Source organism: Pseudomonas sp. NPDC087697 (assembly GCF_044743155.1).
Taxonomy (GTDB): Bacteria; Pseudomonadota; Gammaproteobacteria; order Pseudomonadales; family Pseudomonadaceae; genus Aquipseudomonas.
In genome coordinates, this window is the sequence record NZ_JBIUVW010000039.1 from 1 (window position 1) to 55,788 (window position 55,788).

The following is a 55,788-nucleotide window of genomic DNA, read 5'->3' on the forward strand; positions in this document are numbered from 1 at the left end:
CTAAGGAGCTGCGCGGCTTCCAGGTCCCTCCCTCGATGATCAGTCGAGAACTATCGCTCCTGACGGAGCGATAGTCGAGATACAAGGAGCTGCCGTAGGCGGCGATCTTTTAAGGCCTCAATCCAGCCCTAACTTTTTCAGCCTGTAACGCATCGACCGAAACGACAGATTCAACCGCTGGGCCGCCGCTGTGCGGTTCCAGCGCGTTTCTTCGAGGGCCTGGAGAATCAGTTTGCGCTCGACGTTCTCTAGATACTGCTCAAGATTGTCGATTTTTGTCAGGTCCGGCAATCCGGTTTCGGCACTGCAATTACCGTCTGTCAGGCGCAGGTCGCTGGCTTCGATCTGCTTGTTTTCACAAAGGGTGTACGCGCGTTCGAGCATGTTTTCCAGCTCGCGGACGTTGCCCGGAAAACGGTAGTGTTTGAGTGCATCGAGGGCTTGCGGATGGAGATGTGCGGCCGGCAAGCCGCTGCCTGCCGCGAGACGCTTGAGCACATGACTGGCCAGCAACTCGATGTCGTCACGGCGCTCGCGCAACGGCGGGACGCGTAGTTCAATCACATTCAACCGATAGTACAAATCCTGCCGAAAGCGTCCGGCGGCTACTTCGGCGTCCAGGTCCCTGTGGGTGGCGCAGAGTATTCGCACATCGATGATGGCTTCCTGCTGTCCGCCGATGCTGCGTACAGCCTTCTCCTGAATCACGCGCAGCAGTTTGACCTGCATCGCCAGCGGCAAGTCGGCCACTTCATCGAGAAACAGGGTGCCGCCGTTGGCCGCCTGGAACAACCCGGGTTTGTCTTCGATAGCGCCGCTGAAACTGCCTTTGCGATGACCGAAAAACTCGCTCTCCATCAATTCGGACGGAATCGCCCCACAATTCACCGGCACAAATGGCTGGCTGCTGCGTGGACCTTGTTCATGAATCAGCCGGGCGACCAATTCCTTGCCACTGCCGGACTCGCCACTGATGTACACCGGCGCCTGACTGCGCGCCAGTTTGTCGATCTGTTTGCGCAGGCTGCGCATGGGCAATGAGTCGCCGAGCAGGCGGCGCTCGATGGCGCTGGTAGCGCCGCCGGCGACCGGCAGGCGCAGGGCGCTGACCACCAGCTCCCGCAGCCGGGTCAGGTCCACTGGTTTGGTCAGGAAATCGAAGGCCCCGGCTTTCAGCGCGTTGATGGCGGTATCGAGGCTGCCATAAGCGGTGATCATCGCCACCGGCACGTGTGGATGGGTCAGCTGAATGTGCTGCACCAACTCCAGGCCGGTGCCGTCGGGCAGGCGCATGTCGGTCAGGCATAGGTCGAACCGTTCCTTGTCCAGCAACGTTCGGGCTTCGCCGACAGTGCGTGCGCTCAGCGTGTCGAGCTTCATTCGGCCGAGGGTGATTTCCAGAAGTTCGCGAATATCCGGTTCGTCATCGACGATCAGGACTTTTTGTCGTGGGCTGATGTTCAACTTTGTTTCCGTCCGTGAGCAAAGGTGATGCGAAAGCAGCCGCCGCCTTGGCGTGGTTTGAAGTCTAGGCGGGCCTGGTTGCTTTCGCACAGCTCACGGGACAGATAGAGACCCAGGCCAGTGCCCTGGCTACTGGTGGTGAAGAACGGTTCGAACAGATGCGCTTGTTGCTCCGCTGAAACGCCGGGGCCGTTGTCCAGCACATCCAGGGTGGGCAGCTGGCTGTCGGGGTCGAGACAAAGCGTGAGCCAGACCTCGGCCTGCTCGTGCGCAAGGGCGCTGTGGCGCCAGGCATTGCGCAGCAGGTTATCGAGCACCTGAGTCAGTTGGTCAGGGTCCATCAATGTGGTGAAGGTTCCTGAACCTGTGCTCAGATGAATCTTCTGGCGATCCGTGGCACCTTCGCGCACCGTGCGCACGAACTGTTCCAGCCACAGCTTCAAGTCGAGCCGTTGGGGTACGGTTTGCTGGCGGCGTGAAAGCTGCAGGACGTTTTCTATCACTCGGTTCATGCGTTGAGAGTGGTCTTGAATAATCTGCGTCAGACGCCGATCCGCGCCCATCATTTCCTCAGACTCGTTCAGCAACTGCGCCGCATGGCTGATGGCGCCCAATGGATTGCGGATTTCATGGGCAATCCCGGCGGTTAGTCGGCCCAGTGCTGCGAGCTTGAGTTGTTGGGCTTGTTGCGCGACCTGCGCAAGGTCTTCGAGAAACACCAGAGTCTGACGTTGTTCGTTCAGGCCCAGCGCAATGAAGCTCGGTTGCAGCTCCAGGCCTGTACGGGCGACTTTCAGGCTCTGTGGGCGCAAGGTCGGGTTGTTGAACCAGAGTTGCAGGCGCTCGACCAGGGCTGTCGAGTAATCGTCGATGAGCTGGCCGTCGAGGCGTTCCTGACCAAACAGGCTCAAGGCGCTGTGATTGGCCAACTGAACCCGGCGCTCGCTATCGAGTACCAGGATGCCGGTGCGCATGCGTTGCAGGATCAGCGCATTAAGCGCCTCCAGGCCAACCACTTCGCTGGCGCGTTGCTCGGCCAGGTTCTCGCTGATCTCCACTCGTCGGGTCAAACCCTGCACCAGTAACGCTGCGGCAAAGCACAGGGCGCCGAGGGTGCCGGCTTGCAGGTAGTAATTGGCACCGGTCGAGTGGCTGCCGCTCAGGTAAAAACTCAGGGAAATGATGCTGATGGTGGCGACCGCCGCGAGCAACAGTCCGATGCGTCCGCGCAGCAAGGTGTTGCTGATCGCTACCGAGACAATCAGCAGGTTGCCGATGGCGCTGGGTGCGCCGCCTGCGGCATAGAACAACACTGACAGCAGCAGGATGTCGGCCAGCGCGAGGCTGAAGATCTGCGCGGGTTGCCTGGGGTTTCCCAGAAACACCACCAGCAGGATATTCAGAATCAAATACAACCAGCTGCCAGTGCGCAACAGGTCGCTGTTGGCGAACTCCAGCAACTGGTTGTCCATGTTGCTGGAGATCAACAGCACCAGAAGGATGCCGATACTTAAACGGTAGAAATGATAGAGGCGCAGCAGTCGCTGGGCCTGTTTGCCGCCGGGACTTGAGGTCTCAGCGATCACGTGAGCTCGGGCCTTGCTCGAGGTGAGCCTGGCTGCAATACCACTGTTGTTGAAGGCTCAGCGCGCGGTCGCGTGGCAGGTGAACACCGCAATGGGCGCAACGAACCATGGGCGGCGCATCGAGTTCGCTGGGCGTATGGGAGGTTTCGGCGGAGCGCTTGAACTTGCGCCAGAACCATACTGCAGCAGCAATCAGGGCAATCCAGAACAGTAGACGAAGCATGGTGAGGCCGCTTTGCGATGAATAATCCGGCAGTTTAGCCAAGGACAGGAGAAGCGCACAGCGCAATGAAACGCGGGAATAAAAAAGGGAGACTCGAAAGTCTCCCTTTTTGGTACCTCACGGGTGTCAGTCGAACACACCGAAGGTCATGTAGCTGAACCACGAACGGTCGCTGTTGTTGCCTTCCGCTTCGTGCTGCTGCTCTTGAACCGCATCGCCTTCCTTAGGCTTGAGGTCGGAAGGAATCGCGTCCTTGGCATCCTGGAACTGCTTCATCACATCCTGGTTGGCGCGGGTTTCGCCCGGCGGCAGCGGTGGACGGGATTCGATCAGGCCCAGGGTGGCCTTGCTCAGCCACGAACGGTTGTCGGCTTCGGCTACCCGTGGCACGAACTGGCCGTCGACCAGGGTCGGGTGCTTCGGGTAGTTCAGCTTCAGGGTTTCGAGGCTGCTGTTGGCCAGCTCGTCCAGGTGCAGGCGCTGGTAGGACTCGACCATCACTGCCAGGCCGTCACCGACCGAAGGGGTTTCCTGGAAGTTTTCCACCACATAACGCCCACGGTTGGCGGCTGCGACGTACGCCTGACGGGTCAGGTAGTAGTCGGCTACGTGAATTTCGTAGGACGCCAGCAGGTTACGCAGATAAATCATGCGTTGCTTGGCGTCTGGCGCGTAGCGGCTGTTCGGGTAACGGCTGGTGAGTTGGGCGAACTCGTTGTAGGAGTCACGTGCGGCGCCCGGGTCACGCTTGGTCATGTCCAGCGGCAGGAAGCGCGCCAGCAGGCCGACGTCCTGGTCAAAGGAGGTCAGGCCCTTGAGGTAGTACGCGTAATCGACGTTCGGGTGCTGCGGGTGCAGACGGATAAAACGCTCGGCGGCAGACTTGGCAGCCTCAGGCTCGGCGTTCTTGTAGTTCGCATAAATCAGCTCGAGTTGAGCCTGATCGGCGTAGCGACCGAACGGATAACGCGATTCCAGGGCCTTCAGCTTGGCCGTGGCGCTGGTATAGCTATTGTTGTTCAGGTCGGTCTGAGCCTGCTGGTACAGCTCGACCTCGCTGAGGTTTTCGTCGACGACTTCCTTCGATGAGCAAGCAGCGGTCAATGCGAGGATGGCGATCAGCAGCAGGTGTTTCACTTGCATGGCGGCTTGCGTCCCTATGACGGCCGCTGTCTTGGGCGGGGCCGTCCTGTTATGATGAGTACCCCGTTGAAAGCCTCGGGGCAAAAGACGCCGTATTTAACCACAAGCGCGCAGCCGAAACCAAAGGCTGTAGCCGACGCCTAGTCTGAGCATGTCCGATAAAATTGAACTTCGCGCAGAGGTGCCGTCCGAACTGGGCGGCCAACGCCTCGATCAAGTCGCCGCACAATTATTCGCTGAGCACTCGCGCTCGCGCCTTTCCGCCTGGATCAAAGACGGCCGCCTGACTGTGGATGGAGCGGTTATCCGCCCGCGAGACATCGTCCACGGCGGCGCCATCCTTGAGCTGACTGCCGAGCAGGAAGCTCAAGGAGAATGGATTGCTCAGGACATCGCCCTGGACATCGTCTATGAAGATGACGACATCCTGGTGATCAACAAGCCTGCGGGCCTGGTGGTGCATCCTGCTGCCGGTCACGCCGACGGCACCTTGCTCAACGCCTTGCTGCACCACGTGCCGGACATCATCAATGTGCCGCGCGCCGGTATCGTGCACCGTCTGGACAAGGACACCACCGGTCTGATGGTGGTGGCCAAGACCATTCAGGCACAGACGCAACTGGTAACGCAATTGCAGAGCCGCAGCGTCAGCCGGATCTATGAATGCATCGTGATCGGTGTGGTCACTGCCGGCGGCAAGATCAACGCGCCGATCGGTCGTCACGGCCAGCAGCGTCAGCGCATGGCGGTGATGGAAGGCGGCAAGCAGGCGGTCAGTCACTACCGCGTGCTCGAACGCTTCCGCTCCCACACACACGTGCGGGTCAAGCTGGAAACCGGTCGTACGCACCAGATTCGCGTGCACATGGCCCACATCAACTTCCCGTTGGTCGGAGATCCTGCCTACGGCGGTCGCTTCCGTATTCCACCGGCAGCCAGTGTGACCATGGTCGAATCCCTGAAACATTTCCCGCGTCAGGCGCTGCATGCGCGTTTCCTGGAACTGGATCATCCGACCACCGGTAAGCGCATGAGCTGGGAATCGCCACTGCCGGACGATTTCGTCTGGTTGCTGTCGCTGCTCAAGCAAGACCGTGAGGCGTTCATCGGATGATTGACTGGCTGATTCCTGACTGGCCCGCGCCGGCCAGGGTGAAAGCCTGCGTCACCACCCGAACGGGCGGCGTCAGCCTGGCGCCGTTCGACAGCCTCAACCTGGGCGATCATGTCGAGGACAGCCCTGCGGCTGTCGCCGAGAATCGCCGACGCCTGACAGATCGCTTTTCTATTCAGCCAGCCTGGTTGCAACAGGTTCACGGCATTGCCGTGGCCCATGCTGACCCGGCTACGGTGGCGACGGCTGATGCCAGCTGGACTGCCACGCCGGGCATTGCCTGTGCGGCAATGACGGCCGACTGTTTGCCTGCATTGTTCTGTGATCGCGCCGGTACTCGCGTCGCCGCCGCTCACGCCGGCTGGCGCGGTCTGGCGGCGGGTGTGCTTGAGGCAACTGTCGAAAGCCTGGCCGTAGACCCTGCGGAGGTGCTCGTCTGGCTCGGCCCGGCCATCGGTCCGAAAGCCTTCGAAGTCGGCCCGGAAGTCCGCGAGGTCTTTGTCCAGCAACTTCCTGACGCCGCTCAGGCTTTTGTCCCGAGCCACAATGCCGGCAAGTTCATGGCCGACATCTATCTGCTGGCACGCCTGCGTCTGGCGCAATGCGGCGTCACCGCCGTGTACGGTGGCGGCTTCTGCACCGTGACCGATCTTCGCTTCTATTCTTACCGCCGCAGTCCTCGCACCGGTCGGTTTGCCTCCCTGGTCTGGCTGGAACGCTAGACTTATCTGATCTGCGTCAATCCTGCTGCGCTTGAATCTTCCAGAATCGACCGCATCTAGTGGGGTATCTGGCAGGTTTCTCTATTTAGGTGTGTCCATCGCTCCGGCCTGCTCAAAAGGAAGGTGACCAATGCGTATAGACCGTTTAACCAGCAAATTGCAGTTAGCCTTATCCGATGCTCAATCCCTGGCTGTCGGCCTCGATCATCCGGGCATTGAACCTGCGCACCTGATGCAAGCGCTGCTTGAGCAGCAGGGCGGCTCGATCAAGCCGTTGCTGATGCAAGTGGGTTTTGACATCAACAGCCTGCGCAAAGAGTTGAGCAAAGAGCTCGACCATCTGCCAAAAATCCAGAATCCCACCGGCGATGTGAACATGTCGCAGGACCTGGCGCGTCTGCTCAACCAGGCCGATCGCCTGGCCCAGCAGAAGGGTGACCAGTTCATCTCCAGCGAGCTGGTGCTACTCGCCGCCATGGACGAGAACAGCAAACTCGGCAAATTGCTGCTCGGTCAGGGCGTCAGCAAGAAAGCCCTGGAAAACGCGATCAATAACCTGCGCGGTGGTGAGGCGGTGAATGACGCCAATCACGAAGAGTCGCGTCAGGCGCTGGATAAATACACCATTGACCTGACCAAGCGCGCTGAAGAAGGCAAGCTCGACCCGGTGATCGGCCGTGACGATGAAATTCGTCGGACCATCCAGGTCCTGCAACGCCGCACCAAAAACAACCCGGTGCTGATCGGTGAGCCTGGCGTGGGTAAAACCGCGATCGCCGAAGGCCTGGCCCAGCGCATCATCAATGGCGAAGTGCCGGATGGCCTGAAGGGCAAACGCCTGCTGTCGCTGGATATGGGCGCGCTGATTGCCGGTGCCAAGTACCGTGGCGAGTTTGAAGAGCGCCTGAAATCGCTGCTCAACGAGCTGTCGAAGCAGGAAGGTCAGATCATCCTGTTCATCGACGAACTGCACACCATGGTCGGCGCCGGTAAAGGCGAAGGCTCGATGGACGCCGGCAACATGCTCAAACCGGCTCTGGCCCGTGGCGAGTTGCATTGCGTCGGCGCGACCACGCTCAACGAGTATCGCCAATATATAGAGAAGGACGCGGCCCTTGAGCGGCGCTTCCAGAAAGTGTTGGTGGACGAGCCGAGCGAAGAAGACACCATCGCGATCCTGCGTGGCCTGAAAGAGCGCTACGAGGTTCACCACAAGGTGGCGATCACCGACGGCGCGATCATTGCGGCGGCCAAGTTGAGCCATCGCTATATCACTGACCGTCAGTTGCCGGACAAAGCCATCGACCTGATCGATGAAGCGGCCAGCCGCATTCGCATGGAAATCGACTCCAAGCCGGAAGTGCTGGATCGTCTGGAGCGGCGCTTGATTCAACTGAAGGTTGAATCCCAGGCGCTGAAGAAAGAAGACGACGAAGCAGCGAAAAAGCGCCTGGAAAAGCTCCAGGAAGAAATCGTTCGTCACGAGCGTGAGTACTCGGACCTCGAAGAAATCTGGAATTCGGAAAAAGCCGAAGTGCAGGGTTCTGCTCAGATCCAGCAGAAAATCGAACAGTCCCGTCAGGAGCTGGAAGCCGCCCGCCGCAAAGGCGACCTTAACCGCATGGCCGAATTGCAGTACGGGGTGATCCCGGACCTGGAGCGCAGCCTGCAAATGGTCGATCAGCACGGCAAGAGCGAAAACCAGTTGCTGCGCAGCAAGGTGACTGAAGAAGAAATCGCCGAAGTCGTGTCGAAATGGACCGGCATTCCGGTCTCGAAAATGCTCGAAGGCGAGCGCGACAAGCTGCTGAAGATGGAAAGCCTGTTGCACCAACGCGTGATCGGCCAGAACGAAGCCGTGGTGGCGGTGGCCAACGCAGTACGCCGTTCGCGTGCCGGGTTGTCCGACCCGAATCGCCCGAGCGGTTCGTTCATGTTCCTCGGCCCGACCGGTGTTGGTAAAACCGAGTTGTGCAAAGCCTTGGCCGAGTTCCTCTTTGATACCGAAGAGGCGATGGTGCGCATTGATATGTCCGAGTTCATGGAGAAACATTCCGTGGCACGGCTGATCGGGGCGCCACCAGGCTACGTGGGCTACGAGGAGGGCGGTTACCTGACCGAGGCGGTGCGTCGCAAGCCGTATTCGGTGATCCTCCTGGACGAGGTCGAGAAGGCCCACCCGGACGTGTTCAATGTGTTGCTGCAAGTGCTGGAAGATGGCCGTCTGACCGACAGTCACGGGCGTACCGTGGATTTCCGTAATACGGTGATCGTCATGACGTCCAACCTTGGGTCGGTGCAGATCCAGGAACTGGTCGGTGATCGTGAAGCGCAACGTGCGGCGGTGATGGATGCGGTGTCGACGCACTTCCGTCCGGAGTTCATCAACCGGATCGACGAGGTGGTGATCTTCGAACCGTTGGCACGTGATCAGATTGCCGGCATCACCGAGATCCAGTTGGGTCGCCTGCGCAGCCGTCTGGCCGAGCGTGAGCTGAAACTGAATCTGAGCAGCGAAGCGCTGGATAAGTTGATTGCGGTGGGTTACGACCCGGTCTATGGCGCACGGCCGCTCAAACGAGCAATCCAGCGCTGGATCGAAAACCCGCTGGCACAGCTGATTCTGTCCGGCAGTTTCCTGCCAGGCGCCACCGTTACGGCCACCGTTGCGAACGACGAAATCGTTTTCAACTGAGCGTTCGCTGCACGGTAATGGAGGAGGCCCCGCATCGCGGGGCCTTTTTTTTCTTAGGGTGTTGAACTGTAAGGAAAAGGCTTGTAAAGTGCGCCCCGCAGTAAGTCGCCCCAGCGGTTTCTTCTCCCCAAGGAGAAATCTGAAATAAGTTGCAAATCATTGTCTTGAAAGCAATTTAGGGGGTTGACAGAGGTGCTTAAGATTGTAGAATAGCGCGCCTCAGACACACGAACGCAGCGATGCGAACGGGTCGAAGAGGTGAAGCAAGCTTCACAGTTGTAATTGAAATATGTAGTTCCGTGATAGCTCAGTCGGTAGAGCAAATGACTGTTAATCATTGGGTCCCAGGTTCGAGTCCTGGTCACGGAGCCAATTTCAAACCGGGGTATAGCGCAGTCCGGTAGCGCGCCTGCTTTGGGAGCAGGATGTCAGGAGTTCGAATCCCCTTACCCCGACCATATTAAAAATCCTCGTATCGAAAGATACGGGGATTTTTTTTGCCTGTTGAAAAATCCCCGTCGCCTTCAAGTCATCGTACAACCTGCCGATAACGAGCTGACGGGGGACTGCCGCAGTAACGCCCCTTTACTCAAGCCACGACAAGAAAAAGGGCGCTCGTTATGTTGCTTCGTCAGTTGAATATCGCTCCTCGCGCAGCGTTGGGATTTGCTCTTATTGCGGTGCTGGTCGCCTTGCTCGGTGTGTTCGCGCTGGGACAGATGTCGAGCATTCGCGACAGTGAGGTCGCGGTAGAGAACCAATGGCTGCCAAGCATTCGTGGCGGCGACGAGATTCGCGAAATCATGTTGCGCATCCGTACCATTTCCCTGCGCATGGCCCTGGATCCAGATTTGAAGAACATTGCGCAGTACCGCAGCCAGATGGACACCCGCGACAAGGAGCTGAGCGACAAGATCGCGGCCTACGACAAACTGGTCACCACCGCCGAAGGCAAAGAGTTGTATGACCAGTTCAAAAAAACCTTCGCGGCCTATCGTGCGGGCATCGCCCAGTCCTTCGTCCTGGCCGAGCAAGGTCGGCGTGACGAGCTGACCAAGCTGCTGCTGGTCGACATGAAAACCGTGGTCGACGGTTCCGGCAAGCAGCTTAATGACCTGGCAGAGCTGTTCGCCAAACAGGTCGCCACTGAAAGCCAGAACTCTGCAGCGCATTACCAAACCTCGCGCCTGATTGTCAGCCTGTTCATCGGTCTGGCCGCTCTGGCCACCGTCGGACTCGCCATGTTGCTGACTCGCAGCATTGTGCGCCCTCTGACCGAAGCCCTGAATGCAGCCGAAAACGTGGCGCGGGGCGACCTGACCCAACCTATCGAAACTCATGGCAACGACGAAGTCAGCCGTTTGCTCAAGGCGCTGGCGACCATGCAGCAGAACCTGCGCGAAACCCTGCAAGGCATTAGTGGTTCGGCCACCCAATTGGCCGCGGCGGCGGATGAGTTGAACGCGGTGACCCTCGGCAGTACCCAGAACCTGCAGCAGCAGAACAACGAGATCGAACAAGCCGCCACCGCCGTCACCGAAATGACCACCGCCGTGGAAGAAGTCGCGCGCAATGCGGTGTCGACTTCCGATGCAACCCGCCAGTCCAGTGAGTCGGCGCATCTGGGTCAGGAGCGGGTCAGTGAAACCACCAGTGCCATTAGCGCCCTGGCCGGCGAGGTGCAGCACACCGGTGAACTGGTGCAGTCGCTGGCCAACCAATCCCAGGACATCGGCAAGGTGCTGGATGTGATTCGCGCCATCGCCGAGCAAACCAACCTGTTGGCGCTAAATGCCGCGATTGAAGCCGCACGCGCGGGGGAGAGCGGGCGAGGTTTTGCGGTGGTGGCCGATGAAGTGCGGGCGTTGGCGCATCGCACGCAGCAGTCGACCCAGGAAATCGAGCAGATGGTGCAGGGCATGCGCAACGGGTCGAGCCTGGCACTCGAGTCCATGCAGGCCAGTGCCTCCCGTGCCGCCAGTACGCGGGTACTGGCCGAGCGGGCGGGCGAAGCCCTGCAAACCATCACCGCGTCGGTGCATGAAATTCACGAGCGTAATCTGGTGATCGCCAGTGCCGCCGAAGAACAGGCGCAAGTGGCGCGGGAAGTGGACCGCAATCTGGTGAACATCCGTGATTTGTCGGTGCGTTCTGCGGCGGGTGCGGATCAGACCAGCGCTTCCAGCCACGAACTGTCGAAACTGGCCAATGCGTTGCAGGGCATGGTACGGCGCTTTCAGGTGTAATCGGGGGGAGAGGTACAGAGAGACACGGATCGTCGGGGCAATAAATATCAACTGTGGGAGCGAGCTTGCTCGCGACGAGGCCATAACATTCAACATCAATGTTGGCTGTTACATCGCCTTCGCGAGCAAGCCCGCTCCCACACTGAACCGGGTTTTAGTGCAGCTTCAGACGCGGCTCAGTGCCACGGCCAATCTTGCTGCCCAACATCAGCATCGCCGTGCGGAACGGGCCGTACAGCGCGACCTGGTGCATGCGGTACAGCGACACGTAAAACATCCGCGCCAGCCAACCTTCGAGCATCACGCTGCCAGTCAGGTTGCCCATCAAGTTACCCACAGCCGAAAAACGCGACAGCGAGATCAGGGAGCCGTAATCGGTGTACTTGTACGCAGGCAGCGGCTTGCCTTCGATGCGCAGTTTCAAGGATTTGGCCAGCAGCGAGGCTTGTTGGTGCGCGGCTTGCGCACGTGGCGGCACGTTGCGATCAGTGCCCGGCTGCGGGCAGGCCGCGCAGTCACCAAAGGCGAAAATGTTTTCGTCGCGAGTGGTTTGCAGGGTCGGCAGCACTTGCAGCTGGTTGATCCGGTTGGTTTCCAGACCGTCGATGTCCTTGAGGAAACCTGGCGCACGAATCCCGGCCGCCCAGACTTTCAGGCTGGCCTTGATCTCCTGGCCGCTGGCAGTGATCAGCGCATCGGCGGTGACTTCACTGACTGCCGCGTTGGTCAGAACCTTGACCCCGAGTTTTTCCAGGGTTTTATGCACGGGGCCGCCGATCCGCTCCGGCAGGGCAGGCAACACCCGTGGGCCGGCTTCGATCAGGGTGATATGCATGTTTTCCGGAAGGATGCGGTCCAGGCCGTATGCCGCCAGTTCGTGGGCCGCGTTGTGCAGTTCCGCCGCCAGTTCGACGCCAGTGGCACCCGCGCCGACGATGGCCACGCTGATCTGTTGCACTGCATCGGATTGCCCGGCGTGGGCGCGCAGGTAGTGGTTGAGCAATTGCTGGTGGAAGCGCTCGGCCTGTTTACGGGTGTCGAGGAACAGGCAGTGCTGCGCCGCGCCCTGAGTGCCGAAATCGTTGGTGGTGCTGCCGACTGAAATCACCAGCGAGTCGTATGCAACCTCGCGTGCTGGCACCAGTTCCAGGCCGTTTTCGTCGTAGGTGGCGGCCAGCTGGATTTTCTTCTGCGCGCGATCGAGCCCGCTCATGCGCCCCAGCTGGAACTCGAAGTGGTTCCATTTTGCCTGGGCGACATAATTGAGTTCGTCTTCGGAAGAGTTCAAGGAACCTGCCGCCACTTCATGCAACAGCGGTTTCCAGATGTGCGTCAGGTTCGCGTCGACCAGCATCACACTGGCCGTGCCACGCTTGCCCAGAGTCTTACCCAGACGGGTAGCCAACTCCAGACCGCCGGCGCCGCCGCCAACGATGACAATACGATGAGTCATGGGGATATCTCGCAAGGCTAAAAGAAATCGGTGCAGTTACCCGAGCGAGCGCGATGCTGCTCATAGCGTCAGGTACCTCACAAGTCGGCTCAGCAGGCCCAGGCCAATCGTCACTGCCAATACCACCACGAGGAGCATCCACGGCCGGAAAGGCCGGCGCTCGACTCGGTGCTGGGACAGTTGCAGGTACTCTTCGACACGCTGTTGGTCGTCGGGTTTCAGGCGGCTGGTCATATCGGGCCTCGTCAGGGGTAGACGTTGCTGAATGTGTAGAAGCTACAGGGAATTTATCCCCCTGTGAACGGAGCATAGCCGCTGGCAGGGAAGGGCTCGACGCTCACAGGCTGATCCCGACGTCGAAGAGGATGCTGCGTCCCAGGTTGCCGCGCAGAAAGTCCGGCGCCTCGGGGTGGGCGAACAGCACGCGGGCGAAGGTCGGGCCCACCAGTGACAGCGAGCGCCAGCCCTGGCGCAGGTATTCGGTGGGCGGTGGAAAATGACTGTTGAGGTCGAGCACTTCGCGCTTGAGGCTGGCGAAGGCGATGATGTCCAGTTCGCCCAGGTCCATCCCGCGTTCTTTGTAGTTGTGCGCTTTTTTGCGCAACGTCGGCGCCAGTCTCAGCAAGAATTCGTTGGCTGGAATGCGCCTGGGTTTGGCTTCGCGGCGCACCAGTTGGCTCAGGGAAAAAGCACTGCGCCGGCGTTGCAGTTCGTCGCGCCACTCGTCGTTCAGCCGTCGGCCTTCGTCGAGCACGAAGAACACCTCGAAATTCGCCTCGCGAAACAGTACGTCTGGCGGCTCCCCGGCAGGGCTGAATTCGTCAACGCGGTAGGGAATGTTCAAGCCTTGCAGCAGGCGTTGGCAGACCCAACGCTCACGCTCCCATTTGCGGGCATTGGACAAGAACGCATTGGCTTGCTCGGCCGCGATGGTCAGCAGGCGCAAATAATCTGAGTCATCCATAGGCCAAGCTTAGCGCCCAAATGTGATACAAAAAAATAAAGTCTGTCGCAGAAGAATAAAGTCTGTCGCGTTTGGGGGCGTTTTTGGCGAGTTGACGACCTGGAAATCAACGGATTCGATGCATTCCTGGTTTTCGGAACACAAGAGGGCAAAACGTTATCCTGGATCGTGATGATCCAGGAGGATGAAGATTGCACTCTATGCGACGAATTGCGACTTTGGTAGGCCGCAGAGGTCGCTGAAGTCCCTGCGAGCGGACTCGACGACAATGGGGGCGCCGCAGGCGTAGATGTGGCAATTGCGCATATCCGGAAAGTCAGCCATGACCGCCTGATGCACGTTTCCGCTACGCCCGGTCCACCGGTCCTGCGGCTCCGGAGCACTCAGCACAGGAATGAACGACAGGCCGGGCATCGCCTTCATGACCTGCTCCACCCACGTCCTCAGGTAGAGATCGGCACCACAGCGACCGCCCCAGTAGAGGTATATCGGATGTTGCGAACCGGATTCAAGCAGGGCCTCCATGATCGCCTTGATTGAACTGAACCCGGTCCCCGAGGCCATCAGAATGATCGCCGAGCCAGGTACTTCGGGTGCACCACGGTAGTAGAGTTCCCCAAAAGGGCCGGCAATGGCCAGGCAGCCAGGCTTGCCTCGGGTTTCCAGCACATTGGCGATGAACTGACTGCTCGTGACTTCCCGGACATGCACGTCGATAGTTTTTGACGTGCAGGTGCCGCTGGCAATGGAAAAACTTCGCCGTGCCCCATCGGCCAGGACCAGGTCAATGTACTGGCCTGGACGATAGGAAAAGCTGTCGGTATCCAGTGCCAGCGTGATGCCGAGGATGTCGGTGGCCAGTCGGTTGACGTCCTGAATCTGGCACGCAATGAGTCCGTTCAAGTGAGGCTCCGCTCTATGGGTTCCAGTTGGTTTATTGGCTGAGGTTTATTCGTCCAGCGCCGGATAGATAACGATCCCATGGCCTGAAGCGGCTGAACCCTGCAACGCAGACAGCACCTCCTGTACCTGGCCCGTTGTGATGCTGTGGGTGGTGATGATGATGTCAGTCAGATCGCCCTCGCCTTCGTCCTGGAATATGGCGCTGACCGAAACGTCGGCGCTGGCAAATATTGAACTGACCTCGGCCAGCACACCCACTTTGTCTTCTACCTTCATCCTGAAGTAGAAGCGGCTCTGCCTGGCGTCGGCAGCAAGGTACGGCCTGGCCTTGATCGCGTTTCGTTTGAAGCCCATGTTCGGCAGGCCCACGTAGTGGTCACCCCGTGAGCCTTGAGCAAGATCGATCAAGTCGGCAAGCACCGCACTCGCGGTCTGTACGCCACCGGCACCGGACCCGTAGAGGAAGGCTGAACCGAACAGGTCACCAGTCAGCGCGATGCCGTTCATGGAACCGTTGACATGTGCCAGCATGGACGCGTTCGGCACCAGCGTCGGGGCCACCGACACCCACACTTCATCGCCTTGCAGTTGGGTCTGGGCAATGAGTTTGAGCTGATAACCGAGTCGGGCCGCCGCCGCTATGTCGACCGCTTCAACCTCGGTGACGCCTTTGAAGTCCACCGCCGCAAAATTGACCGGCACACCAAAAGCCAGCGAACTGAGCAAGGTGATTTTGTGCGCTGCGTCTTCGCCATTCACATCGAGGGTCGGATCCGCTTCGGCGTAACCTTTCTGCTGAGCCTGGGCCAGCGCCTCGTCGAACGACGCGCCATGCTGGCTCATTTGCGACAGGATGTAGTTCGAGGTGCCGTTGAGGATGCCGATGAGCGAGGTGACCCGGTTGGCGGCCACCGACTCCTTCAGCGTTTTGATGATCGGGATAGAGACTGCCACGGCGCCTTCGAACAGTACGCACACTCCCATTCGATCGGCGAGCTCGAAGATGGCTTCACCATGATGGGCCAGCAGGGCCTTGTTGGCCGTGATGATGTGCTTCTTGTTGGCAATCGCACGCATCACCAGATCTTTGGCGATACCCGTGCCACCAATGAGCTCTATGACGACATCGATGGCGGGATCGTCGACCACCGCCCAGCAGTCCGTGACGATCTCGCAGCCTTCGGGTACATGCCCTTCGGCGCGCGCCGCGGTGCGGGTGGCGACCTTGACGATCTCCAGTTGCGCGTCGGTCTTGGACGCGATCAAGTCCCGATTCGACATGAACTTCTGTACCGTCGCCGAGGCGACGTTGCCGAATCCCAATACACCTATTTTCATGACTGACTCACTCTGTTCGAAGACTTTTTTGTTCTGCTACTCAACCACAACATCCGGGTGTTGTTGAGCAATGGATTCATTGCACGGCGTTAAGCCGCTCACGCATTTCGCCGGTCAGGGGAATATCCAGGTCGAACCCCATGCCTGGAAGCTGCCCGGTAAACCAAGTGGCGTAGGTGGTTTCAAATGCACGCTCAGCCATGAGCCGCTCCAGCTCGACGTCAACCTCAGCCTGGAACGTCGCGTCGCCCAGGCGAATCATGAAGCCGTAGGGTTCACCACCGATGCGATGTGGCAGCAATTGCACATCGGCAATCGCCGCGTTGAGCGTCAGGGCCTTGAGGATGACCTCATCAGCCACCATGGCATCGACCTGCTCATCCTGGCAAAAGCGTTCGAAAGCCGATGCGATGTTTGCACTGCCGCAGAATCGATAGTCGACATCGGCGCCAGGCCACTCCATCAGCGCTGCGTGGCTGGTCGATCCTTGTATGCCGACGACCGTCATCGGCCCCTTGGGTTTGCCGGCGCTGCTCAGCACGGCGTTCTTGACCAGAATCCGGTGCGCCGTGAAGAAGATCGGTCGGCTGAAGCGGTTACTGTTTTTCCGTTCTGGTGTGATCGTGGTGGAGCCACATTCGACGTCGATGGTGCCGTCTTCCAGCAGTGCCAGACGTGTTGAGGACGTCACTTCAACCGCACGAATTTCACAGCTGTCGATGCCATGTCGGCGGCCAATGCCGGCCATGACCTGGCGGAACAGGTCAACCGAATAGCCCAGCGGCGCGAACGAGGTTTGGGTGCAATACGAAAACGGCGGTGTGTGCCGCTGAATACCGACGCGGATCACGCCTTCTTTGCGGATTTTCTCAAGAACAGAGAGTGTCGGCATAACGCTTCCCGGTAGCGACTGAGGGTCGCTTGTTGCCTGTTTCAATACTGGGATGTCGCGCTGCAACACGCTCGCCACACGTTCTACCCACCGAATAGGGACCTACACCCGTCATACGCGCGACAGACTTTATTCTTCAATATCAAATGCGACACGCTGAAAGAGCTTTGCATTGAGTGGAGCAATGTTGGCGTCGGTGTAGACTCCTGGGCAAGGGGCTGCAATCAAGGAGTCTGCGGTGCAATTAAAGGATTTACCCTCATGATCGGCGCCGGGTTGCTGTCGCCGGAAACCCTGACCGTCGGCTGGCTGATTTACCTGCCGGTGTTGATCTGGGCGATTGCGCGTGCGCCGTGGGTGGAGCTGTTTACCGACAGTCGACGTCAGCATTTGCTGTTTGGCACCGTGTTCGCGCTGTTCATGCTCTGGCTGGTGCGACGGGACTTCGATACCGGCGTCTCCTACCACATTATCGGCATGACAGCGGTGACGTTGCTTCTGGACTGGCCGCTGGCGATTGTCGGCGGGCTGGTTGCGCAGGTGGGGCTGGTGCTGCTCGGGCGTCAGGACTTGGTCGCGATGGGGGTCAATGGCACGTTGCTGATTCTGTTACCGGTGCTGGTCACCGAATGCTGCGCGATCCTGGTGGAGCGAGCGCAACCGCGTAATCCCTTTGTGTATATTTTTTGCTCGGGCTTTTTTGCCGCCGGGCTCTCGGCGTTGCTCTGCCTGCTGGTGGGGCTGGGGTTGCTGTGGTTCGACGAGCGTTTTGCGATGCCGGAGTGGCTGGAGGATTTTGTCGGTTACCTGTGGCTGATCATTTTTCCCGAGGCGTTTATCAACGGTATGGTGATCAGCGCGTTGGTGGTGTTCTGCCCGGATTGGCTGGAAACGTTCAATCGGACCCGTTATTTGTCGGCGCCGTGGAAGGACGACGATAAGCCTTGATCCATATCAAATGCTCAAATCGCCTGCGATCCCATGCTCTGAAAAATCTTCGGGAGCAGCGGCATGAGCATTTACGAATGGGCAAGGCAGGAGTTGCGCAACAGTCTGGAATCGGCGCAGGAAGCTGGGTTTGAACCGGGTTTGACCCTGCGCGCCTTGCTCAGTGCGGTGGTGCAGCAGAGCAAGGACGTACGCAGTGTCGAGGATCTGGCCGATGAGTTGCAGTTTCTGGCGGAGAATCTCGATGACGGCCAGGACTACGGGTTCATGCGGCCCTGATGGTGGGGATCAGTGACGCGGGTCGAAGTCTTCTGAAAACAGATCATCTTCAGCGTCCGGGCTGACCGGAATCTTGTGTTCTTCCGACGCCCAGGCGCCCAGATCGATCAGTTTGCAACGGTCCGAGCAAAATGGCCGGAAGGTGCTGGCCTCGCTCCATTCAACTGGGGCGCCGCAGGTTGGACATTCGACGACAGGGGGTTGGCTCATGACTGGCCTCCACGCAAAGTAAGGTAAAAGTGATGCAGGCGTTCGACTTCGCTGTGCAGCCAGGCGAGGTCGCGGTCGTTGACCACCACATCGTCGGCATGGCTGATGCGGTCCTGACGGCTGGATTGGGCCTTGAGGATCGCCTGAACCTGCTGTTCGCTGGTCTGGTCGCGCTGCAAGGTTCGTTCAATCTGTAAGTGTTCTGGCGCATCGATCACCAGCACTCGTTGGGTCATGGCGTACTGCCCGGACTCGATCAACAGCGGCGACACCAGAATTGCATAAGGTGATTGTGCGCGTGCCAGGTGAGCGGCGATTTCCTGAGCGATCAACGGATGCAGCAACGCTTCGAGCCAGCGGCGTTCCTCGGGTACTTCAAAGATCAGTTTACGCAGTGCAGCGCGATCCAATTGGCCGTCGGCTTGCAGTACGTCGGCACCGAAGTGCTCGGCAATCTGTGCCAGCGCCGGGCGACCGGGTTCGACCACCCAGCGCGCGGCATGATCGGCATCCACCGCATGCACACCCAGATCGATGAAATGCCGGGCAGCCGCGCTTTTGCCGCTGCCGATGCCACCGGTCAGGCCGAGAATCCAGGGTTTTTCCACAGGGGTATTCATTTGAAACCGACAAACTGCCAATAGAAGTCGGTTATTTGACCACCCCAGAGCAAGGCAATCCAGCCGGCAATTGCCAGATACGGTCCGAAGGGGATCGGCGTCGAGGTTTTGGCCTCTTTCAGGCGCAGCAAAATCACTCCCCCCACGGCGCCCACCAGCGATGAAAGCAGGACCGTCAGCGGCAGAATCTGCCAACCGCCCCAGGCACCGAGCAGCGCCAGGAGCTTGAAGTCACCGTGACCGATACCTTCCTTGCCGGTCATCAGTTTGAACAGCCAATACACCGACCACAGCAGCAGGTAGCCGGCCACCGCGCCCCACATCGCCTCATGCAAGGATACGAAGAGCTCGAAGCTGTTGACGATCAACCCCAGCCACAACAACGGCAACACCAGCACATCCGGCAGCAATTGGTGGTCGGTGTCGATCAGACACATCGCCAGCAACCCCCAACTCAAGACCAGCACCCACGCCGCCTGCCAGCCGAAGCCGAAGTGCCAGGCGACAAACGCCGACAGCACGCCGCAGGCCAGTTCGGTCAAAGGGTAGCGGACGCTGATCGGCGCTTTGCAACTTGAGCATCGGCCGCGCAGTGCCAGATAACTGAACAGCGGAATATTTTCCCAGGCGCGGATTCGATGAGCACAATGCGGGCACTGCGAGTGCGGCAGTATCAGGTTGTAGGTCGGGCCCGGTGCTTCGCTCGGCAAACCCAATATGTCCTGGGCTTGTTGCTGCCAGTCGCGCTCAAGCATTTTCGGCAGGCGCCAGACCACCACGTTGAGAAAACTGCCGATCACCAGCCCGAGCACTAGCGCGGTGATAACAAACGCCAGTGGGTAACCGGCCATAAATTCACTCAAGGGCATGTTCAGATCGCTGTGCCGAGTTGGAAAATGGGCAGGTACATGGCAACCACCAGCCCGCCGACAATGACACCGAGCACCACCATGATGAACGGTTCCAACAGGCTGGTGAGGTTGTCGACCATATTGTCGACTTCAGCTTCATAGTAGGTCGCAACCTTGTCTAACATGTCGTCCAGTGTGCCGGATTCCTCGCCGATGGCGGTCATTTGAATCGCCATGTTGGGGAATACCCCGCTGGTGCGCATCGAGAAGTTCAACTGCATGCCGGTGGAGACATCTTGCTTGATGCGCAAGACCGCCCGTTTGAACACGATATTGCCCGTGGCGCCCGCTACCGAATCCAGGGCTTCGACCAAGGGCACGCCAGCGGCGAAGGTGGTCGACAGCGTGCGGGCATAACGGGCCACCGCCGATTTGTAGAGCAGTGTGCCGACTATCGGCAGTTTCAGCAGTTGAGTGTCCAGCCAGTCGCGAAAGCGTTGTGAGCGTTTGAGGGCGTGGCGAAAGCCCAGATACCCGACGATCAGGCCGCCCAGCAACAGCCACCACCATGCCTGCATGAACTCGGACAGACCTATCACCATCAGCGTGAAGGCCGGGAGTTCTGCACCAAATCCGGAAAACACCGACTGAAATTGCGGGACCACTTTGACCAGCAGAATGCCGGTGACGATGAGCGCGACAAAGACCACGGCCAGCGGATACGTCATGGCTTTTTTGATCTTGGCCTTGAGGCTTTCGCTTTTTTCCTTGTAGGTCGCAATCCGCTCCAGCAGTGTGTCGAGAGCGCCGGCCTGCTCGCCCGCGTCGACCAGATTGCAATAGAGCTCATCGAAGTACTGCGGCTTTTTACGCAGCGCGGTGGCGAAGCTGTTGCCAGCGGCGACTTCCTGTTTCACCTCGTCCACCAGCTTGCGCATGTTCGGGTTGTCGAAGCCCTCGCCGATGATGTCGAACGACTGCAGCAGCGGCACTCCGGCTTTCATCATGGTCGCCATTTGCCGGGTGAAGAGGGCAATGTCCAGCGCCTTGATACGTTTGCCGACACCGAACAGCGAAGTGGTTTTTTTCCGTACCTTGCCGGGGTTGATGCCTTGTTTGCGTAGCTGCGCCTTGATCAAGGCCGGGTTATGACCACTCAGCTCGCCGGTTATTTTGCTGCCTTTCTTGTCGGTGCCTTCCCAGGCGTAGACGCTGACCTTGATTGCTTTGACCGCCATGACTCAATCCTTGGTGACCCGGTTGATTTCTTCAAGGCTGGTGACGCCCTGCATGGCCTTGAGCAGGCCCGAGGTGCGCAGGTCGTTGAAGCCGTCCTTGCGCATCTGGGTATCGATTTCCAGAGAATTGCCTTCAGCCATGATCAGCCGTTGCAGCTGCGGGGTGTTTTTCACCACTTCATAAATACCGACTCGCCCTTTGTAACCGTTGTTGCAGTGTTCGCAACCGGCGGGTTCGTAGATCGTGAAGGAGCCGATGCGCTCCCGAGGGAAGCCTTCCTTGAACAGTGTTTCGTCGGGAATCGAGAGGGCTTTTTTGCAGTGGCTGCATAGCTTGCGAGCCAGGCGCTGGGCAATGATCAAGTGCACGGCAGTGGCGATGTTAAATCCCGGGATGCCCATGTTGTGCAGCCGGGTCAGGGTTTCAGCCGCGCTGTTGGTGTGCAGGGTGGAAAGCACCAGGTGCCCGGTTTGCGCAGCCTTGATCGCAATTTCGGCGGTTTCCAGGTCGCGGATCTCGCCGACCATGATCACGTCCGGGTCCTGGCGCAGGAACGCACGCAATGCCTGAGCGAAGTCCAGGCCCTGCTTTGGATTGACGCTGACCTGGTTGATGCCTTCCATGTTGATCTCTACCGGATCTTCAGCGGTAGAGATATTGATGTCGACGGTATTGAGGATATTCAGTCCGGTGTACAGCGACACGGTTTTCCCTGAACCCGTTGGCCCGGTAACCAGAATCAGCCCTTGAGGTTGCTTGAGCGCCGCCATGTACAGGTCTTTCTGATCGGGCTCGTAACCCAGCGCGTCGATGCCCATCTGTGCGCTGGAGGGGTCGAGAATCCGGATCACGACTTTTTCGCCCCACAACGTTGGCAGGGTGTTGACCCGAAAATCGATGGATTTGCTTTTCGACAGGCGCATCTTGAGCCGTCCGTCCTGAGGTTTGCGGCGTTCCGAGATGTCCAGGCTGGCCATCACTTTCAGGCGTGCGGCGATGCGGTTGGCCAGTTGAATCGGCGGTTTGGCGACTTCGCGCAGCATGCCGTCGGTCCGTACCCGCACCCGGTAGGTATTTTCGTAGGGTTCGAAATGCAGGTCCGAGGAACCGCCCTTGATCGCGTCCAGCAACATCTTGTTGACGAAGCGCACCACCGGGGCATCGTCGGAATCCTGGCCGGTGATGGCGTCCTGGTGCCTGTCGTCGATGGTTTCAATGTCCAGACCTTCGAGGTCGACGTCGGGCATGTCTTCCAGACCCGAACTGGGGCTGTCGAAGAATTTGTCGATGGCGTCGCTGAGCTTGTCGTCTTCGACCAGGATCGCTTCGGTGGTGAGGCCGGTGCTGAACTGGATATCGTTGATCGCCTGGTGATTGCTCGGGTCGGAAATGCCCACGAACAGTTTGTTGCCGCGCCGCCAGAGCGGCAGGACATGGTGCTGGCGAATCAGCTTTTCGCTGACCAGATCTTTGGGCTGGGAGTCTTTGTCGAGACAGTTGAGGTCGAGGAATGCCACGCCGAAATGCTCAGAGGCAACTTCCGCGACCTGGCGGCTGTTCACCAGTTTGTTTTGTACCAGATAGCTGACCAGGGAAATGCGATTGCGGTGGGCTTGCTGATCCGCCTGTTGCGCGCTTTGGTCAGTGAGCAGTTCGGCCAGCACCAATTGCTTGGCCAGACCGCTGAGGGCAATGTCATTCATTCGAATACCAGACACAGACAGTTCGAGACTTATAGCCTAGTCAACGGATGGAACCCCACCAGCGCTCTTGAGGTGACAAAAAGTGTCAGATAGTGCGGTTCCTCGGGGTTTGCGCCGGGCTATTGCCGATCCGACACCCTGTAAGCAGGGGGCGAAGGGCTTGGCATGTGCTGTGCTTTGACTGGTTCAGGACATGAGATTTCGCCTCATGCATGGAGCCTGTTCTATGAATAATCAAAAAGGTTTTACCCTCATCGAGCTGCTGATCGTGGTGGCAATCATCGGCATTCTGGCGACGTTCGCGCTGCCGATGTATTCCAAATATCAGGCGCGGGCCAAGGTGACGGCGGGGGTGGCGGAAATTTCGGCGCTGAAGGTGCCTTTTGAAGACATCATCAATCAGGGCACTGACCCGACGCTGGCGCTGATCAACGGTACGGCAACTACCGGTAACTGCACGATCACGGCATCGGGTACTGCCGCCACTGGTGTAGGCACTATTGCTTGCACGATTCTCAATGCGCCAGGGCCGGTGCTTGGCAAAACCATCACGCTCACGCGGTCAGCAACGACTGGCTGGAGCTGCGGGACCACGGTATTGCAGGACTACGCGCCCAAGGGTTGCACGGGCGTCTGATCTTGCATCGACGCATCAATGCCTCGCCTCTGCGGACGCGGGGCATTTTTTGTTCACTGTTCGGTGGTCTGACGGTGATTCGAGAACATCCCGGCAATTCTGGCTCTGAATCTTCGATAAAAACCGCAACTTGCATGTCAACAACGCTCGGGTCATGCATTTTGCATGATTCCAGGGTTTTGATTTTTTTATAACGTGTTGATTTGTATCGGGTTATTGGGTTGTCGGATGTTGGCACAGCCTTCGCACTCTCTCTATTAGCCCTGCTGAGAAGGCATGCAGCAGACTTTTTGGAAGAACAGGAGTTACTCGCATGAAAAAGTTCGCTATTGCTGCCGCAACTGCTACCGCTCTGACCCTGACTATGGCCAACGCTGCATTTGCGCAGACCACTCAAACCACTCAGTCGCCGATGGTGGTCGCTACCGGTGAAGTGACCAAGGCCGAGGAAGCTACTTCCGATACCTGGATCACCACTAAAGTGAAAAGCGATCTGTTCACCGAGAAAGGTATTCCTGGCTCCGACATCAAAGTCGAAACCAACAAGGGCGTTGTCTCGCTGTCGTCGACAGTAGCCCTTACCAAGGCTCAAAAGGACACTGCAGTGGCCATCACCAAAAAAATCAAAGGTGTCAAAGGCGTTTCGGCTGATGGCCTGATGACCCAGTAAGACTCAAGGCTTCTCGCCTGAACCGGGAGAAGGTGCGGCAGGCGGGCCGAGTCATACGCCTGCCGCCACTTTAGAGTTCATGCGACCGACTACAAGGATGTGGTCATTGCAGGCCCCGACATTCGTGTCGGGGCCTGTTTTATTTGGGTGAAGGGATCTAATGAACACCGTAGAACCAATGTGGGAGCGGGCTTGCTCGCGAAGAGGCCATAACATTCAGCATCAATGTTGAATGTTAGTCCGCCTTCGCGAGCAAGCCCGCTCCCACATTAAATCGTCGTAACTTCAGCTTCCGCGTTTGCTGGTGATCTGTACCAGGCGGTTGCCTTCAAAGCGCAGGTATTGGTACATGCCGCTGTTCGGGCCGTAGGTCCATTCTTCAACCGGAAACTCTTCCCGACGGTTGGGGCTACGTTTGTAACCCAAGGAGTCGCGTGCCACCGGCTCGCCGCATTTTTGCAGCACTTCACCGGCGCGATCGCCGACGCTGATCAACTGACTGCCGCAACGCAAGGTATCAGTCTGGGCCTGGACGTGGCTGGCGAAGAACGTCAGTGCCAGGCTGATCAGCAATCGGTTATTCATGCTTACTCCGCGTCCAGGTGCATTGGCGTGACGACCCGGCCATCGCTTTCGGCCTCACCCAGGTTAGCGTCGACGAAGTACACCCGGTCATCGGCCAGTTGGGCTTTATCGACCAGGTAGTCCTTGATACTGCTGGCGCGGTCCTGACCCAGTTGGCGCAGCAGCACGTTGTCTGAAGCCCAGAACTTGATCACACCTTCGCGCAGTTTGGCGGTGCGCTCTGCTTTGCCCAGTTGTGTCCATTCGGCCGGTGGCTGGGTTTTCAGGCGTGTGCGGTAGATGGCTTCGAGTAACGGGCCTTTTTCGCTATCCGGGACTTCCAGCAACGAGGCCTGAGCAGGGACTTTGTCGCCGCGACGCTGGAGCATTTTGTAGTAGTTGTACTGGTATTCACGTTCCAGTCGCTGTTCGGCAATCAGCGGGCCGTCGCTGCTTTGGGCGGCGGTGCCTTCGATTTCCAGGCGCAGGGCCGGACGTTCCTTGAGCGCTTTGGCCAGGGTATCGAGCGCCGACTCGGCGTTCTTGCTCAGCTCGCTTGAACCGGGGGCGAACGACACGCTGCCCAGGTCCTCGGCCCCACTGCCGTTGATCAGTCCGCCAATGAACTTGAAGGGCGCCTCGGCCGCGCGCACGATCAGGTTGCGCAGGGTCTGCCAGATGATCGGCATCACGCTGAACTGCGGGTTGTTCAGGTCACCGGTAATCGGCAACTCGATGGAGATCTTGCCATCGGAGTCCTTGAGCAGTGCGATAGCCAGTTTCAGCGGCAAGCTCACGGCGTCCGGGCTGTCGACTTTTTCGCCCAGTTGCAGTTGCTCCACAACCACTTTGTTTTCGGCTTTCAACTGGCCCTTGGTGATCTGATAGTGCAGGTCGAGATTGAGCCGGCCCTTGCGGATCCGGTAGCCGGCAAACTTGCCGGAGTAGGGGGTCAGGGTGGTCAGTTCGACCCGTTTGAAACTGGTGGCGATATCCAGCGAGGCCATCGGGTCGAACGGGGTGACGCTGCCCTTGATGGTCACCGGGGCGTAGCGATCGACCTTGCCCTTGATGTCGACGGCGGCGGGTTTGACCTGGCGGCTGTCGATGGTGCCGATCTGGCCGTTGAGCTGTTGAATGGCGGTGGCGAAGTTCGGTGTCAGGCTGAAGTCGGCGAAGTTCGCCGAGCCGTCGTTGATGGCAATACCACCGATGTGGATGCCCAGTGGCTTGTCCTTGCTCGCGGCAGGTTTTGCGGCGACGGTTTTGCTACCGCTGTCGGCCGATTGCGGTATCAGCAGGTCATTGATGTTGGTGGTGCGGTCATCATTGATCATGAAGCGCACATACGGCTGAAACAGGTTGACCTTGTCGATCGACAGGCTGTCGCCATGTTGGTAGTTCAGGCCTTCGACCACCACTTGCTGCCACTTGAGGAAGTCGCGGGTTTTCAGGGTGTCGAGGGTGTGCAGTTGATCGACCTGGGCCCTGCCGGTGACGCTGAATGCCAGTGGGTCAGTGCTTTTCAGGTCAACCGCCAGGTCGCTGCCGAGCATCCCGGAACGCAGCTCCAGACGAATGAACGGGTTGATGTAGGACTGGGCGACACGCAGGTCGATGTCTTTGGTCTGGACCTTGAGTTTGGCGCTGATCGGCGCGAGGTTGACCTCACCGTCCGCGAGAATCTTGCCCTGCTTGCCCAGGCCGGTATCGACTTTGAGGGAGAACGGCGAGCCATTGAGGCTATCGAAATTCTTCACGTCGATGTTCAGCGGGCCGAGCTCCAGTGCCACCGCCGGTTGTGCCTGACGGTCGGTCAGGTGCACTTGATAGTTGCGCAGCTCTACATCCTTGAGCAGCACTTGCCAGGGTTTGCTCGGTGCGGCGGGATCGGGTTTTGGTTGCGGCGAGTCTGCGGCAGCCGGGGCCTTGGTTGACTCGGGTTTTGTGGCGGGTTTGGCCGGTTGGCTGGCGAAGAGTTTCTGCCAGTCGAGTTGGCCATCGGCTTCGCGGGCGACCCAGGTTTCGAGTTTCTGGCTGCGGATCTTGCCGACGATCACTTGTTGCTTGGCCAGATCGACCGTGGTCTCGCTGACGTCCAGGCGCTCAAGGCGCACCAGTGGCCGGCCATCCGGGGCCTTGATGGCGAACGGTGCGATGCTCACCGAAGCGTTGTTCAGCAGCAGTTCGGTTCCCTTGTCCAGGTTGAACTTGTAATCGGTGCTCAGGTTCAGGGTGCCGTCTTCAAGAACCAGCGGCAACGCGTCACGCACGTAAGGCCACCAGGACTTCATCTTGCCGTCGGTCACTTTCAACGTGCCTTCGGAAGTGATGGGCACCAGGCTGATGTGGCCGGTCCAGTCAATCTGACCTCCGGCCGGGCCAGCAGCGACCAGGGTCATGGCGGCGTTGTCGTCGGGCAGGGTACTGAGGTTTTTCAGTTCGAAGTCGAGCTTGTCGTAGAGGAATTCGATCGGCTCGCTCGGGCGCAGATCCTGGAAGTGCACGTAACCACCGGCCAGATTGATCCGGTCGATGCGCAGCGGGAAAGGTTTGGCGTTCGGGTCAGCGGGCGTCGGTTCGCTCGCCGGCAACTTGAACAGCTGCGTGAGGTTCAGGCTGCCGTCCTTGTTGAACAGAATCTCGGTTTTCGGCTTGTCCAGCTCTATGTCGGTCAGGTGCAGTGCGCGGGTCCACAGGCTGTCGATTTGCAGGTTGGCGTACAGGCGCTCGAAGGCGATCTGCTCTTTGCCCGGCTCACCGATATTCAGACCCCACACCGTCAGTTCAAGACTGAAGGGATTGAGTTCAATCCGTTGAACGTGCGCCGGCACCGTCGCGTAGTTGGCCAATTGTTGATTGGCGACCCGCAAGGCGATGCCCGGCAAAATCAGAAACCCCAACAAGCTATAAAGGGCGACAGCGGTCAACAAGGCGCCGATGGCGCGAATCAATCCTTTGGGCATGTGTGGCTTCATCTATCTGGATCGGGAGTGCCTTGGAGTATGGCACGCGATTAAGGTTGCGAAGCAATCACCTTGAACAGCAAATTTCTGGTTTTTTCGCGAGAGGTCAGAGTTGCAGGATCAGGATTTTCAGAGGCGGCTGCTGATCCATCGACGGAAAATCGCTGCCGGGTGTCAGCACTTTCCAGTCACGCACCGGGCGTCCGGCTTTTTCTGCGCAGCGCAGCACTTGCTCACGCCAGTCGTCCATGCTGACTTTTGCCAGGTTGTTGCAGCAGATCAGCACGCCATCGTCGGCGGTGGTCAGCAGCGCCGGTTTGAGCAGGCTTTGATAGTCGCGCAGCAGATCGACGGTGCCGAATGCACTCTTCGCCCAGGCCGGCGGATCGAGCAGGACCAGGTCATATTGACGTTGTTCCAGGCGCGGATAACTTGGCAGCTTCTGCCCCCGGCGCTGGCTGATCGGCAGGCCGGCGAGTTGGCGGATGGCCGGGAAGTAATCGGACTGTACGAACTGCATTGTCGGCAGTTGCGGGTTGAGCAAGCCGTTCTCACGGCCGACGGCCAGGTTGCCCTCGGCGAAATCCAGATTGCACACCTCGCGTGCCCCGCCGGCCGCTGCGCTAAGGCCGACGCCACAGGTGTAGGCGAACAGGTTCAGCACGCTTTTGCCGGCGCTGTGGTCCTTGACCCAGCCGCGAGCGTTGCGCAGGTCTAGAAACAGCAGAGGGTCTTGTCCGGCGTGGCGACCACGGACCCGGTAGTTCAGGCCCCATTCGTGGCCGACCATGTCTGCAAGCGCGGCTTCTTCGGCGCGGTAAACGGTGTCTTCGCGATCAATGCGCGAGTTACCCCGTGAGCGGTCGTTGTAGACCAGCAGGGTGTCGAGGTTGAGGCGCTGATTGATGGTTGCGTGCAACGCGAGCAAGTCATCGCGTTCCAGCGACTGGTGAAAGCTTTGGACCAGCAGTTGCGGGCCGTAACGGTCGATGGTCAGGCCGCCGGCACCTTCCTGGCTGCCATGGAACAGCCGATAGCAGTCGGTGCCTTGCTGGTGCAGCGTCGCGAGCAAGTCTTGGCGATGATCGAGGGCGGCGCGCAGCGCCTGATTCAAGGAAGACATGCAAAGCGCCTTGCTGGGGAATTTGGCGCGGGAGTTTAACAGCTTGGCGCGTGACCGAGGTGCTGCCTTCGCGAGCAAGCCCGCTCCCACACTGGATTTGTGTCGTTTATCAATCCAGTGTGGGAGCGGGCTTGCTCGCGAAGCTTTTTAGCTTTTCTCAGCTCGGCAGGCCCATACGACGCTTCGCGCGCTGCATCGAACCATTGCGCACTGCCCAGCGCAGCATTGGTGCACTGCGATTGACGCTGGCGCGAATCAGTTTGCGTTGCAGTGGATTCTGGCGGACACCGAGCATATCACTGGCCCAGTCGGGCAGCAGGTCAATACCCGCTTGCATCATCAGCCCACCGAAGGGCCTGGCCAGACGGCTGGGTGACGGTGCAGCGAGGAGCAACCGCAGCACTTCGCGGCTGCGTTCATCGCAGAGCAGTTGGGGGCGAATTCGCTCAAGGTACTCGGCGACTTCCCGCCGTGAGCGCGGAACATCACGAGCGCCCAGACGCTCGGCGACCAAGGCGATCTCGTCGTAGTAACGGTCCTGATCAGCGGGTGAAAAATTCGGGTTGCGGTAGCGTAAATGGGCGGCGAGGAAGTTGCTGACTTCGGCCACATGCACCCAGGTCAGCAGGTCCGGATCGCTGGCGGCGTAAGGACGGCCGTCGGGCGCGGTGCCGACCACTTGCAGGTGAATGGTGCGCACTTTTTCGATCAGCCAGTCGGCGTCCTGGCGTGAGCCGAAGGTCGTGCCGGAAATGAACTGCCCGGTGCGGCGCAGTCGACCGAGCATGTCTTTACGGAAGTTCGAGTGGTCCCAGACTCCGGCCAGTGCCAGCGGGTGCAAGGCTTGCAGCATCAAGGCGCTGATGCCGCCGATGAGCATGCTGCTGAAGTCGCCATGCACTTGCCAGCTCACCGAGTCGGGGCCGAAGAGCCCGGGATCGCCCTTGGGGTTTTCCAGGTCGAGCTTGCCCAGCGACAGGCCGGACAGGCTCATGATCTGGGTTTCGATACGGCTACGGATGAATTCCATGACAACTCGGTGGCAACAACATTAAAGGGTGCGCGGCCAGCAGCCGCGCCTGGGGGATTAAATCATTGGATTATTGGTTCAGGCGCTTGTCGATCAGTCCTGCGACCACACTGGGGTCGGCCAGGGTCGAGGTGTCACCGAGGCTGTCGAGCTCATTGCAGGCGATCTTGCGCAGGATACGTCGCATGATCTTGCCCGAACGGGTTTTCGGCAAGGCCGGCGCCCATTGGATCAGATCGGGTTTGGCGAAACTGCCGATTTCCTTGCTGACGTGGGCCAGCAGTTCTTTCTTCAACGCGTCGCTGGGTTCGATGCCGTTCATCGGCGTGACAAAGGCGTAGATGCCCTGACCCTTGAGGTCGTGGGGGTAACCAACCACTGCGGCCTCGGCAATGTTGTCATGCAGCACCAGCGCGCTTTCGACTTCGGCGGTGCCGATGCGGTGTCCGGAGACGTTGATAACATCATCGATGCGTCCGGTGATCCAGTAGTCGCCATCCTCATCGCGTCGCGCGCCGTCACCGGTGAAGTAGTAGCCGGGATAGGGTTTGAAATAGGTGTCGACCATCCGTTGCGGGTCGCCGTAGACGCTGCGAATTTGCCCTGGCCAGCTTGATTTTATGGCAAGCACGCCACTGCCGGCGCCGCTGATTTCCTTACCGTGCTCATCGAGCAATACCGGTTGCACGCCGAACATTGGTTGGGTCGCGCAGCCGGGTTTGATCCGTTGCGCGCTGACCAGCGGGCTGAGCATGATGCCGCCGGTTTCGGTCTGCCACCAAGTGTCGACGATCGGGCAGCGCTGCTCGCCGACCGCGTTGAAATACCAGTCCCAGGCTTCCGGGTTGATCGGTTCGCCGACGCTGCCCAGCAGCCGCAAACTGACGCGTGAGCTGTCTTTCAAGGGTTCCAGGCCTTCGCGCATCAAGGCTCGCAGGGCGGTTGGCGCGGTGTAGAAAATGTTCACCTGATGCTTGTCGATGACCTGCCAGAACCGCGAGCTGTTCGGGTAGCTCGGCACGCCTTCGAAGATCAATGTGGTCGCGCCATTGGCCAGCGGCCCGTAGACGATGTAGCTGTGGCCGGTGACCCAGCCGACGTCGGCGGTGCACCAGAATACTTCGCCGTCGCGGTAATCGAACACGTACTTGAAGGTCATCGCCGCTTGCAGCAGGTAGCCGCCGGTGGTGTGCAGCACGCCTTTGGGTTTACCGGTGCTGCCGGAGGTGTAAAGGATGAACAGCGGGTCTTCGGCGCCCATCGGTTCTGGCGGGCAGTCGTCGCTGACGTCGCGAAGTGCCTGGTGATACCAGAGGTCGCGGCCCTCGACCCAATTGACCTCACCCTGAGTGTGTTCGACCACCACGACGGTGCTGACGGCCGGGCAACTGAGCAGGGCTTTGTCGACGTTCTGTTTGAGCGGTACGTATTTACCTCCACGTACCCCTTCGTCGGCGGTAATCACGGTGCGGCAGTCCGCGTCGAGGATCCGGTCACGCAGGGAATCGGGGGAGAACCCGCCAAAGACCACCGAGTGCACGGCGCCGATGCGCGCGCAGGCGAGCATCGCGTAGGCGGCTTCAGGGATCATTGGCATATAGATGCACACCCGGTCGCCTTTTTTTACACCACGGCTTTTCAGCACGTTGGCCAGGCGGCAGACGGAGTGATGGAGTTTCTGGTAGGTGATGTGCAGCGATTCGGCCGGGTCGTCGCCTTCCCAGATGATTGCGGTCTGCTCGCCGCGTTGGGCGAGGTGGCGATCGATGCAGTTATAGCTGACGTTCAGCTGGCCGCCGGCAAACCACTGTGCCGTGCCGGTTTTGATATTTGATTGCTGGACGCTTTGCCAGGGTGTCGACCAGTCGAGAAAGCGCTTGGCCTGTTCGGCCCAGAAGATGTCGGGTTGCTCGATGGATTGGCGGTACAGGCGCAGGTAGTCGTCTTGACTCAATTGTGCAGCCCGGCGGACGGCATCGGCTTTGGGGAACGTGCTGATATCGAACATGACGGTTCCTTATTCTTGTATTGCGACAAGTGATAAAGATGCGCCGAGTAGGGGGAGGGTTCAAGTCGTACAGGGGACCAATGTGGGAGCGAGCTTGCTCGCGATAGCGGTCTGACAGTCGACATTTTCCTCGAATATCAAACCGTCATCGCGAGCAAGCCCGCTCCCACAGGGTCGGTGTTGACCTGTGGGGGCGAGTTTTAGATCACCCGCGGTGACGACCGCGGAAGTAGTTGATCAGGCCCTGGGTTGAAGCGTCTTCGGCCGGAGTTTCTTCGCTGCCGACCAGGCGGCTGTAGACGCCTTTGCCCAGCTCCTTACCCAGCTCCACGCCCCATTGATCGAAGGCGTTGATGCCCCAGATCACGCTCTGCACGAACACCTTGTGTTCGTACATCGCGACCAGCGCGCCAAGACGACGCGGGCTGATGCGCTCGACCACCAGGGTGTTGCTCGGACGGTTGCCCGGGATCACCTTGTGCGGCGCGAGTTTTTGCACCTGGTCTTCGGCCATGCCTTTTTCACGCAGCTCGACTTCCGCCTCGGTGCGGGTCTTGCCGAGCATCAGCGCCTGGCTTTGCGACAGGCAGTTGGCGTACAGCCACTGGTGGTGGTCAGCAACCGGGTTGAAGCTGACGATCGGCACAATGAAGTCTGCCGGAATCAGCTGGGTGCCCTGGTGCAGCAACTGGTGATAGGCGTGTTGACCGTTGCAACCGACGCCGCCCCAGATGACCGGACCGGTATCGGTGGAAACCGGCGTGCCGTCCTGACGTACGCTCTTGCCGTTGGATTCCATGTCCAGTTGCTGCAAGTGCTTGGTGATGTTGCGCAGGTAGTGGTCGTACGGCAGGATCGCGTGGCTTTGCGCGCCCCAGAAGTTGCCGTACCAGACACCCAGCAGTGCCAGCAGCACCGGCATGTTCTGTTCGAATGGCGCGCTCTGGAAGTGCTGGTCCATGGTGTAGGCACCGGACAGCAGCTCCTTGAAGTTCGACATGCCGATGGCCAGGGCAATCGGCAAACCGATGGCCGACCACAGCGAATAGCGCCCGCCAACCCAGTCCCACATCGGGAAGATGTTCTCTTCGCGAATACCGAAAGCCACGGCCGCTGCGTTGTTGCTCGAAACGGCGATGAAGTGGCGATACAGCTCGGCTTCGGAACCACCCTGGGCCAGGTACCAGGCGCGCGCGGCCTGGGCGTTTTTCAGGGTTTCGAGGGTGTTGAAGGATTTCGAGGAAACGATGAACAGTGTGGTTTCTGCACGAATCTTTGCCGACAGCTCGTGGAATTCGCTGCCGTCGATGTTCGCCAGGTAATGGCAGCGCACGCCTTTCTGGGCGTAGGACAACAGCGCTTCGGACACCAGCTCAGGGCCGAGGAACGAACCACCGATGCCAATGTTCACCACGTCGGTGATCGGCTTCTCGGTGTAACCACGCCACAGGCCGTCGTGAATGCGCCCGACCAGCTCGGTGATCTGGTTCAGCACCTTGTGCACGTCAGGCATGACGTTGACGCCATTGACCGATAGCTTGTCGCCCACCGGGCGGCGCAGGGCCGTATGCAAGGCAGGACGGCCTTCGGAGGCGTTGACGATTTCGCCGCTGAACAACGCCTTGATCGCGTCCTGCAAGCCGACTTCGTTCGCCAGACCCACCAGCAGATTGCGGGTTTCGGTGGTGATCAGGTTTTTCGAGTAATCCAGAAACAGCCCGCAGCTGCTCAGGGTGAATTGGGTGAAACGCTGCGGGTCGGCATTGAACGCTTCGCGCATGCTGAAATCCTGCATGGCTTGGCGGTGATCATTCAGCGCCTGCCAGGCTGGCAGAGCGGTAACGTCTTGAGGAGTGCGGTAGTACGCCATCGCTGCGGGTTTCCTTTTACTTGAACTGCCTTTAGGACACTGAAAAACCCGGAATGTCCTGTTCGATGACAGGCACTCTCCGGTCGAACTGCGAGTAAACGATTAAATAGCGCAGGGCGATTACAGTAAACCTCGCGGTGTGATCTGTCTTGGCTTTGTCTGACCTGTGGCCGGTACTATTTTGTACCGGCGCAGAGGTAGCCGGGCAGGCGGGTTTTCAGTGCACAGAGTACGGGGGAAAGCTCAGGCGACCTGAACCGGGATGGCATTGCTGGTGTGGCTCAGCTCGTTGCCGGGCGCCATGTAGAGCATGCGTGGTTTGAAATTGAGCAGTTCGGCTTCGCTGTAATGAGCGTAAGCGCAGATGATCACCCGATCACCGACCTTGGCCTTGTGTGCGGCGGCGCCGTTGACCGAGATCATGCGCGAGCCTTCTTCGCCACGGATCGCGTAGGTGGTGAAGCGTTCGCCGTTGTCGACGTTGTAGATCTGGATCTGTTCGTACTCACGGATTCCGGACAAGTCCAGCCATTCGCCGTCGATGGCGCAAGAGCCTTCATAGTCGAGCACTGCGTGGGTAACTTCGGCGCGATGCAGCTTGGCCTTGAGCATGATGGCGTGCATGAATGTTTCCTTGGGCTGATCCGAACCGCGGCAGTTTGCCCGAAGCTTTTGAGGTCGGCAATACGACGTGAGAAACCGACTGCAATCTACAAAACCAACATTGATCCACTGTGGGAGCGGGCTTGCTCGCGAAGCTGACGACTCGGTGCATCTGATACACCGCGTCATCGTTCTTCGCGAGCAAGCCCGCTCCCACATTTGTCTTGTGGTGGTTAAGCGGGGGCGTCGAGGTTCAGGTGCAGGTTGTCGATCAACCGGGTCGTGCCCAGGAAAGCGGCCACCAGGATCACCAGGTCACGGTCATCTGCCGTCGCTGGGCGCAGGGTCAGTGCATGGCGAATTTCCAGGTAATCAGGGCGAAAACCGGCGTCTTTGAGCTGCTCGATCTGCCGGGCCAGGAGCGCCGGGTAATCGCGTTCGCCCTGTTTGATTGTCTCGGCGATTTCGCTCAGCGTGCGGTACACCACCGGCGCGACGGCCCGCTGTTCTTCGCTGAGGAAACCATTGCGCGAGGACAGCGCCAGGCCATCGGCGGCCCGCACGGTGGGTTCGCCAATGATCTGGATCGGCATATTCAGGTCATGCACCAGCGCGCGAATCACCGCCAGTTGCTGGAAGTCTTTCTGGCCGAAGATCGCCAGGTCCGGCTGGACCATATTGAACAGCTTGCTGACCACTGTCGCCACACCTTCGAAATGCCCAGGACGGCTGGCGCCACACAGGCCTTCAGAGAGTTGCGGAACGCTGACGCGGGTCTGGCCGGCCATGCCGTCCGGGTACATTTCCTCGACCGTTGGCGCGAACAGCAGGTGACAGCCGGCTTGCAGCAGCTTCTCCTGGTCGGCGGCGAGGGTCCGCGGATATTTGTCGAGGTCTTCGCCAACACCGAACTGCAGCGGGTTGACGAAAATGCTCGCGACCACAAAGTCCACCCGCTGGGCAGCCTTGGTGACCAGCGCAACGTGGCCGCTGTGCAGGTTGCCCATGGTCGGCACGAAGCCGATACGTTTGCCTTCGCTGCGGGCACGGGCTACAGCGGCGCGCAGTTCGCGTACGGTCTTGACGGTGTTCATGCAGAGAATCCGTGTTCAGCGCCAGGGAAGGTCGCGGCTTTGACTTCGCTGACGTAAGCGCTCAGGGCCGCGTGAATGCTGTCTTTGCCGGCCATGAAGTTCTTCACGAACTTCGGTGCGCGGCCAGTGAGCGACAGGCCGAGCATGTCGTGCAGGACCAGCACTTGACCGTCGGTGGCGTTGCCGGCACCAATGCCGATCACCGGAATTTTCACGGCTTGAGTGATTTCGTGGGCCAACTCGCTCGGTACGCACTCGAGCAACAGCATCGCCGCGCCGGCCTGTTCCAGGGCAATTGCGTCCGCACGCATCTGCCGGGCCTGGTTTTCATTGCGGCCCTGGACTTTATAACCGCCCAGAATGTTCACCGACTGCGGCGTCAGCCCCATGTGTGCGCACACCGGGATACCGCGTTCGGCCAACAGGCGAATCGACTCGGCCAGCCACAGCGCGCCTTCGACCTTGACCATGTGCGCACCCGCCTGCATCAACTGGGCACTGTTGGTCATCGTTTGCTCGATGGTGGCATAAGCCATGAACGGCAGGTCAGCGAGGATCAAGGCGTCGGTGTTGCCACGCTTGACCGCCGCAACGTGGTAAGCCATTTCGGCGGTGGTCACCGGCAGGGTGCTGTCGTGTCCTTGCAACACCATGCCAAGGGAGTCGCCCACCAACAGCACTTCAACACCTGCCTCATTGCAGGCGTGGGCGAACGTGGCGTCGTAGCAGGTCAGCATGGTGATTTTTTCACCTTTTTGCTTCAGACCTTGCAGGGTGGTCAGGGTGATTGCTGGCATGAAAAGTTCCTCATTCAGGCGCTGTGGAAACTACTGCGAGTAACGCGCGTGATTCTTCATTTACTCAGGCGCACGGTCTCGTGTCGTGCTTGAAAAGCCTGGATTGCGCCCTGTAGTGCCGGGTTGGCGGCAGCGGGACGCCTATAGTCGTGAGGAGAACTCGGGAAGTCAATTGGATGTGTTACCGCAATGTTACGCCGCTGGTGTTACCTGTGGGAGCGGGCTTGCTCGCGAAGAACGATGACGCGGTACATCAGATGCACCGAGTCGTCAGCTTCGCGAGCAAGCCCGCTCCCACATAGGTCCGCGCGTCAAATCGTCGGGAGGCGTTCCAGCCCGACGAACGGACAAGCAGCGAGCAGTTCGCGCAGGTGGCGGCCGTCCGCCAGTTGCAGATCAGCTGGCGCCAGTTCGGCTAGCGGGTAGAGCACAAAGGCTCGGGCCTGCATGTGGTAGTGGGGGACTTTGAGGCGGGGCTCGTCGATCAGTCGATCGCCGAACAGCAGGATATCCAGATCCAGCGTACGCGGGCCCCAGCGTTCATGGCGCTCGCGACCCTGGTCGATTTCGATGGCTTGCAGTGCATCGAGCAGTTCAAGCGGCGCAAGCGTGCTGTCGAGCGCGGCCACCGCGTTGGTATAACGCGGCTGGCCCGGCAGCATGGAGTCGCTTTGATAGAAGGACGAAACCCCCACCAGCTCTGTCAGGGGTAACTGCGCGAGTGCTGCAACGGCGCTGCGCAATTGTTCCGTCGGGGCAGCGAGGTTACTGCCCATGCCAATGTAGATGCGTTCCATCGATTTACTCGCCCGACGTGCTCGGTGCGCCAGCGGCACGTTTGCGCTTGGCACCACCGCTGCGGCGACGTTTACGCGGCGCACCGCTGGCACCGTCGTCTTTGCCACTGAGGTCGCGGATCATGTCGCGGCGTTCGCTTTCGTTGGCGTCCTGATAGTCCGTCCACCATTCACCCAGACCGTTGGTCTGTTCGCCAGCGCTTTCACGCAGCAGCAGGAAGTCGTAACCGGCACGGAAACGCGGGTTGTCCAGCAACAGATCGGCACGCTTGCCGCTGCGACGTGGCAGGCGTTCCTGCATGTCCCAGATCTCTCGGATCGGCATGGTGAAGCGTTTTGGAATCGCGATGCGCTGGCACTGCTCGCTGATCAGTTCGTGAGCCGCTTCCTGCATGGCCGGAATCGGCGGCATGCCACGGTCCTGCAGGCGCAATACGCGGGCCGGCAGGGCAGGCCAAAGCAGGGCGGCGAACAGGAACGCTGGCGTCACGGGCTTGTTCTGTTTGATCCGCAGGTCGGTGTTGATCAGCGCTTCGCTGATCAAGGTGTGGGTGTAGGTCGGATTGCGCTCCAGTGCTTCGGCGCTGGCCGGGAACAGTGGATCGAACAACTGCAGGTCGACCAGCATCTCGAAGGTGTCCGCGGCATGACCCGAAAGGAACAACTTCAACACTTCTTCGAACAAACGTGCCGACGGGATCTCACGCAGCATCGGTGCCAGGCCGCGGATTGGCGCGGCACTGTGCTTCTCGATGCCGAAGTTCAGCTTGGCGGCGAAACGCACCGCGCGCAGCATCCGCACCGGGTCTTCCTGGTAACGCTGAGTCGGGTCGCCGATCAGACGGATCAGGTGATTGCGGATGTCGTGTACGCCGTTGGCGTAGTCGAGAATGCGCTCGCTGACCGGGTCGTAATACAGGGCGTTGATGGTGAAGTCGCGGCGTTGCGCGTCCTCTTCCAGAGTGCCATAAACATTGTCGCGCAAAATGCGCCCGCTTTCGTTACGCGAGGACTGGTTGCTGTCTTCCTCTTCGTCGTTTTGCGGGTGATTGGCGCGGAAGGTCGCGACTTCAATGATTTCGCGACCAAAATGGATGTGCACCAGTTTGAATCGGCGCCCGATGATCCGCGCATTGCGAAACTCGGCGCGAACCTGTTCCGGCGTGGCGCTGGTGGCGACGTCGAAATCCTTGGGTGTGATGTTGAGCAGCATGTCGCGCACGCAGCCACCGACCAGGTAAGCCTGGTAGCCGGCGTTCTGCAGGCGTTCGACGATGTTCACCGCATAACGGCTGAACTGCGCCCGTTGCAGCGAGTGTTGGCCGCTGTTGAGCACTTCAGGCGTGCTGCGAATGTGTTGCGTACGACGCAAGGGAGAACGGAATGACTGGAACAGCTTCTTCAGCATGGGATGCACTGTTTGAAGGAATGTTCGGCCAAAACGAAGAATGACCGCATGATGGGCGGGGATTCTAGCATTTAGTCGGGGGATGGTGTAGGAAGCTGCGTAAGGTCTCTGTAGCAGCTGTCGAGCTATGCGAGGCAGCGTTCGGCGGCGAAGCCGTCGTAGAACCTGAAATTGCGGTCTGTCAGGCAGTGTGAGGTGTATGCATTTACGACGGCTGCGCCGCCGAACGCAGCCTCGCGGGCTCGGCAGCTGCTACAGGTCGCCTTTGCCAAACGCCAGAAACCACAAGGGGAGCCGAAGCTCCCCAAGAAGTAGTTGCGTGCTCTATTTTTATTATTGGTTTCGGGCTTCTTGTTTTTGTGTAGCGCCCTTGCCATGAAGTTTTCCTTCATGGCCCTCCCAATCGGGAGCCAAGAGCAAACGGATTGCTTTGGTCGCTGTGTTGCAATGATCCAGTGATCCAACCAGTTCAGGCTCTGTCTTAGGGCAGTTTTTGTTGTTCTCGGCCTGGTTGCGGGGCAAGCCCCAAATACAACGCCTCTCCAAAAGAATCAGTTAGCTACGCCTCTCGCCGTCTTGTTTTTATTGTGCGTGAGTCGATTCGTCTTATTTTTATTGTCTTTTGCATTGCTTGTTATTGTTCTTGTACCAAACATATAGCAGGTGCCGTGCCAACTTTTTCGAGCTCCAGTAAAACAAGGGGTTAGGTGCCTTAATCGCTTTTTTCAAGGCCAAAAAAAGCCGGGGCTTCGTTACCGTAAGCCCCGGATTCTGTTACGAGAAAAAGCTGCGGTAACAGTTTTTTCACAATGTCATGTGTTACTCGCGCACTCGACAGGTGATGTTCAGCTCTCGCTGGCCACGCCGGTCTTGCGCCGCGGGATGCCCAGGCGCTGACGACGCTCCCACAGGCATTTGCGACTGACCCCGAGTTTGCGAGCCAGCTCGGTTTCGGTCATGTGGTCCTGGTGCTCGAGGACGAAGTGCTGGAAGTAGTCTTCCAGTGACAGGTCTTCGGTGGGCTCGTGGCTGGTGTTACCGGCGCTGCCCTGTTGCGGTGCCAGGCCGATGAACTCGTCATCTTCAAGGTCACTGAGCTCGATATCGATGCCCAACAGCTCGGCAGAAATCTCCGGGCTCTCACAGAGGATGACGGCGCGCTCGACGGCGTTTTCCAGTTCGCGCACGTTACCCGGCCAGGAGTAATGACGAATCGCCTGTTCGGCGTCCGGAGCGAATTTCAGGTCGGTGCGACTCACGCGCGCGCTCTGGCGGGCGAGGAAAGCATTGGCGATTTCGTTGACGTCCGCGCCACGCTCACGCAGGGCCGGCAGTTTCAGGGCGATTACGTGGAGACGGTAATACAGGTCTTCACGGAACTGGCCGATCTTGGCCAGGCTCTTCAGGTCACGGTGGGTCGCGGCGATCAGACGTACGTCGACCTTCTGCGATTGCACCGAACCCACGCGGCGGATTTCACCTTCCTGCAACACGCGCAGCAAGCGCGCCTGGGCTTCAAGTGGCAGTTCGCCGATCTCATCAAGGAACAAGGTGCCGCCGTCGGCTGCTTCAACCAGCCCCGCGCGACCGGCGCTGGCACCGGTAAACGCGCCTTTCTCGTGGCCGAACAGTTCGGACTCGATCAGGCTTTCCGGGATGGCTGCGCAGTTCACCGAAATCATCGGCGCCTTGGCGCGTTTGGACAGGTTGTGCAGGGCGCGGGCCACCAGCTCTTTACCGGTGCCTGATTCGCCCTGAATCAACACATTGGAATCGGTGGGGGCAACTTTACGGATTTTTCCGTACAGATCCTGCATCGGTGGGCAGGAACCGATGATACCGATTTCGCCATTACTGTTATCGACAGCGGACTTCGCCGAGCCGTTGGCTGCTTTGCCGACCGCAGGTTCACCCGCGGAGCTTTGCGCCGATTGCCGGTCACGCAGAATGCGTGCGACGGCCTGGAGCATTTCGTCGTGGTCGAAAGGCTTGGCGATGTAGTCCACCGCGCCCATCTTCATCGAGTCGACTGCCGAGCGCAGGCTGGCGTAGCTGGTCATGATCAGCACCGGCTTGCCCTGGCCCAGCTTGATCAGTTCGGTGCCCGGTGCGCCAGGCAGGCGCAGGTCACTGACAATCAGGTCGAACGTGGGAATGCTGAAGCGTTCTTGTGCTTCCTGCACTGAACCGGCTTCGCTGACCTGGTACTGGTTACGTTCCAGCAGGCGGCGCAAGGCGGAGCGGATAATTGTTTCGTCTTCGACGATCAAAATGTGCGGCATTGATTCGATTCTCTCGACGGTCTCAGTTCACAGCGGACGTCGCTTCGACATGACGCGGTAAGGTCACCCGGATACGGGTGCCGCGTTGGCTTTGAGTGTCAGCCGGGCTGTCGATGGTGATTTGTCCATAATGCTCTTCAACGATGGAATAGACCAGTGCAAGGCCCAGACCGGTGCCTTCGCCAGGATCCTTGGTGGTGAAGAAGGGTTCGAACAATCGGTCCATGATGCTCGATGGGATACCGCTGCCCTCGTCTTCCACGATCAGATCGATCGTGTGTTCGTTGGCTTCACTTTTTACCCGTACCGCACTGCCGGCCGGCGATGCGTCGCGGGCGTTGGACAGCAGGTTGATCAGCACCTGGGCGAGCCGCTGCGGATCGCCATCGACCCAATGCTCGGGATCGCACAGGTTAAAGAACTGCACTTCGAAGTTGCGGCGGTTCAGCGCCAGCAGACCAATGGCATCCTGGGCCACTTCGGCCAGGCAGACCGGTTCGTCATTGTGCTGGTGACTACCGGCGTGGGCAAAGCTCATCAGCGACTGAACAATGCGTGACACGCGCTTGGTCTGTTCGAGGATTTGCCCGCTGATTTCCTTCAGCTCGCTGTCTTCTTCGCGCTCTTCGCGCAGGTTCTGCGCCAGGCAGGCGATGCCGGTGATCGGGTTGCCGATTTCATGGGCCACTCCGGCCGCCAGGCGACCGATGCTCGCCAAGCGTTCGGAGTGCACCAGTTTGTCTTCGAGCATCTGGGTTTCAGTCAGGTCTTCGACCAGCAATACCAAACCGCTGTTACCGGGCGCCAGCGGCTCGTCGATCGCTGCTTTGTGCAGGTTCAGCCAGCGTGTCTGGCCATCCAGCGCCAGGTGCTGTTTGTGCAAGTGCTCATCCGGCAGATTGATGAAGCCTTGCAGCAGTTCTTTCCACGGCTCGCCCAGGGTGGCCAGTCGCGAACCGACTACGCGCTGAGCGGCGATCCCGGTCAGCTCCTCCATGGCTTTGTTCCACATGAGGATTTCCTGATCCTTGGCCAGCGAACAAACGCCCATCGGCAGTTCTTGCAAGGTCTGGCGGTGATAGCGGCGCAGGGCATCGAGTTCGGCGGCAAGGCCGGTGAGGCGCGAGTGATAGTCCTCGAGGCGGCTTTCGATGAAGTGAATGTCTTCGGTGACGTAGTTTTCGCCGCCGGCCTTGTACGGCAGGAAGGTTTCGACCATGTCTTGCGCAACGCTCGGGCCCATCAGGCCGGAGAGGTTGGCTTCGATTCGGTCACGCAGGCGCCGCAAGGCGTACGGACGCCGCTCATCGAAAGGCAGATAAAGGTCACGCAACGCTTGTTCGACTTCTTTCTGGGCGGCTTTGGCGCCCAGCGGTTTGGCCAGTTGAGTGGCGAATTCCTGGGGGGACGCGGCGTGCAGTTCGCGGCGTTGCGGGCGACGTACATTGTCTACGGCGCAGGCTTCGGCGGCGCTGGCTTCTTCAGTGCTGGCGTTGGTGAACAGCGAGATCAGCGTGAACATCAGCACGTTGGCCGCCAAGGATGCGATCGCTGCCATGTGCCAACTGGTGTCGTCGAGCACATAGATCATGTTCAGCAGCGGAATATAGAAGCCCTGCAGATTGCCTACCAGCGGCAACAGCATGGTCACCAGCCAGACCAGAATCCCCGCCAGCAAACCGGCGATGAAGCCGCGACGGTTGGCGGTCGGCCAATAGAGGACGGACAGTACGCCGGGTAAAAACTGCAGGGTGGCGACGAACGCGACGATGCCCAGGTTGGCCAGGTCCTGCTCGGCGCCCAGCAGCAGGTAGAAACCATAACCGGCCATAATGATCGCGACGATCAAAGCGCGGCGGGTCCACTTCAGCCAGCGGTAGATGTTGCCTTCGGCCGGCGGCTGATAAAGCGGCAGCACCAGATGGTTCAGGGCCATCCCGGACAGCGCCAGGGTGGTGACGATGATCAGACCGCTGGCGGCTGACAATCCACCGACATAGGCCAGCAGTGCCAGGGCTTTGTTGTTGGCGGCGATACCGACGCCGAGCGTGAAGTATTCCGGATTGGTGGTGGCGCCGAGTTTCAGGCCTGCCCAGAGAATCAGCGGCACGGCCAGGCTCATCAGCAGGAGGAACAGCGGCAAGCCCCAGCTCGCACTCACCAGCGAACGCGGGTTGAGGTTTTCGGTGAAGGTCATGTGGTACATGTGCGGCATCACAATCGCCGAGGCGAAGAACACCAGCAGCAGCGTGCGCCATGGACCTTCTTGCAGCGGCGTGTGAAGGGCGGCGAGGGCGGTCTGGTTTTGCAGTAGCCAGACTTCCAGCTGTTGTGGGCCGTCGAACACGCCGTACAAGGCATAGAGGCCGACGCCGCCAATGGCGATCAGCTTGATCACCGATTCAAAGGCAATCGCGAACACCAGACCTTCGTGTTTCTCCCGGGTCGCGATATGCCGCGAACCGAAGAAAATCGTGAACAGGGTGATCAGTGCACAGAAACTCAGGGCGACCCGATGCTGCACCGGCTCACGGGTGAGGATGCCGATTGAGTCGGCCACTGCTTGAATCTGCAACGCCAGCAACGGCAGCACGCCGATCAGCATGAAAATCGTGGTCAGCGCGCCGGCCCAGGTGCTGCGAAAACGAAATGCAAACAGGTCGGCCAGAGAAGAAAGCTGATACGTGCGAGTGATCTTCAAAATCGGGTACAGCAACACTGGCGCCAACAGAAACGCCCCGGAGACCCCGAGGTAGCTGGACAGAAAGCCATAACCGTATTGATAGGCCAGACCGACTGTGCCGTAGAACGCCCAGGCGCTGGCGTAGACACCCAATGACAAGGTGTAGGTCAGCGGGTGGCGAATGATTGCCCGCGGGATCATTCCGCGTTCACTGATCCAGGCAACGCCGAACAGCACCGCAAGGTAAGCGGCGCTGATCAGGATCATCTGGGTCAGGCTAAAGCTCATCGGCATCTTTTTGGCTCTGGAGGATGAAGGTCACAACGATCAGAATCAGCCACAGCAGATAAGGGCGATACCAGGCGCCAGTGGCGTCGATCCACCAGTCCATGATGGCTGGGGAGAACAGATAGATCCCCACTACCAGGAGCAGGACCAAGCGATAGATGTACATCCCGGCCTCTCTTTATTGTGTGCGTGCCCGAAAACGTGCGGCGATGGTAACGGATGGGCGCCAAGCTGCAAGCTTAGTCAGTGTAATTGCGCTTCGGGCAGTGTCAGTGTGCGCGGGATTAACCTCGCATCCCAGTGCCTGATGCCCCAGTCCAGCACTTCCCTGGGGTTGGCATCGTCGAGTTCGCTGCCGGGGTTTTGCCCCAGCGCGCGCAGGGCACGCAGCAATAACGGTGTGGCTTGATCTTCGGTCAACGGCGGCGAGCGGTAGGACTTGCCGAGCTTATTGCCGTCCGGCTGGGTAATCAGCGGCAGGTGCAGATAGCGCGGTTGCGGCAGGCCGAGCAGTTCTTGCAGGTACAACTGACGCGGGGTGGAGTCGAGCAAGTCGGCACCGCGGACGATATCGGTGATGCCTTGCCAGGCGTCGTCGAGCACCACTGCCAGTTGATAAGCGTAGAGCCCGTCGCGCCGACGGATCACGAAGTCGCCGACTTCACGGCCCAGATGCTGGCGGTACTCGCCTTGCACCCGGTCGGTGAAGTGATATTCCAACTCCGGGACGCGCAAGCGGATCGCCGCGTCTTCGCTGGCGTGACCGGCGTTGCGGCACAGGCCTGGATAAATCCCGTGATAAGGCGCCAGTTTTTTGCGCGAGCAGGTGCAGGCGTAGGCCAGGCCGTGGTTGAAGAGTTGATTCAACACCTGCGCGTAGGCGTCGTGACGGTCGCTCTGGCGGACCATTTCGCCGTCCCATTCGAAACCGTAGCTTTCCAGTGCCCTGAGGATCGCCGCCTGGGCGCCGGGTTCCTCCCGAGGCGGGTCGAGGTCTTCCATGCGCAACAGCCAGCGGCCACCGACCGAGCGGGCGTCAAGGTACGAGGCCAATGCCGCGACCAGCGAGCCGAAGTGCAGGTGTCCACTGGGGGTGGGAGCGAAGCGCCCGATGTAGGCGGAGGATTTAATGGCAGTCATGGGCGCGATGTTACGTTGTCTGGTTCTGTAGGAGCACGGCTTGCCGGCGATGGCGCCCTTGAAATTGCCATCGCGAGCAAGCTTTGCTCCCACGGGCGTTCAGGCGCCAGAAACAAAAACGGAGCGTTTGCACGCTCCGTTCTTCGTTCAAATCGACGCTTATTTGCCGACTTGCTTTTCCTTGATTTCTGCAAGGGTCTTGCAGTCGACGCACATATCAGCGGTAGGGCGGGCTTCCAGGCGTTTGACGCCGATCTCGACACCGCAGGACTCGCACCAGCCGTATTCTTCGTCTTCGATCAGTTGCAGGGTCTTGTCGATTTTCTTGATCAGCTTGCGCTCCCGGTCGCGGGCACGCAGTTCGAGGCTGAATTCTTCTTCCTGACTGGCACGGTCGGCCGGGTCGGGGAAGTTGGCCGCTTCGTCTTTCATGTGATCAACAGTACGGTCGACTTCCTGCATCAAGTCCTGTTTCCACTTGTTCAGGATCTTGGTGAAGTGCGCGCGCATGGGCTGGCCCATGTACTCCTCGCCCTTCACTTCTTTGTAGGGTTCGAAGCCGCTGATCGACTGGTTCTGCTGTTGCTTTGCTTGGGTGGGCATGAAATGGACCGCCTCTACTCTTGTAATCCATTGCGCAGGATTGCTCCATCACCGACACCTGCCGGCCCTGCGGCTGCAAGCGGGCGAACTTACCAGATCAAATCGGAGCGCGCTACTCCCGGATGTCGAGGCTGCGCCCCGCAAGGCTTGCAAAAGTTTGCAAAGCCTTGTCTGGTGGGTCTGGAGACCTGATCAGATATTGATTTTAGTCAATCCTGAGCCTTATGTATCAGCTCTTTTACGGGTGAACTTCCGGTTGTGACCGCTTTAGGTTCTCGCTCGTTCCTGCGCTTGGGTAGAATCAATTCTTTTCCCCGTTGAAGGAAGGCTAATGGCTCAGCCCTACAGTGCGCGCAGCCGCGCTATCGAACCTTTCCATGTCATGGCATTGCTGGCGCGCGCCAATGAGTTGCAGGCGGCCGGACACGACGTGATTCACCTGGAAATCGGCGAACCGGACTTCACCACTGCCGAGCCGATCATCAAGGCCGGCCAGGCTGCGCTGACGGCGGGGAAAACCCGTTACACCGCCGCTCGCGGCATTCCAGAGTTGCGTGAAGCCATTTCGGGGTTTTATCAACAACGTTACGGGTTGAACATCGACCCACAGCGCATCCTGATCACGCCAGGCGGTTCTGGCGCGCTATTGCTGGCCAGCGCCTTGCTGGTCGATCCGGGTAAACACTGGCTGCTGGCCGACCCGGGCTACCCGTGCAACCGGCATTTCCTGCGGTTGGTGGAAGGCGCGGCGCAACTGGTGCCGGTCGGCCCGGACGTGCGCTATCAGCTGACGCCGGACCTGGTCGAGCGCTATTGGGACCACGACAGCGTCGGCGCGTTGGTCGCATCGCCGGCCAACCCGACCGGGACCATCCTGACCCGCGATGAGCTCGCAGGGTTGTCCGCCGCGATCAAGGCGCGCCACGGCCATCTGGTGGTGGACGAGATTTATCACGGCCTGACCTACGGCACCGACGCCGCCAGTGTGCTGGAAGTCGATGACAGCGCCTTTGTGTTGAACAGTTTCTCCAAGTATTTCGGCATGACCGGATGGCGCCTGGGTTGGCTGGTCGCCCCAATGGCGGCTGTCGGTGAGTTGGAAAAACTTGCGCAGAACCTTTACATCAGCGCGCCGAGCATGGCCCAGCATGCGGCGCTGGCCTGTTTCGAACCGGACACTTTGAGCATTCTTGAAGAGCGCCGGGCCGAGTTCGGGCGCCGGCGCGACTTCCTGCTACCAGCCTTGCGTGAGTTGGGTTTTGGAATCGCCGTGGAGCCGGAAGGCGCCTTCTATCTGTATGCGGACATCAGTGCCTTTGGCGGTGATGCGTTTGCCTTCTGCCGGCACTTCCTGGAAACCGAACACGTCGCCTTCACCCCAGGCCTGGATTTTGGCCGGTATCAGGCCGGTCATCACGTGCGGTTCGCCTACACCCAAAGCCTGCCGCGCTTGCAGGAAGCGGTACAGCGGATTGCCCGTGGCTTGCGGAGCTGGCAAGGCTGATGTACTTCAATCCTCCTCTCGAAGAAGGTCGACTGATTCGTCGTTACAAGCGTTTTCTCGCCGATATCGAAACCGTTGGCGGCGAGTTACTGACCATTCACTGTCCCAACACCGGGTCGATGTTCAACTGCATGGTCGAAGGAGGGCAGGTCTGGTTCAGCCGTTCCAACGATCCGAAACGCAAGCTGCCCGGTACCTGGGAAATCAGCGAAACTCCGCAAGGGCGGCTGGCCTGCGTGAATACGGCGCGGGCCAATGCCTTGATTGAAGAGGCGCTACGTGATGGTTTGATCACCGAGCTCAATGGCTTTACCGGGCTCAAGCGTGAAGTGCCGTACGGACAGGAAAACAGCCGGATCGATTTCCGCCTCGATTACCCGAGCGGCCCGGCGTTCGTCGAAGTCAAAAGCGTCACGCTGGGCTTCGACGGCTCGAAGGTCGCGGCGTTTCCGGATGCGGTGACTCAGCGCGGCGCCAAGCACTTGCGTGAGCTGGCGTGTCTGGCGCGGGACGGTGTCCGTGCGGTGCAATTGTACTGCGTCAATCTGACGGGGATCGACGCGGTGCGCCCGGCCGAGGAGATCGATCCGGGTTACGCGGCCGCTTTGCGTGAGGCGAAAGCGGCCGGGGTTGAAGTGTTGGCATACGGCGTGAGCCTGACCTCGCACGAGGTGCGCGTTGACCGTCGACTGGAGGTGTTGCTCGGCGCCTAGGCTCTGTACGAAAACTGCCTGCGCGTCGACCAGACTGCGTTAAAAACAGGCTCGGACGAACGGAGTGAGAACGTCCGAAGGACGGCCCGAAGGGGCCGCGCAGCGGATAATGCTCATTTAGACCCCTAAACTCCGCTTCCTCGCCTGTTTTTGCCTTGCCTGATCGCCGCTCGGCGAGTTTTCGCGCAGACCCTAAGGTTGAACCCAGATGCCTTGGCTGTCTTCGCGGCACGCCAGGGCACTGAGGGATTGCCCGGCGCAGGGACCGGCGACGCATTCACCGCTTTCGATCAAAAACAGCGCGCCATGGGTGGCGCACTGGATCAGGCTGGCGCTGGGGTCGAGAAACTGGTCGGGGTGCCATTCCAGTCCGACGCCGCGATGCGGGCAGCGATTTTCATATACATAGACCCGGCCTTCACGGCGTACGGCAAACAGCTTCTGACCGTCGATCTCGAAACCGCGGCTGCTGGCATCGACCAGATCGGCGCTGGTGCAAAGAAACTTCATGACTATCCTCAAGTGCCGAAGGCTTTGGCCTTTGGCGGTTACGCGGTACGCGTTCACTGGTTAGCAAATGTGTCTGTGCTTGACGTGCAAATGCAAACAATTATCAAATGGGTGTTTCGCCCGTGGTGGTTGTGCAGCTGACGACGCCTTGATCCTGCGGGAAAACTCCTCAAAGGAAACCCTGTTATGCGCCTGAGTACCAGCGCTATTGCGCTCTGTGTCGGACTTTTGGTGAACCATGGGGTCGCAGCGACCGAATTGCCGCAACGCTGGGTCAGTGCCGGGGGCGCTTTGTCGGAGTGGGTGAGTGCGTTGGGCGGTGAGTCGAAACTGGTCGGTGTCGATACCACCAGCCAACATCCCGAATCGCTCAAGGCTTTGCCGAGTATCGGTTATCAGCGGCAATTGTCGGCGGAGGGCATTCTGAGTTTGCGTCCGCAGATTCTCGTCGGCACCGAAGAAATGGGCCCGCCGCCGGTGTTGTCGCAGATTCGCAGTGCCGGGGTGCAGGTTGAACTGTTCTCTGCGCAGGCGGACCTGCCAACGCTGCAAGGCAACTTGCAGCACCTGGGTAAATTGCTCGGTAGCGAGCCGCAGGCCACAGCGTTGTTCGAAGGTTATCAACAGCAAATCGAACAGCAGAAAGCCTGGGTCAGCCAGGCTCAGGTCAAACAGAAGGCGCCGGGTGTGTTGCTGCTGCTGGGTCACGCTGGCGGCAAGCCGCTGATCGCTGGCAAGGACACCGCAGCCGATTGGCTGTTGCAGCAGGCGGGCGGGCATAACCTGGCGACCCACTCCGGTTACAAGCCGTTTTCCGTTGAGTCCCTGGCTGGCCTGACGCCAGACGTGTTGGTATTTGCCGACCGGGCGCTGACCGGTGACGCCGCGCGCACCGCATTGTTCAAGGAAAACCCGATTCTCGCTTCGACTCCGGCGGCCAGGGCCGGGCGAGTGTTCGAACTGGACCCGACCCTGCTGGTCGGCGGCTTGGGGCCGCGCTTGCCTGCGAGCCTGGTGAAGTTGTCCGCCGGGTTCTATCCCGCTGAATCAGCCAAGGCAAACACCGCCCCATGAGTACTCTGGTCAAACCTCGTTCGTTGTTCATTGGGCTGAGTCTGCTGTGTTTGTTGGCGATCTGGCTGTCATTGGCCCTGGGACCGGTCAGCTTGCCGCTGCTCGATACGTTGCGCGCCGCGATGCGGATGATTGGATTGCCGGTTCCTGCTGAAGGGTTGGAGCAGGCCGAACTGATTCTGGGGCAAATTCGCTTGCCGCGTACCTTGCTCGGTTTGGCGGTGGGCGGGGTGCTGGCTTTGTCTGGCGTGGCGATGCAGGGCCTGTTCCGCAATCCGCTGGCGGATCCGGGATTGGTCGGCGTTTCCAGTGGCGCCGCGCTGGGCGCGGCGATTGCGATTGTCGGCGGCTCGGTGTTTGGCGGCTTGCCTGAGGCGATCGGCTCTTACCTGTTATCGCTGTGTGCGTTTCTGGGTGGGCTCGGGGTGACGGCGCTGGTTTATCGTCTCGGTCGACGTAACGGCCAGACCAACGTGGCAACCATGTTGCTGGCGGGCATCGCCCTGACGGCGCTGGCCAGTTCGGCGGTGGGCTTGTTCACCTATCTGGCGGACGACGCGACCTTGCGTACGCTGACTTTCTGGAACCTGGGCAGCCTCAATGGCGCCAGCTATGCGCGACTCTGGCCATTGCTGCTGGTGAGCGCGGCGGTGGCGCTGTGGTTGCCGCGCCGGGCCAAGGCGTTGAATGCACTGTTGCTCGGCGAGTCCGAGGCCAGCCATTTAGGGATCAATGTTGAAGGGCTCAAGCGCGAGCTGGTGTTCTGTACCGCGCTGGGCGTCGGTGCCGCCGTTGCGGCGGCGGGGATGATCGGTTTTGTCGGGCTGGTGGTGCCGCATCTGGTGCGACTGCTGGCCGGTCCCGATCATCGTGTGCTGTTGCCAGCTTCGGTTCTGGCGGGCGCCAGCCTGTTGCTGTTTGCCGATCTGGTGGCGCGGTTGGCGCTGGCTCCGGCTGAATTGCCGATCGGCATCGTCACTGCGTTTATCGGCGCACCGTTCTTTCTGTATTTGCTGTTACGAGGTCGCGCCTGATGCTGCGAGTGGAAAATCTGCAGATCTGCCGCGGCAAGAAAATCGTTCTGGCGGACATCGATCTTGAGCTCAATCCAGGAGAAGTCCTCGGGGTGCTGGGCCCCAACGGTGCAGGTAAAAGCACGTTGCTCGGCGCTTTGTGTGGCGAGTTACGTCCTGATCATGGCCGTGTCTGGCTCGATCAGCGCGAACTGAGCCATTGGGATGGCGCACAACGGGCGCAACGCCTGGCGGTATTGCCGCAGACCTCGACCCTGGATTTTGCGTTCCGCGTCGAAGAAGTGGTCGGCATGGGGCGTTTGCCTCATCAAACAGGCCGGGTGCGCGATGATGAAATTGTCGCTGCCGCGTTGCAGGCCGCCGATGTCGGGCATTTGAGTGGCCGCAGTTACCTGGCGCTGTCTGGCGGTGAACGCCAGCGTGTGCACCTGGCGCGGGTATTGGCGCAGCTTTGGCCGGGGGAGGCTGGGCAAACCTTGCTGCTCGACGAGCCGACGTCGATGCTCGACCCGCTGCATCAGCACACCACCTTGCAGGCAATTCGTGAATTCGCTGACCGCGGGGCGGCGGTGCTGGTGATTCTGCATGATCTGAATCTGGCGGCGCGTTATTGTGATCGTATTCTGCTGCTCGAAAATGGCCGTCCGCATGCACTGGACTCGCCGCAGCAGGTGCTGCGGCCGGAACCTCTCAAAGCCGTGTTTGGGTTGGACGTATTGGTGCAGCCGCACCCGGAGCGCGGGCATCCGCTGATCATTGCCCGTTGAGGTGAGCTCATGCGTGGGATATTGATTCTGGCGCTTCTGTTACTGGGCGCCTGTCAAAACATGACGCCCAGTGCCATGGATCAACCGGCTGGCGTGATTCGCGATCTGCATAGCGGTCAGCGTCTGAGTGCGCAAGCGCTGGTCGAACGGTTGGCTGGCGCGCCACGGCTGATCGTTGGCGAGCAACATGACAATCCCGATCACCATCATGCGCAACTGTGGTTATTGCAGGCGCTGGCCCAGCGCCGGGCTCAAGGCAGCGTGTTGCTGGAAATGCTGACGCCGGATCAGCAAGCTCGTGTCGATGAAGTCCGTGCGTTGAACACCGCTCGCTGGCCTGCCGATTTGCCGGCGGCACTGGCCTGGCAATCGGGTTGGGACTGGAACCAGTATGGGCCGATTGTGCGGTATGCCCTGGCTCAGCCTTATCCGTTACTGGCGGCGAATCTGGATTCGGCTGACGTTCGGCGCATTTATAAGCAAGCGCCGGCCGTGAGCGGGCCCCGGTCCAATGCGGCAGCGGTCAAGAATGAGTTGCTGGCGCAGATTCGTGATTCCCATTGCGGGTTGTTACCCGAGCGCCGAATGCCGGCCATGCTGGCGGTTCAGCAACAACGTGATCGGCAAATGGCCGAACGACTGCTGGCAGCGCCCGCGCCGGCATTGTTGTTTGCCGGTGCTTATCACGCGCGACTGGACATTGGCGTGCCGGTCCATGTGCAGGATCTTGGTGAGCGTCCGGCGCCCGTGGTGGTGATGCTGGCGGAGAAGGGGGCTGAGGTCTCGTCGACATCGGCTGATTACGTCTGGTACACGGCCGCCCGACCCGCACAGGACTATTGCGCGCAAATGCGTCAATAAGCAGTCGACGTAACTCGCTAAGCACTTTTCGACAGGCAAAAAAAGACCCGGCAAGAGCCGGGTCAAATAACCGTGATTAGCCTGATGAGGAGATAATCTGAGAGTCCGAACCAATGGCCTTTCAGAAGATCAGCTGATCTCGCGATCAGTTGCGATAATCATAACGATTCTCATTTCTAAGTCAATCGATGTTTTCTGAATTCTTTTCTCTTTCGCCAAACACTTGTTTGGATTACCTGTAAATGCTGGACTTCAGACCTTGTGGCGTGACGAAATGGCTTCGAGCTGTTTATTGAGTGCGTCCTTGCGTTCGGCGGGGATGTCGTTCCAGTGCACGTCCATCAGCGCCCCCTCAATCGCATACAACAACACCTTCGATGCGCGAAACCCGCGAGTGCGCACCGCCCGATAAGCATCCACCGCCCCCAGGCGGCGCAGGTCCGAGGCGCTGTGGATGCCCACGGCATGCAGCCATTGCGCCGACGTCTTGCCAAGGTTTTTCAGGTGTTGCAGTTCATCATTCATCAAGCCTCCTTGCGACGGCCGAAGAGTGCGTGGGCGAGCCTCAAAGGAGTGTAGCGGTCAGTAGGAAAAGCGTGGTTGTTTGGTCAGTTTGAACGCAAAAGCTTCTAAGGCGTTCTGCCAGATAGTTCTGGAAAGGGCAGTAGGGGGAGTAGGAAAGGACTTCGCAAGGCAATGCATGCAGTCCGGCGCGGAGCGGGGGCGCCGGACTTCAGGTGACGGCAGGTGTTAGCGGGTGCGGTAGCGCAGGCGAGTACCGAAATTCATCGACATGAGAATTTCGTCAGCACTGAGTTCGGGCGGGAAGTAGGCACCGGAGATTTGCGCGTGGGCCAGGCTCGCACCTTCCAGAGAAGAATCACGAAAATCAATGCCACGCAGGTCGGCAGAGCGGAAGTAGGCGTCGCTGAAATCGATACCTTCGGCGTTCAGATCGCGCAGGTCGAGGCCACGGAAATCACCGCCCACCATATCGATAGGCCCGGACTTGGGCCTTTCACGATTGAAACCGGTGATATCGTCTTTGTGCAGCAGGGCATATAGAGGGGTGTCGAGAAGTTTTGGCTGGCTCATAGGATGTCACCTGTTGGTTTTATGGCGCCAGTATAGTGCCACTATTTTGTAGGCGTGAAGCCGGTTAGAGCTTCACGCCTGAAATAGTTTCTTACAGCCCTGGCAGACGCTGACGAATCTGCGCGACCACGGTGTCGAGGGTCCCGCTTTCATTGGTCTGAACGCGTTTGCTGCAGAGAATCTCTGCCGGTGTCAGCGGCTCGCGATTGGCTTGTTGAGCTGCGATAACAGCCAGGTTGGCGTCGGACGGATCGTTCTTGTCTGCCTGACGCTGCGCCAGCCAGCTCTCGATGACGGCTTGCGGTGCATTGCAATCAAGGATCAGGAACGGCGCCCCCGTTGCCTCGGCGATTTTTGCCGCGCTATCGCGTTGCTCACGCTTGAGGTAAGTCGCGTCGATGACTACCGGGAAGCCCGCGCGCAGAATTACATCGGCGATCTCATGCAGGCGGGTGTAGGTAGCGGCGCTGGCGTCAGCGCTGTAGATACCGGCTTGCGGGTCGTTTGGCACGTGCTGCTCGCCGAACAGACGCTTGCGCTCGACATCGGAACGCAGGCGAATCGCGCCCAGTGCTTCTACCAGTCGCATGGCTACGTGGCTTTTACCGACGGCGGAAACACCGTGGGTGATTGCCAGGAAACGCGATGGAATGGTGCTGTAGCTTTCCGCCAGGTTGGCGTAGTTGCGGTACTGGCGCAGGGTCGTGGCGCGCTGCACCGGATCGGCCTCGGCGGGCATGCTGAACAGACTGACCTTGGCGCGAACCAGTGCGCGGTAGGCTTTGTAGAAGTTCAGCAGCTCAAGGCCTTGATAATCGCCGGTCAGTTCCAGGTACTGGCTCATGAAGCGGCGAGCCAGGCTTTTCAGGCCACGGTCTTCGAGGTCCATTGCCAGGAAACCGGTGTCGGCATACACGTCGGTGAAGCGGAACGGTTCGTTGAACTCGATGCAGTCGAAAATCACCACCTTGCCGTCGATCACGGTGGCGTTGCCCAGATGGATGTCACCGTGGCACTCACGGATGAAACCTTCGGCTTTACGTTGGGCCAGTAGCGGTTTCAGGCGTTCGAAGCTGCTCTCGGCCCAGGCTTGCAGGGCGTCGAGTTGCAACAGGTCGGCTTTTTCGCTGAGGAACGGGCGGATTTGTTCGAAGTTCTGCCGCACAGGCGCCATGACGCTTTCAGGTGTGCCGGCTTCATGAGCTGCCGGAACCTTCGGTGCGTTGAGGTGGAACTGGGCGATCTGCTTGGCCATCTCGTCGATGTGTGCGGTCGTCAGTTCACCATTGGCTTGCAGGGTGCTGAGCAACTGGCTTTGTGGGAACTGGCGCATTTTCAGCGCGTAATCGAGTACTGGACCTGTGCCACCGAATTGCGGTGCTTCAACGCTGCCGGTGATTGGCAACACTTCAAGATACAAATCGTGGGTCAGACGCTGGTTCAGACGCAGCTCTTCGCCGCAGAAATGCTCGCGCGACTCAAGCCCTGTGAAGTCGAGGAAACCGAAGTTGACCGGCTTCTTCACTTTATAAGCGTAGGGGCCAGTGAGCAGCACCCAGGAGATGTGCGTCTCGATGACCTGGAAGCCCTCTACAGGATGAGGGTAGAGGGCCGGGTTTTGCAGGGCAGCGATCAGGGACTGGCTCACAGGTGATCCTTCAGAGTCTGGGAAAATTCAAGGGCGACATTATGGCCGCAAGCGGGGCTAACGCAAACCTCGTCAGGCTCATGTTGATCAGGAATAAAGTGCGTATAATCCGCCGCCATGACTCGTACCCGATCCCCTCGTTCCCCTAAAAAACCTCCTTCTAGCGGCCTGCGCCCCTGGTTAGGCTGGGCTTTGAAGCTCAGTCTGGTCGGCCTCGTAGTGCTGGCAGGCTTCGCGGTTTACCTCGACGCTGTGGTCCAGGAGAAGTTCTCCGGCAAGCGCTGGACCATTCCGGCCAAGGTTTATGCACGCCCGCTCGAGCTGTTCGTCGGACAAAAGCTGAGCAAGGATGACTTTCTCACCGAACTCGACGCCTTGGGTTATCGCCGCGAAAGCGTGGCCAATGGACCGGGCGCGGCGTCGGTCAACGGCAATACCGTTGACTTGAACACCCGTGGTTTCCAGTTCTATGAAGGTTTGGAGCAGGCTCAGCCGGTGCGCGTGCGGTTCTCAGGCGATTACGTTGCCGAGCTGTCGTCGACCAACGGTTCAAAATTGTCGGTGGTACGCCTTGAGCCGCTGCTGATCGGTGGCCTTTATCCGAAAAACCTCGAAGACCGCATCCTGATCAAGATCGATCAAGTGCCGCCGTATCTGCTCGATACGCTGGTAGCGGTGGAAGACCGCGACTTCTATCACCACTTTGGTGTGTCGCCGAAGTCGATCATGCGGGCGATTTGGGTCAACACCTCGGCCGGACAAATGCGTCAGGGCGGGAGTACGTTGACGCAGCAACTGGTCAAGAACTTCTACCTGACCAACGAGCGCAGCCTGAGCCGCAAACTGACCGAAGCGATGATGGCGATGCTGCTTGAGTTGCACTACAAAAAACCGGACATTCTTGAGGCTTATCTCAACGAAGTGTTCATTGGTCAGGATGGGCAGCGCGCCGTGCACGGTTTCGGTCTGGCCAGTCAGTTCTTCTTCAGTCAGCCGCTGTCCGAGCTCAAGTTACATCAAGTCGCGTTGTTGGTGGGTATGGTCAAAGGGCCGTCCTACTACAACCCGCGTCGCTATCCGGAGCGCGCACTTGAGCGACGAAATTTGGTCCTTGACCTGCTGCAAGAGCAAGGTGTTGCCACCGCCGAGCAAGTCGCCGCTGCGAAGAACATGCCGTTGGGTGTGACCAAGCGCGGCAGCCTGGCGGACAGCTCATTCCCGGGCTTCCTCGATCTGGTCAAGCGTCAACTGCGCGAAGACTACCGCGACGAAGACTTGACCGAAGAAGGTCTGCGGATCTTCACCAGTTTCGACCCGATCCTGCAGATGAAGGCCGAAGCCTCGGTCAACGATACGTTCAAGCGCCTTGCTGGCCGTAAAGGTTCGGAAGACGTTGAAGCGGCGATGGTCGTGACCAACCCGGAAA

Annotated in this window: 51 protein-coding genes, 2 tRNA genes and 1 pseudogene (1 of these 54 only partly in view); 18 read left to right on the plus strand and 36 right to left on the minus strand. The window is 59.5% G+C overall.

Going from position 1 to position 55,788, the window contains the following annotated elements:
- Positions 1-117 precede the first annotated feature (117 nt).
- From ACIPIN_RS22160 to ACIPIN_RS22175, 4 genes are all read right to left on the minus strand, one after another.
- On the minus strand, positions 118-1,464 hold the full coding sequence (locus ACIPIN_RS22160) for a sigma-54-dependent transcriptional regulator (protein WP_401122119.1): 1,347 nt from the start codon (positions 1,462-1,464) through the stop codon (positions 118-120).
- On the minus strand, positions 1,461-3,050 hold the full coding sequence (locus tag ACIPIN_RS22165; protein WP_401122122.1) for a sensor histidine kinase: 1,590 nt from the start codon (positions 3,048-3,050) through the stop codon (positions 1,461-1,463). The genes ACIPIN_RS22160 and ACIPIN_RS22165 overlap by 4 nt, the downstream gene beginning before the upstream one ends.
- Positions 3,040-3,273: a PP0621 family protein gene (locus ACIPIN_RS22170; protein WP_401122125.1), complete on the minus strand. Its 234-nt coding sequence runs from the start codon at positions 3,271-3,273 to the stop codon at positions 3,040-3,042. The genes ACIPIN_RS22165 and ACIPIN_RS22170 overlap by 11 nt, the downstream gene beginning before the upstream one ends.
- A 126-nt stretch (positions 3,274-3,399) precedes the next feature.
- Entirely contained in the window at positions 3,400-4,416 is a 1,017-nt protein-coding gene (locus tag ACIPIN_RS22175; RefSeq protein WP_401122127.1) for an outer membrane protein assembly factor BamD, read from the minus strand.
- 151 nt (positions 4,417-4,567) lie between these two features.
- On the opposite strand from ACIPIN_RS22175, the gene rluD reads away from it, so the two are divergent.
- The 7 genes and pseudogenes from rluD to ACIPIN_RS22210 all read left to right on the plus strand — a co-directional run bounded on the left by rluD (position 4,568) and on the right by ACIPIN_RS22210 (position 11,193).
- Complete coding sequence (gene rluD / locus ACIPIN_RS22180) at positions 4,568-5,530, plus strand: 23S rRNA pseudouridine(1911/1915/1917) synthase RluD (RefSeq protein WP_123423611.1); 963 nt, start codon at positions 4,568-4,570, stop codon at positions 5,528-5,530.
- The gene (gene pgeF, locus ACIPIN_RS22185) at positions 5,527-6,252 is read left to right on the plus strand and encodes a peptidoglycan editing factor PgeF (RefSeq protein ID WP_401122129.1); all 726 of its coding nucleotides are present in this window, start codon (positions 5,527-5,529) and stop codon (positions 6,250-6,252) included. Before rluD ends, pgeF begins: the two co-directional genes overlap by 4 nt.
- A gap of 130 nt (positions 6,253-6,382) precedes the next feature.
- Positions 6,383-8,947 carry an ATP-dependent chaperone ClpB gene (gene clpB / locus ACIPIN_RS22190; protein ID WP_123423613.1) on the plus strand — a complete coding sequence of 855 codons (2,565 nt, stop codon included), beginning with the start codon at positions 6,383-6,385 and terminating at the stop codon, positions 8,945-8,947.
- A gap of 296 nt (positions 8,948-9,243) precedes the next feature.
- A tRNA-Asn gene (locus ACIPIN_RS22195) sits at positions 9,244-9,319 on the plus strand.
- A gap of 9 nt (positions 9,320-9,328) precedes the next feature.
- Positions 9,329-9,405, plus strand: a tRNA-Pro gene (locus ACIPIN_RS22200).
- 162 nt (positions 9,406-9,567) lie between these two features.
- Positions 9,568-10,338: pseudogene (locus tag ACIPIN_RS22205) on the plus strand (MCP four helix bundle domain-containing protein); the annotation flags it as partial.
- Entirely contained in the window at positions 10,330-11,193 is an 864-nt protein-coding gene (locus ACIPIN_RS22210; RefSeq protein ID WP_401122248.1) for a methyl-accepting chemotaxis protein, read from the plus strand. The pseudogene ACIPIN_RS22205 and the gene ACIPIN_RS22210, both read left to right, overlap by 9 nt.
- A gap of 154 nt (positions 11,194-11,347) precedes the next feature.
- Here the strand turns inward: ACIPIN_RS22210 and ACIPIN_RS22215 are convergent, their stop codons facing one another.
- From ACIPIN_RS22215 to ACIPIN_RS22240, 6 genes are all read right to left on the minus strand, one after another.
- Positions 11,348-12,646 (minus strand): NAD(P)/FAD-dependent oxidoreductase, encoded by a 1,299-nt coding sequence (locus tag ACIPIN_RS22215; protein ID WP_401122132.1) that lies wholly within the window; start codon positions 12,644-12,646, stop codon positions 11,348-11,350.
- 60 nt (positions 12,647-12,706) lie between these two features.
- Positions 12,707-12,880 (minus strand): DUF3094 family protein, encoded by a 174-nt coding sequence (locus ACIPIN_RS22220; RefSeq protein WP_401122134.1) that lies wholly within the window; start codon positions 12,878-12,880, stop codon positions 12,707-12,709.
- 103 nt (positions 12,881-12,983) lie between these two features.
- Complete coding sequence (locus ACIPIN_RS22225) at positions 12,984-13,610, minus strand: DUF1780 domain-containing protein (RefSeq protein ID WP_071553268.1); 627 nt, start codon at positions 13,608-13,610, stop codon at positions 12,984-12,986.
- 198 nt (positions 13,611-13,808) lie between these two features.
- Positions 13,809-14,513, minus strand: a complete 705-nt coding sequence (locus ACIPIN_RS22230) for an FAD-binding oxidoreductase (RefSeq protein ID WP_401122136.1) — start codon at positions 14,511-14,513, stop codon at positions 13,809-13,811.
- A 45-nt stretch (positions 14,514-14,558) separates the two neighbouring features.
- Positions 14,559-15,851: a homoserine dehydrogenase gene (locus ACIPIN_RS22235; RefSeq protein ID WP_401122139.1), complete on the minus strand. Its 1,293-nt coding sequence runs from the start codon at positions 15,849-15,851 to the stop codon at positions 14,559-14,561.
- A gap of 76 nt (positions 15,852-15,927) precedes the next feature.
- On the minus strand, positions 15,928-16,743 hold the full coding sequence (locus tag ACIPIN_RS22240; RefSeq protein WP_401122141.1) for a transporter substrate-binding domain-containing protein: 816 nt from the start codon (positions 16,741-16,743) through the stop codon (positions 15,928-15,930).
- Between the two features lie 261 nt (positions 16,744-17,004).
- Between ACIPIN_RS22240 and ACIPIN_RS22245 the strand changes: the two genes are divergently transcribed.
- Entirely contained in the window at positions 17,005-17,691 is a 687-nt protein-coding gene (locus ACIPIN_RS22245) for an energy-coupling factor ABC transporter permease (RefSeq protein ID WP_401122143.1), read from the plus strand.
- A gap of 63 nt (positions 17,692-17,754) precedes the next feature.
- Positions 17,755-17,970, plus strand: coding sequence for a hypothetical protein (locus ACIPIN_RS22250; RefSeq protein ID WP_401122145.1), 216 nt, complete (start codon positions 17,755-17,757; stop codon positions 17,968-17,970).
- Between the two features lie 9 nt (positions 17,971-17,979).
- Here ACIPIN_RS22250 and yacG read toward each other — a convergent pair whose 3' ends face one another.
- Genes yacG through pilB form a run of 5 tightly spaced genes read right to left on the minus strand, consistent with a single transcriptional unit; the run spans position 17,980 to position 22,593 of the window.
- Positions 17,980-18,180, minus strand: a complete 201-nt coding sequence (gene yacG, locus ACIPIN_RS22255; RefSeq protein ID WP_401122148.1) for a DNA gyrase inhibitor YacG — start codon at positions 18,178-18,180, stop codon at positions 17,980-17,982.
- Positions 18,177-18,800 carry a dephospho-CoA kinase gene (coaE, locus tag ACIPIN_RS22260; RefSeq protein ID WP_401122150.1) on the minus strand — a complete coding sequence of 208 codons (624 nt, stop codon included), beginning with the start codon at positions 18,798-18,800 and terminating at the stop codon, positions 18,177-18,179. The genes yacG and coaE overlap by 4 nt, the downstream gene beginning before the upstream one ends.
- Positions 18,797-19,669: a prepilin peptidase gene (locus tag ACIPIN_RS22265; protein ID WP_401122152.1), complete on the minus strand. Its 873-nt coding sequence runs from the start codon at positions 19,667-19,669 to the stop codon at positions 18,797-18,799. The genes coaE and ACIPIN_RS22265 overlap by 4 nt, the downstream gene beginning before the upstream one ends.
- Positions 19,670-19,671: 2 nt before the next feature.
- Entirely contained in the window at positions 19,672-20,889 is a 1,218-nt protein-coding gene (locus tag ACIPIN_RS22270; RefSeq protein ID WP_401122155.1) for a type II secretion system F family protein, read from the minus strand.
- Between the two features lie 3 nt (positions 20,890-20,892).
- Complete coding sequence (gene pilB, locus ACIPIN_RS22275) at positions 20,893-22,593, minus strand: type IV-A pilus assembly ATPase PilB (protein ID WP_401122157.1); 1,701 nt, start codon at positions 22,591-22,593, stop codon at positions 20,893-20,895.
- 226 nt (positions 22,594-22,819) lie between these two features.
- On the opposite strand from pilB, the gene ACIPIN_RS22280 reads away from it, so the two are divergent.
- Positions 22,820-23,230 (plus strand): pilin, encoded by a 411-nt coding sequence (locus tag ACIPIN_RS22280; RefSeq protein WP_401122159.1) that lies wholly within the window; start codon positions 22,820-22,822, stop codon positions 23,228-23,230.
- A 313-nt stretch (positions 23,231-23,543) separates the two neighbouring features.
- On the plus strand, positions 23,544-23,900 hold the full coding sequence (locus ACIPIN_RS22285; RefSeq protein WP_401122162.1) for a BON domain-containing protein: 357 nt from the start codon (positions 23,544-23,546) through the stop codon (positions 23,898-23,900).
- A gap of 285 nt (positions 23,901-24,185) precedes the next feature.
- On the opposite strand, the gene ACIPIN_RS22290 is transcribed toward ACIPIN_RS22285, so the two are convergent.
- The 17 genes from ACIPIN_RS22290 to dksA all read right to left on the minus strand — a co-directional run bounded on the left by ACIPIN_RS22290 (position 24,186) and on the right by dksA (position 45,156).
- Entirely contained in the window at positions 24,186-24,485 is a 300-nt protein-coding gene (locus tag ACIPIN_RS22290) for a DUF2845 domain-containing protein (protein WP_401122165.1), read from the minus strand.
- Between the two features lie 2 nt (positions 24,486-24,487).
- Positions 24,488-27,442, minus strand: coding sequence for a DUF748 domain-containing protein (locus ACIPIN_RS22295; protein ID WP_401122168.1), 2,955 nt, complete (start codon positions 27,440-27,442; stop codon positions 24,488-24,490).
- Positions 27,443-27,536: 94 nt separating this feature from the next.
- Entirely contained in the window at positions 27,537-28,553 is a 1,017-nt protein-coding gene (locus ACIPIN_RS22300; protein ID WP_401122171.1) for a class I SAM-dependent rRNA methyltransferase, read from the minus strand.
- Between the two features lie 157 nt (positions 28,554-28,710).
- Complete coding sequence (locus tag ACIPIN_RS22305; RefSeq protein ID WP_401122173.1) at positions 28,711-29,583, minus strand: oxygenase MpaB family protein; 873 nt, start codon at positions 29,581-29,583, stop codon at positions 28,711-28,713.
- A gap of 70 nt (positions 29,584-29,653) precedes the next feature.
- Positions 29,654-31,591, minus strand: a complete 1,938-nt coding sequence (gene acs, locus ACIPIN_RS22310) for an acetate--CoA ligase (protein WP_401122176.1) — start codon at positions 31,589-31,591, stop codon at positions 29,654-29,656.
- Positions 31,592-31,796: 205 nt separating this feature from the next.
- A complete protein-coding gene (gene pgi, locus ACIPIN_RS22315) occupies positions 31,797-33,461 on the minus strand; it encodes a glucose-6-phosphate isomerase (RefSeq protein WP_401122179.1) in 1,665 nt (554 codons plus the stop codon).
- Between the two features lie 243 nt (positions 33,462-33,704).
- The gene (gene panD, locus ACIPIN_RS22320; protein WP_003228271.1) at positions 33,705-34,085 is read right to left on the minus strand and encodes an aspartate 1-decarboxylase; all 381 of its coding nucleotides are present in this window, start codon (positions 34,083-34,085) and stop codon (positions 33,705-33,707) included.
- A gap of 212 nt (positions 34,086-34,297) precedes the next feature.
- Positions 34,298-35,158, minus strand: coding sequence for a pantoate--beta-alanine ligase (gene panC, locus ACIPIN_RS22325; protein WP_401122182.1), 861 nt, complete (start codon positions 35,156-35,158; stop codon positions 34,298-34,300).
- Positions 35,155-35,955, minus strand: a complete 801-nt coding sequence (gene panB, locus ACIPIN_RS22330; RefSeq protein ID WP_401122184.1) for a 3-methyl-2-oxobutanoate hydroxymethyltransferase — start codon at positions 35,953-35,955, stop codon at positions 35,155-35,157. The genes panC and panB overlap by 4 nt, the downstream gene beginning before the upstream one ends.
- A gap of 311 nt (positions 35,956-36,266) precedes the next feature.
- On the minus strand, positions 36,267-36,752 hold the full coding sequence (gene folK, locus ACIPIN_RS22335) for a 2-amino-4-hydroxy-6-hydroxymethyldihydropteridine diphosphokinase (protein WP_401122187.1): 486 nt from the start codon (positions 36,750-36,752) through the stop codon (positions 36,267-36,269).
- Between the two features lie 4 nt (positions 36,753-36,756).
- Positions 36,757-38,160: a polynucleotide adenylyltransferase PcnB gene (locus ACIPIN_RS22340; protein ID WP_401122190.1), complete on the minus strand. Its 1,404-nt coding sequence runs from the start codon at positions 38,158-38,160 to the stop codon at positions 36,757-36,759.
- A gap of 125 nt (positions 38,161-38,285) precedes the next feature.
- Positions 38,286-38,552, minus strand: coding sequence for a hypothetical protein (locus tag ACIPIN_RS22345; protein ID WP_401122193.1), 267 nt, complete (start codon positions 38,550-38,552; stop codon positions 38,286-38,288).
- A gap of 453 nt (positions 38,553-39,005) precedes the next feature.
- On the minus strand, positions 39,006-40,442 hold the full coding sequence (locus tag ACIPIN_RS22350; RefSeq protein ID WP_401122196.1) for a sigma-54-dependent transcriptional regulator: 1,437 nt from the start codon (positions 40,440-40,442) through the stop codon (positions 39,006-39,008).
- A 22-nt stretch (positions 40,443-40,464) separates the two neighbouring features.
- A complete protein-coding gene (locus ACIPIN_RS22355; RefSeq protein WP_401122198.1) occupies positions 40,465-43,419 on the minus strand; it encodes a sensor histidine kinase in 2,955 nt (984 codons plus the stop codon).
- Complete coding sequence (locus tag ACIPIN_RS22360) at positions 43,403-43,579, minus strand: hypothetical protein (protein ID WP_003176118.1); 177 nt, start codon at positions 43,577-43,579, stop codon at positions 43,403-43,405. The genes ACIPIN_RS22355 and ACIPIN_RS22360 overlap by 17 nt, the downstream gene beginning before the upstream one ends.
- A 77-nt stretch (positions 43,580-43,656) precedes the next feature.
- Positions 43,657-44,553 carry a tRNA glutamyl-Q(34) synthetase GluQRS gene (gene gluQRS, locus ACIPIN_RS22365; protein WP_401122200.1) on the minus strand — a complete coding sequence of 299 codons (897 nt, stop codon included), beginning with the start codon at positions 44,551-44,553 and terminating at the stop codon, positions 43,657-43,659.
- Positions 44,554-44,712: 159 nt separating this feature from the next.
- Positions 44,713-45,156 carry an RNA polymerase-binding protein DksA gene (gene dksA, locus ACIPIN_RS22370; RefSeq protein ID WP_123423639.1) on the minus strand — a complete coding sequence of 148 codons (444 nt, stop codon included), beginning with the start codon at positions 45,154-45,156 and terminating at the stop codon, positions 44,713-44,715.
- A 331-nt stretch (positions 45,157-45,487) separates the two neighbouring features.
- Here dksA and ACIPIN_RS22375 point away from each other — a divergent pair, with 331 nt between their 5' ends.
- The gene (locus ACIPIN_RS22375) at positions 45,488-46,660 is read left to right on the plus strand and encodes a pyridoxal phosphate-dependent aminotransferase (RefSeq protein WP_401122203.1); all 1,173 of its coding nucleotides are present in this window, start codon (positions 45,488-45,490) and stop codon (positions 46,658-46,660) included.
- The gene (gene sfsA / locus ACIPIN_RS22380; RefSeq protein WP_401122206.1) at positions 46,660-47,373 is read left to right on the plus strand and encodes a DNA/RNA nuclease SfsA; all 714 of its coding nucleotides are present in this window, start codon (positions 46,660-46,662) and stop codon (positions 47,371-47,373) included. The genes ACIPIN_RS22375 and sfsA overlap by 1 nt, the downstream gene beginning before the upstream one ends.
- A gap of 192 nt (positions 47,374-47,565) precedes the next feature.
- On the opposite strand, the gene ACIPIN_RS22385 is transcribed toward sfsA, so the two are convergent.
- Positions 47,566-47,883, minus strand: coding sequence for a Rieske (2Fe-2S) protein (locus ACIPIN_RS22385; RefSeq protein WP_401122209.1), 318 nt, complete (start codon positions 47,881-47,883; stop codon positions 47,566-47,568).
- Positions 47,884-48,069: 186 nt separating this feature from the next.
- Here ACIPIN_RS22385 and ACIPIN_RS22390 point away from each other — a divergent pair, with 186 nt between their 5' ends.
- From ACIPIN_RS22390 to ACIPIN_RS22405, 4 genes are read left to right on the plus strand one after another with little or no spacing between them, the layout of a single operon-like run.
- The gene (locus ACIPIN_RS22390; RefSeq protein WP_401122212.1) at positions 48,070-48,957 is read left to right on the plus strand and encodes a hemin ABC transporter substrate-binding protein; all 888 of its coding nucleotides are present in this window, start codon (positions 48,070-48,072) and stop codon (positions 48,955-48,957) included.
- Between the two features lie 50 nt (positions 48,958-49,007).
- Positions 49,008-49,991 (plus strand): FecCD family ABC transporter permease, encoded by a 984-nt coding sequence (locus ACIPIN_RS22395; protein WP_401122251.1) that lies wholly within the window; start codon positions 49,008-49,010, stop codon positions 49,989-49,991.
- On the plus strand, positions 49,991-50,758 hold the full coding sequence (locus ACIPIN_RS22400) for a heme ABC transporter ATP-binding protein (protein WP_401122214.1): 768 nt from the start codon (positions 49,991-49,993) through the stop codon (positions 50,756-50,758). The genes ACIPIN_RS22395 and ACIPIN_RS22400 overlap by 1 nt, the downstream gene beginning before the upstream one ends.
- A gap of 9 nt (positions 50,759-50,767) precedes the next feature.
- Positions 50,768-51,619, plus strand: a complete 852-nt coding sequence (locus ACIPIN_RS22405; RefSeq protein ID WP_401122216.1) for a ChaN family lipoprotein — start codon at positions 50,768-50,770, stop codon at positions 51,617-51,619.
- Between the two features lie 252 nt (positions 51,620-51,871).
- Here the strand turns inward: ACIPIN_RS22405 and ACIPIN_RS22410 are convergent, their stop codons facing one another.
- The 3 genes from ACIPIN_RS22410 to ACIPIN_RS22420 form a co-directional block, all read right to left on the minus strand.
- Positions 51,872-52,144: a TfoX/Sxy family protein gene (locus tag ACIPIN_RS22410; RefSeq protein ID WP_123423647.1), complete on the minus strand. Its 273-nt coding sequence runs from the start codon at positions 52,142-52,144 to the stop codon at positions 51,872-51,874.
- A gap of 225 nt (positions 52,145-52,369) precedes the next feature.
- Entirely contained in the window at positions 52,370-52,714 is a 345-nt protein-coding gene (locus ACIPIN_RS22415) for a pentapeptide repeat-containing protein (protein ID WP_401122219.1), read from the minus strand.
- Between the two features lie 91 nt (positions 52,715-52,805).
- Positions 52,806-54,362 (minus strand): AAA family ATPase, encoded by a 1,557-nt coding sequence (locus ACIPIN_RS22420; protein WP_401122223.1) that lies wholly within the window; start codon positions 54,360-54,362, stop codon positions 52,806-52,808.
- A gap of 117 nt (positions 54,363-54,479) precedes the next feature.
- On the opposite strand from ACIPIN_RS22420, the gene mrcB reads away from it, so the two are divergent.
- Positions 54,480-55,788: the 5' portion of a penicillin-binding protein 1B gene (gene mrcB / locus ACIPIN_RS22425; RefSeq protein ID WP_401122225.1), read on the plus strand. The gene runs 1,016 nt beyond the window's last position; only the first 1,309 of its 2,325 coding nucleotides appear in the window; the start codon lies at positions 54,480-54,482; its stop codon lies beyond the right edge, outside the window.

What these genes read in the sequence shown, in the direction of transcription:
- ACIPIN_RS22375 (WP_401122203.1), top strand. Translation starts at nt 45,488, where the DNA reads ATGGCTCAGCCCTACAGTGCGCGCAGCCGCGCTATCGAACCTTTCCAT.
- ACIPIN_RS22415 (WP_401122219.1), bottom strand. Translation starts at nt 52,714, where the DNA reads ATGAGCCAGCCAAAACTTCTCGACACCCCTCTATATGCCCTGCTGCAC.
- rluD (WP_123423611.1), top strand. Translation starts at nt 4,568, where the DNA reads ATGTCCGATAAAATTGAACTTCGCGCAGAGGTGCCGTCCGAACTGGGC.
- clpB (WP_123423613.1), top strand. Translation starts at nt 6,383, where the DNA reads ATGCGTATAGACCGTTTAACCAGCAAATTGCAGTTAGCCTTATCCGAT.
- ACIPIN_RS22210 (WP_401122248.1), top strand. Translation starts at nt 10,330, where the DNA reads ATGCAGCAGAACCTGCGCGAAACCCTGCAAGGCATTAGTGGTTCGGCC.
- ACIPIN_RS22355 (WP_401122198.1), bottom strand. Translation starts at nt 43,419, where the DNA reads ATGCCGATGAGCTTTAGCCTGACCCAGATGATCCTGATCAGCGCCGCT.
- ACIPIN_RS22220 (WP_401122134.1), bottom strand. Translation starts at nt 12,880, where the DNA reads ATGACCAGCCGCCTGAAACCCGACGACCAACAGCGTGTCGAAGAGTAC.
- ACIPIN_RS22300 (WP_401122171.1), bottom strand. Translation starts at nt 28,553, where the DNA reads ATGTCTTCCTTGAATCAGGCGCTGCGCGCCGCCCTCGATCATCGCCAA.
- ACIPIN_RS22340 (WP_401122190.1), bottom strand. Translation starts at nt 38,160, where the DNA reads ATGCTGAAGAAGCTGTTCCAGTCATTCCGTTCTCCCTTGCGTCGTACG.
- panB (WP_401122184.1), bottom strand. Translation starts at nt 35,955, where the DNA reads ATGCCAGCAATCACCCTGACCACCCTGCAAGGTCTGAAGCAAAAAGGT.
- ACIPIN_RS22250 (WP_401122145.1), top strand. Translation starts at nt 17,755, where the DNA reads ATGAGCATTTACGAATGGGCAAGGCAGGAGTTGCGCAACAGTCTGGAA.
- ACIPIN_RS22295 (WP_401122168.1), bottom strand. Translation starts at nt 27,442, where the DNA reads ATGAAGCCACACATGCCCAAAGGATTGATTCGCGCCATCGGCGCCTTG.
- ACIPIN_RS22225 (WP_071553268.1), bottom strand. Translation starts at nt 13,610, where the DNA reads ATGGATGACTCAGATTATTTGCGCCTGCTGACCATCGCGGCCGAGCAA.
- ACIPIN_RS22270 (WP_401122155.1), bottom strand. Translation starts at nt 20,889, where the DNA reads ATGGCGGTCAAAGCAATCAAGGTCAGCGTCTACGCCTGGGAAGGCACC.
- folK (WP_401122187.1), bottom strand. Translation starts at nt 36,752, where the DNA reads ATGGAACGCATCTACATTGGCATGGGCAGTAACCTCGCTGCCCCGACG.
- panD (WP_003228271.1), bottom strand. Translation starts at nt 34,085, where the DNA reads ATGCACGCCATCATGCTCAAGGCCAAGCTGCATCGCGCCGAAGTTACC.
- ACIPIN_RS22390 (WP_401122212.1), top strand. Translation starts at nt 48,070, where the DNA reads ATGCGCCTGAGTACCAGCGCTATTGCGCTCTGTGTCGGACTTTTGGTG.
- ACIPIN_RS22400 (WP_401122214.1), top strand. Translation starts at nt 49,991, where the DNA reads ATGCTGCGAGTGGAAAATCTGCAGATCTGCCGCGGCAAGAAAATCGTT.
- ACIPIN_RS22240 (WP_401122141.1), bottom strand. Translation starts at nt 16,743, where the DNA reads ATGCCGACACTCTCTGTTCTTGAGAAAATCCGCAAAGAAGGCGTGATC.
- ACIPIN_RS22285 (WP_401122162.1), top strand. Translation starts at nt 23,544, where the DNA reads ATGAAAAAGTTCGCTATTGCTGCCGCAACTGCTACCGCTCTGACCCTG.
- ACIPIN_RS22350 (WP_401122196.1), bottom strand. Translation starts at nt 40,442, where the DNA reads ATGCCGCACATTTTGATCGTCGAAGACGAAACAATTATCCGCTCCGCC.
- yacG (WP_401122148.1), bottom strand. Translation starts at nt 18,180, where the DNA reads ATGAGCCAACCCCCTGTCGTCGAATGTCCAACCTGCGGCGCCCCAGTT.
- ACIPIN_RS22360 (WP_003176118.1), bottom strand. Translation starts at nt 43,579, where the DNA reads ATGTACATCTATCGCTTGGTCCTGCTCCTGGTAGTGGGGATCTATCTG.
- ACIPIN_RS22170 (WP_401122125.1), bottom strand. Translation starts at nt 3,273, where the DNA reads ATGCTTCGTCTACTGTTCTGGATTGCCCTGATTGCTGCTGCAGTATGG.
- gluQRS (WP_401122200.1), bottom strand. Translation starts at nt 44,553, where the DNA reads ATGACTGCCATTAAATCCTCCGCCTACATCGGGCGCTTCGCTCCCACC.
- pgi (WP_401122179.1), bottom strand. Translation starts at nt 33,461, where the DNA reads ATGGCGTACTACCGCACTCCTCAAGACGTTACCGCTCTGCCAGCCTGG.
- pilB (WP_401122157.1), bottom strand. Translation starts at nt 22,593, where the DNA reads ATGAATGACATTGCCCTCAGCGGTCTGGCCAAGCAATTGGTGCTGGCC.
- acs (WP_401122176.1), bottom strand. Translation starts at nt 31,591, where the DNA reads ATGTTCGATATCAGCACGTTCCCCAAAGCCGATGCCGTCCGCCGGGCT.
- pgeF (WP_401122129.1), top strand. Translation starts at nt 5,527, where the DNA reads ATGATTGACTGGCTGATTCCTGACTGGCCCGCGCCGGCCAGGGTGAAA.
- ACIPIN_RS22235 (WP_401122139.1), bottom strand. Translation starts at nt 15,851, where the DNA reads ATGAAAATAGGTGTATTGGGATTCGGCAACGTCGCCTCGGCGACGGTA.
- ACIPIN_RS22305 (WP_401122173.1), bottom strand. Translation starts at nt 29,583, where the DNA reads ATGGAATTCATCCGTAGCCGTATCGAAACCCAGATCATGAGCCTGTCC.
- ACIPIN_RS22215 (WP_401122132.1), bottom strand. Translation starts at nt 12,646, where the DNA reads ATGACTCATCGTATTGTCATCGTTGGCGGCGGCGCCGGCGGTCTGGAG.
- ACIPIN_RS22175 (WP_401122127.1), bottom strand. Translation starts at nt 4,416, where the DNA reads ATGCAAGTGAAACACCTGCTGCTGATCGCCATCCTCGCATTGACCGCT.
- ACIPIN_RS22265 (WP_401122152.1), bottom strand. Translation starts at nt 19,669, where the DNA reads ATGCCCTTGAGTGAATTTATGGCCGGTTACCCACTGGCGTTTGTTATC.
- ACIPIN_RS22410 (WP_123423647.1), bottom strand. Translation starts at nt 52,144, where the DNA reads ATGAATGATGAACTGCAACACCTGAAAAACCTTGGCAAGACGTCGGCG.
- dksA (WP_123423639.1), bottom strand. Translation starts at nt 45,156, where the DNA reads ATGCCCACCCAAGCAAAGCAACAGCAGAACCAGTCGATCAGCGGCTTC.
- ACIPIN_RS22280 (WP_401122159.1), top strand. Translation starts at nt 22,820, where the DNA reads ATGAATAATCAAAAAGGTTTTACCCTCATCGAGCTGCTGATCGTGGTG.
- ACIPIN_RS22290 (WP_401122165.1), bottom strand. Translation starts at nt 24,485, where the DNA reads ATGAATAACCGATTGCTGATCAGCCTGGCACTGACGTTCTTCGCCAGC.
- ACIPIN_RS22245 (WP_401122143.1), top strand. Translation starts at nt 17,005, where the DNA reads ATGATCGGCGCCGGGTTGCTGTCGCCGGAAACCCTGACCGTCGGCTGG.
- panC (WP_401122182.1), bottom strand. Translation starts at nt 35,158, where the DNA reads ATGAACACCGTCAAGACCGTACGCGAACTGCGCGCCGCTGTAGCCCGT.
- ACIPIN_RS22345 (WP_401122193.1), bottom strand. Translation starts at nt 38,552, where the DNA reads ATGAAGGAAAACTTCATGGCAAGGGCGCTACACAAAAACAAGAAGCCC.
- coaE (WP_401122150.1), bottom strand. Translation starts at nt 18,800, where the DNA reads ATGAATACCCCTGTGGAAAAACCCTGGATTCTCGGCCTGACCGGTGGC.
- ACIPIN_RS22405 (WP_401122216.1), top strand. Translation starts at nt 50,768, where the DNA reads ATGCGTGGGATATTGATTCTGGCGCTTCTGTTACTGGGCGCCTGTCAA.
- sfsA (WP_401122206.1), top strand. Translation starts at nt 46,660, where the DNA reads ATGTACTTCAATCCTCCTCTCGAAGAAGGTCGACTGATTCGTCGTTAC.
- ACIPIN_RS22385 (WP_401122209.1), bottom strand. Translation starts at nt 47,883, where the DNA reads ATGAAGTTTCTTTGCACCAGCGCCGATCTGGTCGATGCCAGCAGCCGC.